The sequence below is a fragment of the Rhizobium sp. 21-4511-3d genome (assembly GCF_053522545.1).
The window spans coordinates 108207-161329 of the sequence record NZ_JBNWCF010000001.1 but is presented as its reverse complement, the minus strand read 5'-3'; the positions used below and the strand labels follow the sequence as shown (position 1 = coordinate 161329).

The 53123-nt window shown below is 64.0% G+C and carries 61 protein-coding genes (2 of these 61 cut by a window edge); 27 read left to right on the top strand and 34 right to left on the bottom strand.

From position 1 onward, the window contains the following. Together ACQZ5H_RS00900 and ACQZ5H_RS00895 are read right to left on the bottom strand one after the other, a co-directional pair. A protein-coding gene (locus tag ACQZ5H_RS00900) for an arabinose transporter (protein WP_449096457.1) crosses the window boundary here: on the bottom strand, positions 1-576 show its beginning. It extends 615 nt beyond the left edge of the window; 576 of the gene's 1191 nt are visible here — the first part of the coding sequence; the start codon lies at positions 574-576; its stop codon lies beyond the left edge, outside the window. A 154-nt stretch (positions 577-730) separates the two neighbouring features. Next, the gene (locus ACQZ5H_RS00895) at positions 731-1318 is read right to left on the bottom strand and encodes a TetR/AcrR family transcriptional regulator (protein WP_449096456.1); all 588 of its coding nucleotides are present in this window, start codon (positions 1316-1318) and stop codon (positions 731-733) included. 96 nt (positions 1319-1414) lie between these two features. Between ACQZ5H_RS00895 and ACQZ5H_RS00890 the strand changes: the two genes are divergently transcribed. Next, the gene (locus tag ACQZ5H_RS00890; protein ID WP_449096455.1) at positions 1415-2146 is read left to right on the top strand and encodes a hypothetical protein; all 732 of its coding nucleotides are present in this window, start codon (positions 1415-1417) and stop codon (positions 2144-2146) included. Positions 2147-2158: 12 nt separating this feature from the next. Here the strand turns inward: ACQZ5H_RS00890 and ACQZ5H_RS00885 are convergent, their stop codons facing one another. Next, entirely contained in the window at positions 2159-2920 is a 762-nt protein-coding gene (locus ACQZ5H_RS00885; protein WP_449096454.1) for a sulfite exporter TauE/SafE family protein, read from the bottom strand. A gap of 137 nt (positions 2921-3057) precedes the next feature. Here ACQZ5H_RS00885 and ACQZ5H_RS00880 point away from each other — a divergent pair, with 137 nt between their 5' ends. Further along, entirely contained in the window at positions 3058-3636 is a 579-nt protein-coding gene (locus ACQZ5H_RS00880) for a hypothetical protein (RefSeq protein WP_449096453.1), read from the top strand. An 8-nt stretch (positions 3637-3644) separates the two neighbouring features. On the opposite strand, the gene ACQZ5H_RS00875 is transcribed toward ACQZ5H_RS00880, so the two are convergent. Next, positions 3645-4565, bottom strand: coding sequence for an EamA family transporter (locus ACQZ5H_RS00875; protein WP_449096452.1), 921 nt, complete (start codon positions 4563-4565; stop codon positions 3645-3647). 73 nt (positions 4566-4638) lie between these two features. Beyond that, positions 4639-5277, bottom strand: coding sequence for a TetR/AcrR family transcriptional regulator (locus tag ACQZ5H_RS00870; protein WP_112719208.1), 639 nt, complete (start codon positions 5275-5277; stop codon positions 4639-4641). Between the two features lie 226 nt (positions 5278-5503). Between ACQZ5H_RS00870 and ACQZ5H_RS00865 the strand changes: the two genes are divergently transcribed. Both ACQZ5H_RS00865 and ACQZ5H_RS00860 read left to right on the top strand, forming a co-directional pair. Then, entirely contained in the window at positions 5504-6457 is a 954-nt protein-coding gene (locus tag ACQZ5H_RS00865) for a homocysteine S-methyltransferase family protein (RefSeq protein WP_449096451.1), read from the top strand. 11 nt (positions 6458-6468) lie between these two features. Next, positions 6469-6663, top strand: coding sequence for a hypothetical protein (locus tag ACQZ5H_RS00860; protein ID WP_199626439.1), 195 nt, complete (start codon positions 6469-6471; stop codon positions 6661-6663). A gap of 61 nt (positions 6664-6724) precedes the next feature. Here ACQZ5H_RS00860 and ACQZ5H_RS00855 read toward each other — a convergent pair whose 3' ends face one another. After that, on the bottom strand, positions 6725-8176 hold the full coding sequence (locus ACQZ5H_RS00855; RefSeq protein ID WP_449096450.1) for an MDR family MFS transporter: 1452 nt from the start codon (positions 8174-8176) through the stop codon (positions 6725-6727). Positions 8177-8433: 257 nt separating this feature from the next. On the opposite strand from ACQZ5H_RS00855, the gene ACQZ5H_RS00850 reads away from it, so the two are divergent. Together ACQZ5H_RS00850 and ACQZ5H_RS00845 are read left to right on the top strand one after the other, a co-directional pair. Next, on the top strand, positions 8434-8961 hold the full coding sequence (locus ACQZ5H_RS00850) for a dihydrofolate reductase family protein (protein ID WP_449096449.1): 528 nt from the start codon (positions 8434-8436) through the stop codon (positions 8959-8961). Between the two features lie 49 nt (positions 8962-9010). Then, positions 9011-10516 (top strand): protein adenylyltransferase SelO, encoded by a 1506-nt coding sequence (locus ACQZ5H_RS00845; protein WP_449096448.1) that lies wholly within the window; start codon positions 9011-9013, stop codon positions 10514-10516. A 98-nt stretch (positions 10517-10614) separates the two neighbouring features. On the opposite strand, the gene ACQZ5H_RS00840 is transcribed toward ACQZ5H_RS00845, so the two are convergent. From ACQZ5H_RS00840 to ACQZ5H_RS00830, 3 genes are all read right to left on the bottom strand, one after another. Then, positions 10615-11133 carry a copper uptake system-associated protein gene (locus ACQZ5H_RS00840; RefSeq protein WP_449096447.1) on the bottom strand — a complete coding sequence of 173 codons (519 nt, stop codon included), beginning with the start codon at positions 11131-11133 and terminating at the stop codon, positions 10615-10617. An 11-nt stretch (positions 11134-11144) separates the two neighbouring features. Continuing rightward, a complete protein-coding gene (locus ACQZ5H_RS00835; RefSeq protein ID WP_449096446.1) occupies positions 11145-12518 on the bottom strand; it encodes a PepSY-associated TM helix domain-containing protein in 1374 nt (457 codons plus the stop codon). Positions 12519-12601: 83 nt separating this feature from the next. Then, complete coding sequence (locus tag ACQZ5H_RS00830; protein ID WP_449096445.1) at positions 12602-13009, bottom strand: hypothetical protein; 408 nt, start codon at positions 13007-13009, stop codon at positions 12602-12604. A gap of 291 nt (positions 13010-13300) precedes the next feature. On the opposite strand from ACQZ5H_RS00830, the gene ACQZ5H_RS00825 reads away from it, so the two are divergent. Continuing rightward, entirely contained in the window at positions 13301-15640 is a 2340-nt protein-coding gene (locus ACQZ5H_RS00825) for a glucose/quinate/shikimate family membrane-bound PQQ-dependent dehydrogenase (RefSeq protein ID WP_449096444.1), read from the top strand. Between the two features lie 265 nt (positions 15641-15905). Here ACQZ5H_RS00825 and ACQZ5H_RS00820 read toward each other — a convergent pair whose 3' ends face one another. Together ACQZ5H_RS00820 and ACQZ5H_RS00815 are read right to left on the bottom strand one after the other, a co-directional pair. Further along, the gene (locus ACQZ5H_RS00820; RefSeq protein ID WP_449097004.1) at positions 15906-16310 is read right to left on the bottom strand and encodes a type II toxin-antitoxin system VapC family toxin; all 405 of its coding nucleotides are present in this window, start codon (positions 16308-16310) and stop codon (positions 15906-15908) included. Between the two features lie 2 nt (positions 16311-16312). Continuing rightward, the gene (locus tag ACQZ5H_RS00815; protein WP_449096443.1) at positions 16313-16555 is read right to left on the bottom strand and encodes a type II toxin-antitoxin system VapB family antitoxin; all 243 of its coding nucleotides are present in this window, start codon (positions 16553-16555) and stop codon (positions 16313-16315) included. Between the two features lie 157 nt (positions 16556-16712). Between ACQZ5H_RS00815 and ACQZ5H_RS00810 the strand changes: the two genes are divergently transcribed. Beyond that, on the top strand, positions 16713-17216 hold the full coding sequence (locus ACQZ5H_RS00810; RefSeq protein WP_449096442.1) for a hypothetical protein: 504 nt from the start codon (positions 16713-16715) through the stop codon (positions 17214-17216). Positions 17217-17319: 103 nt separating this feature from the next. On the opposite strand, the gene bla is transcribed toward ACQZ5H_RS00810, so the two are convergent. The 3 genes from bla to dmeR all read right to left on the bottom strand — a co-directional run bounded on the left by bla (position 17320) and on the right by dmeR (position 19565). Then, on the bottom strand, positions 17320-18207 hold the full coding sequence (gene bla, locus ACQZ5H_RS00805; protein WP_449096441.1) for a class A beta-lactamase: 888 nt from the start codon (positions 18205-18207) through the stop codon (positions 17320-17322). A 77-nt stretch (positions 18208-18284) separates the two neighbouring features. After that, on the bottom strand, positions 18285-19274 hold the full coding sequence (dmeF, locus tag ACQZ5H_RS00800) for a CDF family Co(II)/Ni(II) efflux transporter DmeF (protein WP_449096440.1): 990 nt from the start codon (positions 19272-19274) through the stop codon (positions 18285-18287). 18 nt (positions 19275-19292) lie between these two features. Next, positions 19293-19565, bottom strand: coding sequence for a metal/formaldehyde-sensitive transcriptional repressor (gene dmeR / locus ACQZ5H_RS00795; RefSeq protein ID WP_203429379.1), 273 nt, complete (start codon positions 19563-19565; stop codon positions 19293-19295). Positions 19566-19681: 116 nt separating this feature from the next. On the opposite strand from dmeR, the gene ACQZ5H_RS00790 reads away from it, so the two are divergent. The 5 genes from ACQZ5H_RS00790 (at position 19682) to ACQZ5H_RS00770 (ending at position 22893) form a co-directional block, all read left to right on the top strand. After that, positions 19682-20326 carry a MarR family winged helix-turn-helix transcriptional regulator gene (locus tag ACQZ5H_RS00790; RefSeq protein ID WP_449096439.1) on the top strand — a complete coding sequence of 215 codons (645 nt, stop codon included), beginning with the start codon at positions 19682-19684 and terminating at the stop codon, positions 20324-20326. Positions 20327-20367: 41 nt separating this feature from the next. Then, positions 20368-21084, top strand: a complete 717-nt coding sequence (locus tag ACQZ5H_RS00785) for a hypothetical protein (RefSeq protein WP_449096438.1) — start codon at positions 20368-20370, stop codon at positions 21082-21084. A gap of 150 nt (positions 21085-21234) precedes the next feature. Then, positions 21235-21780, top strand: a complete 546-nt coding sequence (locus ACQZ5H_RS00780) for a redoxin family protein (RefSeq protein WP_449096437.1) — start codon at positions 21235-21237, stop codon at positions 21778-21780. 126 nt (positions 21781-21906) lie between these two features. Continuing rightward, complete coding sequence (locus ACQZ5H_RS00775) at positions 21907-22098, top strand: hypothetical protein (protein WP_199626420.1); 192 nt, start codon at positions 21907-21909, stop codon at positions 22096-22098. Positions 22099-22398: 300 nt separating this feature from the next. Beyond that, positions 22399-22893, top strand: a complete 495-nt coding sequence (locus ACQZ5H_RS00770) for a GNAT family N-acetyltransferase (RefSeq protein WP_112719231.1) — start codon at positions 22399-22401, stop codon at positions 22891-22893. A 16-nt stretch (positions 22894-22909) separates the two neighbouring features. Here ACQZ5H_RS00770 and ACQZ5H_RS00765 read toward each other — a convergent pair whose 3' ends face one another. Continuing rightward, entirely contained in the window at positions 22910-23875 is a 966-nt protein-coding gene (locus ACQZ5H_RS00765) for a phytanoyl-CoA dioxygenase family protein (protein WP_449096436.1), read from the bottom strand. Here ACQZ5H_RS00765 and ACQZ5H_RS00760 point away from each other — a divergent pair. Both ACQZ5H_RS00760 and ACQZ5H_RS00755 read left to right on the top strand, forming a co-directional pair. Beyond that, a complete protein-coding gene (locus ACQZ5H_RS00760) occupies positions 23865-24137 on the top strand; it encodes a hypothetical protein (RefSeq protein ID WP_449096435.1) in 273 nt (90 codons plus the stop codon). The two genes, ACQZ5H_RS00765 and ACQZ5H_RS00760, sit on opposite strands and share 11 nt — an antisense overlap. Before the next feature lie 35 nt (positions 24138-24172). Continuing rightward, positions 24173-24571 (top strand): ester cyclase, encoded by a 399-nt coding sequence (locus ACQZ5H_RS00755; RefSeq protein WP_449096434.1) that lies wholly within the window; start codon positions 24173-24175, stop codon positions 24569-24571. Between the two features lie 100 nt (positions 24572-24671). Here the strand turns inward: ACQZ5H_RS00755 and ACQZ5H_RS00750 are convergent, their stop codons facing one another. The 8 genes from ACQZ5H_RS00750 to ACQZ5H_RS00715 form a co-directional block, all read right to left on the bottom strand. Then, positions 24672-25388: a L,D-transpeptidase gene (locus ACQZ5H_RS00750; protein WP_449096433.1), complete on the bottom strand. Its 717-nt coding sequence runs from the start codon at positions 25386-25388 to the stop codon at positions 24672-24674. Positions 25389-25568: 180 nt separating this feature from the next. Beyond that, positions 25569-26450, bottom strand: coding sequence for a L,D-transpeptidase (locus ACQZ5H_RS00745; protein WP_112517323.1), 882 nt, complete (start codon positions 26448-26450; stop codon positions 25569-25571). Positions 26451-26537: 87 nt separating this feature from the next. Next, positions 26538-27236 (bottom strand): nucleotidyl transferase AbiEii/AbiGii toxin family protein, encoded by a 699-nt coding sequence (locus ACQZ5H_RS00740; RefSeq protein WP_449096432.1) that lies wholly within the window; start codon positions 27234-27236, stop codon positions 26538-26540. A 39-nt stretch (positions 27237-27275) separates the two neighbouring features. After that, the gene (locus ACQZ5H_RS00735) at positions 27276-27500 is read right to left on the bottom strand and encodes a hypothetical protein (RefSeq protein ID WP_130278807.1); all 225 of its coding nucleotides are present in this window, start codon (positions 27498-27500) and stop codon (positions 27276-27278) included. 44 nt (positions 27501-27544) lie between these two features. Beyond that, a complete protein-coding gene (locus ACQZ5H_RS00730) occupies positions 27545-28465 on the bottom strand; it encodes an alpha/beta hydrolase family protein (protein WP_449096431.1) in 921 nt (306 codons plus the stop codon). Positions 28466-28572: 107 nt separating this feature from the next. Further along, positions 28573-30201: a cisplatin damage response ATP-dependent DNA ligase gene (locus ACQZ5H_RS00725; protein ID WP_449096430.1), complete on the bottom strand. Its 1629-nt coding sequence runs from the start codon at positions 30199-30201 to the stop codon at positions 28573-28575. A gap of 217 nt (positions 30202-30418) precedes the next feature. Continuing rightward, positions 30419-31432, bottom strand: coding sequence for a ligase-associated DNA damage response exonuclease (locus ACQZ5H_RS00720; protein WP_449096429.1), 1014 nt, complete (start codon positions 31430-31432; stop codon positions 30419-30421). A 61-nt stretch (positions 31433-31493) separates the two neighbouring features. Continuing rightward, on the bottom strand, positions 31494-33776 hold the full coding sequence (locus ACQZ5H_RS00715; protein ID WP_199626411.1) for a sensor domain-containing protein: 2283 nt from the start codon (positions 33774-33776) through the stop codon (positions 31494-31496). Positions 33777-34016: 240 nt separating this feature from the next. On the opposite strand from ACQZ5H_RS00715, the gene ACQZ5H_RS00710 reads away from it, so the two are divergent. Both ACQZ5H_RS00710 and ACQZ5H_RS00705 read left to right on the top strand, forming a co-directional pair. Next, positions 34017-35342 (top strand): TIGR03808 family TAT-translocated repetitive protein, encoded by a 1326-nt coding sequence (locus tag ACQZ5H_RS00710; RefSeq protein ID WP_449096428.1) that lies wholly within the window; start codon positions 34017-34019, stop codon positions 35340-35342. 98 nt (positions 35343-35440) lie between these two features. Next, positions 35441-36100 (top strand): glutathione S-transferase family protein, encoded by a 660-nt coding sequence (locus tag ACQZ5H_RS00705; RefSeq protein WP_449096427.1) that lies wholly within the window; start codon positions 35441-35443, stop codon positions 36098-36100. Here ACQZ5H_RS00705 and ACQZ5H_RS00700 read toward each other — a convergent pair whose 3' ends face one another. Further along, complete coding sequence (locus ACQZ5H_RS00700) at positions 36101-36997, bottom strand: LysR substrate-binding domain-containing protein (RefSeq protein ID WP_449096426.1); 897 nt, start codon at positions 36995-36997, stop codon at positions 36101-36103. 156 nt (positions 36998-37153) lie between these two features. Here ACQZ5H_RS00700 and ACQZ5H_RS00695 point away from each other — a divergent pair, with 156 nt between their 5' ends. Together ACQZ5H_RS00695 and ACQZ5H_RS00690 are read left to right on the top strand one after the other, a co-directional pair. After that, the gene (locus ACQZ5H_RS00695; RefSeq protein ID WP_449096425.1) at positions 37154-37333 is read left to right on the top strand and encodes a hypothetical protein; all 180 of its coding nucleotides are present in this window, start codon (positions 37154-37156) and stop codon (positions 37331-37333) included. 135 nt (positions 37334-37468) lie between these two features. Further along, complete coding sequence (locus tag ACQZ5H_RS00690) at positions 37469-37822, top strand: MmcQ/YjbR family DNA-binding protein (protein ID WP_449096424.1); 354 nt, start codon at positions 37469-37471, stop codon at positions 37820-37822. On the opposite strand, the gene ACQZ5H_RS00685 is transcribed toward ACQZ5H_RS00690, so the two are convergent. Together ACQZ5H_RS00685 and ACQZ5H_RS00680 are read right to left on the bottom strand one after the other, a co-directional pair. Beyond that, on the bottom strand, positions 37819-38439 hold the full coding sequence (locus tag ACQZ5H_RS00685) for a glutathione S-transferase family protein (protein WP_449096423.1): 621 nt from the start codon (positions 38437-38439) through the stop codon (positions 37819-37821). The genes ACQZ5H_RS00690 and ACQZ5H_RS00685 overlap by 4 nt on opposite strands. Positions 38440-38589: 150 nt before the next feature. Beyond that, positions 38590-38955: a DUF4406 domain-containing protein gene (locus ACQZ5H_RS00680; protein WP_449096422.1), complete on the bottom strand. Its 366-nt coding sequence runs from the start codon at positions 38953-38955 to the stop codon at positions 38590-38592. 120 nt (positions 38956-39075) lie between these two features. Here ACQZ5H_RS00680 and ACQZ5H_RS00675 point away from each other — a divergent pair, with 120 nt between their 5' ends. Continuing rightward, the gene (locus ACQZ5H_RS00675; protein ID WP_449096421.1) at positions 39076-39831 is read left to right on the top strand and encodes a DeoR/GlpR family DNA-binding transcription regulator; all 756 of its coding nucleotides are present in this window, start codon (positions 39076-39078) and stop codon (positions 39829-39831) included. On the opposite strand, the gene ACQZ5H_RS00670 is transcribed toward ACQZ5H_RS00675, so the two are convergent. Together ACQZ5H_RS00670 and ACQZ5H_RS00665 are read right to left on the bottom strand one after the other, a co-directional pair. Further along, positions 39806-40555, bottom strand: a complete 750-nt coding sequence (locus ACQZ5H_RS00670) for a hypothetical protein (protein WP_449096420.1) — start codon at positions 40553-40555, stop codon at positions 39806-39808. The genes ACQZ5H_RS00675 and ACQZ5H_RS00670 overlap by 26 nt on opposite strands. Before the next feature lie 149 nt (positions 40556-40704). Further along, positions 40705-41709 carry an asparaginase gene (locus ACQZ5H_RS00665; protein ID WP_449096419.1) on the bottom strand — a complete coding sequence of 335 codons (1005 nt, stop codon included), beginning with the start codon at positions 41707-41709 and terminating at the stop codon, positions 40705-40707. A 127-nt stretch (positions 41710-41836) separates the two neighbouring features. Between ACQZ5H_RS00665 and ACQZ5H_RS00660 the strand changes: the two genes are divergently transcribed. From ACQZ5H_RS00660 to ACQZ5H_RS00650, 3 genes are all read left to right on the top strand, one after another. Then, on the top strand, positions 41837-42115 hold the full coding sequence (locus ACQZ5H_RS00660; RefSeq protein ID WP_112719249.1) for a ribbon-helix-helix protein, CopG family: 279 nt from the start codon (positions 41837-41839) through the stop codon (positions 42113-42115). A 9-nt stretch (positions 42116-42124) separates the two neighbouring features. Beyond that, positions 42125-42436: a type II toxin-antitoxin system RelE/ParE family toxin gene (locus tag ACQZ5H_RS00655; protein WP_449096418.1), complete on the top strand. Its 312-nt coding sequence runs from the start codon at positions 42125-42127 to the stop codon at positions 42434-42436. Between the two features lie 69 nt (positions 42437-42505). After that, positions 42506-43243, top strand: coding sequence for a DUF3750 domain-containing protein (locus ACQZ5H_RS00650; protein ID WP_449096417.1), 738 nt, complete (start codon positions 42506-42508; stop codon positions 43241-43243). Between the two features lie 2 nt (positions 43244-43245). Here the strand turns inward: ACQZ5H_RS00650 and ACQZ5H_RS00645 are convergent, their stop codons facing one another. Continuing rightward, entirely contained in the window at positions 43246-44004 is a 759-nt protein-coding gene (locus ACQZ5H_RS00645; RefSeq protein ID WP_449096416.1) for an alpha/beta hydrolase family protein, read from the bottom strand. Between the two features lie 162 nt (positions 44005-44166). Here ACQZ5H_RS00645 and ACQZ5H_RS00640 point away from each other — a divergent pair, with 162 nt between their 5' ends. Further along, entirely contained in the window at positions 44167-45378 is a 1212-nt protein-coding gene (locus ACQZ5H_RS00640) for an MFS transporter (RefSeq protein ID WP_449096415.1), read from the top strand. On the opposite strand, the gene ACQZ5H_RS00635 is transcribed toward ACQZ5H_RS00640, so the two are convergent. Beyond that, the gene (locus ACQZ5H_RS00635; protein ID WP_449096414.1) at positions 45375-45992 is read right to left on the bottom strand and encodes a helix-turn-helix transcriptional regulator; all 618 of its coding nucleotides are present in this window, start codon (positions 45990-45992) and stop codon (positions 45375-45377) included. The genes ACQZ5H_RS00640 and ACQZ5H_RS00635 overlap by 4 nt on opposite strands. Before the next feature lie 100 nt (positions 45993-46092). On the opposite strand from ACQZ5H_RS00635, the gene ACQZ5H_RS00630 reads away from it, so the two are divergent. After that, positions 46093-47514, top strand: a complete 1422-nt coding sequence (locus tag ACQZ5H_RS00630; RefSeq protein WP_449096413.1) for an MFS transporter — start codon at positions 46093-46095, stop codon at positions 47512-47514. Positions 47515-47578: 64 nt separating this feature from the next. Here ACQZ5H_RS00630 and ACQZ5H_RS00625 read toward each other — a convergent pair whose 3' ends face one another. The 4 genes from ACQZ5H_RS00625 to ACQZ5H_RS00610 form a co-directional block, all read right to left on the bottom strand. Further along, the gene (locus ACQZ5H_RS00625) at positions 47579-48577 is read right to left on the bottom strand and encodes an NAD(P)H-quinone oxidoreductase (protein ID WP_449096412.1); all 999 of its coding nucleotides are present in this window, start codon (positions 48575-48577) and stop codon (positions 47579-47581) included. A 77-nt stretch (positions 48578-48654) separates the two neighbouring features. Continuing rightward, entirely contained in the window at positions 48655-50460 is a 1806-nt protein-coding gene (locus tag ACQZ5H_RS00620) for a GGDEF domain-containing protein (protein WP_203429407.1), read from the bottom strand. A 154-nt stretch (positions 50461-50614) separates the two neighbouring features. Beyond that, positions 50615-50857 (bottom strand): ribbon-helix-helix domain-containing protein, encoded by a 243-nt coding sequence (locus tag ACQZ5H_RS00615; protein ID WP_112719257.1) that lies wholly within the window; start codon positions 50855-50857, stop codon positions 50615-50617. Between the two features lie 174 nt (positions 50858-51031). Continuing rightward, complete coding sequence (locus tag ACQZ5H_RS00610) at positions 51032-51583, bottom strand: HdeD family acid-resistance protein (RefSeq protein ID WP_413711141.1); 552 nt, start codon at positions 51581-51583, stop codon at positions 51032-51034. A 142-nt stretch (positions 51584-51725) separates the two neighbouring features. Here ACQZ5H_RS00610 and betI point away from each other — a divergent pair, with 142 nt between their 5' ends. Beyond that, positions 51726-52475, top strand: a complete 750-nt coding sequence (betI, locus tag ACQZ5H_RS00605) for a transcriptional regulator BetI (protein WP_449097003.1) — start codon at positions 51726-51728, stop codon at positions 52473-52475. A gap of 2 nt (positions 52476-52477) precedes the next feature. Then, positions 52478-53123 carry the 5' end (the start) of a betaine-aldehyde dehydrogenase gene (betB, locus tag ACQZ5H_RS00600; protein ID WP_449096411.1) on the top strand. The gene runs 818 nt beyond the window's last position, so only the first 646 of its 1464 coding nucleotides appear in the window; it begins with the start codon at positions 52478-52480; its stop codon lies beyond the right edge, outside the window.

The following is a 53123-nucleotide window of genomic DNA, read 5'->3' as shown; positions in this document are numbered from 1 at the left end:
GATCGCCAGAAGCCCGAGCAGCGGCAGGATGGCGCTTGCCGCCATGGTGCCGGTGAAGCCGAAGCGATCGAGCAGCAGCAGGCCGACCGGCCCGCCGACGGCGAGCGCACCGTAGATCGCCGCCCCCACCAGCGCCAGCACCCGGCCGGAATTCTGCGGCCCGACGATGCCGATGCCCCAGGAGATGACGCCGACGGCGACCATGCTTTCGCCGAGGCCGATCAGCAGGCGTCCGGCGACCAGCACCGCGAAGGAGAGGACGGGTGAACCGAGCGCCAGCCCGGAGGCGAGCGAGACCAGCGCGCCGATCACATAGAGCCCGAGGCCGCGCTGAACGGCGCGTTTGCCACCCTCTTTATCGGCGAGCGCCCCGGCATAGCCGCGGCTGAGGATGGTGGCGAGAAAGGCGACGCCGACGCCAAAACCGGCCCAGCCATTGCCAAGGCCAAGCGTCGCCGTGACGTGAACGGGAACGACAGGCAGCGCGACTGCGACGCAGAGATAGGAAATGAACAGAATGGCGGCCAAAAGCAGCAGACGGCGCTGCTCGGGATCGCGGGTCATGCGGAAAGCCATGATATCCTCCTGGCTATTCCTTGGCGGCGGGCACAAAAAAACGCACTCCGACCGGCAAAGGATCGATAAGTGCGTTGCTTGACGTCAAACGCTTACGGCCAGCGAACCGGCATAAGCATGGCCTAATAAAGATTGCGGCCGGTGTCAATGCGGCTCAGGCGCCGAGGACATCGCCGAGCCTGGCGCGGACGGTGTCGAGCACGCCATCGGCAAGCGCGGGGTCGGATTTCAGAATGCCGCGGGAGATGACGATGGCACCGAGTTCGGCGGCGATCGCGGTGATCGCCAGCGTGCGGCGCTCGTCGTCGGCCATCTGCGGCGGCGCGACTGCGGCGAGCGCCGCCACCATGTTTTCGAACCCTTCGGCGAAGGAGCGGCTGACCTCGGCGCTGCCGCGGGCGATCTCGCTGCCGGAAGCGGTCATCGGGCAGCCCTCCTCCATCGCGTCGCGCATGTGCCGCGACAGCAGGAAATCGAGATAGCCGCCAAGCGTCGGCTGTGCGTCGCCTGCCGACGCCTTCACATCGCTCAGGCTCTTTTGCATGCCGGATTTCAGCGCTTCGGCGGCCAGCATCTCCTTGGAGGGGAAATGCGCGTAGAGCGCGCCGTGGGTGAGCCCCGCCTCCTTGGCGACTTCGGCAACGCCGACGCCATCGACACCCCGGACGCGGAACAGACGGCCGGCGGCATCCACCAGCGTTTCGCGGTTTGCAGCTGCCTGTTCCCTGGACACCCTGACCATCTGTATTCCCTCGCCTATTGACAGGCCGGATTTTTAATTGCATTTGCAATCAAAGTCAAATGATTGCGATCGCAATCAATAATCACGAGGACTGTCATGCAGGAATTTCTACAGGCCATCATCGACGCCCATGGCGGACTGGAGCGCTGGAGCCGGCTGAGCTCGGCCGAGCTCGATCTCAATTTTTCCGGCATCGTGCTGGAAATGAAGGGCTTTCCGCGGCACCTGCGGCCGCATTGCGCCATCGACCTGCGCAGCCAGCGCGTCGTCATCCAGGGGATCGGCGCGCCCGACGAGCTCTGCGTCTATACGCCGGACCGGGTCTGGAGCGAGCGGCCGGACGGCACCGTGACGGCGTCGCTCGATGCGCCGCGCGAGGCGCTGAAGCAGGTGCCGCGCGAGGAACCCTGGCATGCGCTGCACCTCACCTATTTCATCGGCTATGCGCTTCGGAACTACCTGACGGTGCCCTTCACCTTTGCCGAACCGGGCATGCGTTTTCGCGATCTCGGCACGCATGCCGAAGCGGGCGAGACCTGGCGGAAGCTCGAGGTCAGCTATCCCGGCGACATCCCGGTTCATACCGCGACGCAGACGCTCTATTTCGGCCCCGACCATCTGCTGCGGCGGCTGGACTATTCGGTCGACGTTCTCGGTGGCGGACCGGCCAATCACTATTGCTACGACTACCGCTCCTTCGACGGCATCATGGTGCCGATCGTCAGGCGCGTCGTCAGCCCGGTCGACATGGGACCGCTGCAGGCGGGGCGCACGACGATCTTCCTGCTCGACTATGTCGATCTCGTCTTTCACGGCACGAAGGGCTGAGGGCGGCGGCCTTCAGAGCCAATACTTGACCGCATAGACCACCGCCATCACCGCGCCGGTGACGATGACGAACCAGCGGACGATGGTGGCGGGGAGGATGCGGACGAGGTAGCCGCCGAGATAGCCGCCGAACAGGGCGCCCGAGAGCATGACCAGTGTCTGCGGCCAGCTGACGGCGCCCTCGAGGATGAAGATCGTCACGGCGGCGATGCTGACGGCGGTTGCCAAGAGGTTCTTCAGCGCCTTGACGCGGCGGATGTCGTTGGGATCGCCGATCGCCAGAACCGCCGTCAGGATGACGCCGAGACCGGCGCCGAAGAAGCCGCCATAGACCGAGGCGAGCGCCAGCACCGAGGAACCGGCAAGCTGCGACGGCTCGCTGCCGCCGCGGCGGCGCTCCGCCCAGGCGGCGATCTGCGGCGAGAACAGGAAGAGCAGCGTCGCGGCACCGATCAGCGCCGGCACAGGCAGCACGAAGAGCCGCTCCGGCAGCGCCAGCAGCAGCAGCGCGCCGAGAATGCCGCCGATCAGGCAGATCAGAACCGAGAGGCCGAGTTTGAGATCGAGCGGCTGCAGCTTGCGGTGATCGGCGAGCACTGCCAGCAGATGGCCGGGGACGATGGCGACGGCATTGGAGGCGTTGGCGGTCACCGGCGGCAGGCCGGCGGCCAGCATGGCGGGAAAGGTGAGCAGCGTCGCGCCACCCGCCAGCGCATTGATGACGCCGCCGGCAATGCCCGCGGCAAACAGCAGAATTGCGATCTCCAGGCTCATCGGCGGCTCCCCATCCCCCTGCCCTTGCTAGCTGCCACAAGCCGCGCCGCCAAGCCGCCGCCGGCGGCGAACGGTTCTGCCGCAGGCCGATTTTGAGATTTACCGCGGCAATGCGATAATCGCTTCAGGAGAGAGCGATGGGGCGTCACTGGCGGATCCTGGCTGCGCTGCTTTCACTGGCGCTCGTCAGCGCCGGTCCGGCCGACGACGGCCGATGGTATGCCGGCGACTTCTCCTTTTCCGACGAGCTCGGCGGCTTCCATATCCTGGCCATTTCAGGCAGCGGCACGCGGGACGATCCGATCGAGATCACCGAGGCGATGACCTCTGCCGATCCGGTGACGCTGATCATCCGCGCTGCCAACCCGGCCACGCTCGACACGCTGCGGCAGAATTCCATGCACCTGCGCATGGTGACGGTCAACGAGAGCAAGCTCGCCTGGATCGGCTTCGAATTCGAGCTGGAGGAAATCCGCGGCAAGCCCAGCGACTTCTACGACGGCCTGTCCTTCGGGCAGACCAATCCCAATCCGGATTTCATCTCCTCCGACCGGTTTGCGCATTTCCAGAACCAGTTCGAGAGCTTCGACCGGCTGCGCTTCGACCAGGGCCATGCCGACCCGAAAACGAAAGCAAGCTTCGGCTTCTTCGTCACCGACGTGACGCCGGTGCCGGAATTCTTTCTGGTGCAGGATCCGCTGATACCGGATTCGTGAGCGGCCGGTCAGCCGAGGCTGACGAGCGCTGTTCCGGCGATTGCCATGGCAGCACCGGCCCAGGCATAGGGCTGCGGCATCTTTCCGCTTCTCAGCCACACCATCGGCAGGATGACGATCGGGGTCATGGAGGAGAGCGTCGAGACGATGCCGACGCTGCCGGTCTTCAGCGCGCCCATCAGCAGCGACATGCCGAGCGCGGTTCCGAAGAAGGCGGAGATGACGGCGAGCGGGAAATCCCGCCTTTGGACCTCGCCGGTCTGGCGGCGGATGGTGGGCAGCAGAAGCAGCGCCCAGAAGAAGATGACGGCAAGGCCGGAACGGACGGCCATGGCGGCGAAGGGCTCGACACCGGCGGCCATTGCCGGGCGGGCGAGAAGGCTGCCGACGGCCTGGCCGAAAGCAGTGATGACGCCGAGCGCGATGCCCTTCAGCGAGGGGCTTTCCTGCGGCGCAGGCGCCTCGATCGGCTCGCCGTCGGCCAGCGGGATCATCGGCGCCGGGCGGCGGCGGCGCACGCCGATGGCAATGACGATGCCGCAGAGAATGAGGGCGACGCCCACGCCCTGCATGGCACTGATGGTCTCCCCGAAGACGACATAGCCCATGGCGAGCGCGAAGGGAGATGCGAGCGAGAAGAGCAGCGCCGTGACCCGCGGCCCGGCGGCATAGATCGCTGCGAAATAGGTGGTGCTGGCGAGCACGATGCCGAACAGGCCGGAACCTGCCAGCGCCGAGAACTCCCAGGTGCCGAGCGTTGCCCAGCCGCCGAGCGCCGTCGCTGCAAGCGCCGTCATCAGGAAGGCGGCGGTGATCTGCCAGCGGGCAAGGCGCATCAGCGGCACCCGGCCGTTCAGCTCGTTGATGAACATCGAGCTCAGGGCCATGCAGATGGCGGAACCAAGGGCAAGCGCTTCGGAAATCAGCATAGGGGGCTCCAGGACGGGAGGCATCCATGGCCGTCGTTCCGCAGCCTGTCAATGCATTGCTTAGCAATTGCTTTTATTGCCGGAAGGTCGTCACCGCACCCGCCTGCGGCTGGAACAGCAGCTTGATCAGCGAGCGCAGCACGAGGATCTGCTCGGCGAGGCTGTTCGGCTCCTTCAGCGCCCGCGACAGCACGATGCCGCCTTCGAGAACGGTGGAAACCATATCGGCGAGCTGATCGACCTCAAGCGGTTCGCGCGGCCTGTAGACCGCCATGATCTCCTCGAACATCCGCCCGAAGCGGCGGCGCCAGGCGAGCACGGCGTTGCGGTTGGTCTCCTGGATCTCGCGGTCGAAGATGCGCTCGTAATAGCAGACGGTGGCGACCAGGCAGCCCGGATGACCGTTCGGCAGATCGGCCAGCAGTTCGGAGAGCAGCTTGAGGCCGAGCAGGAAGGCCTGTAGCGGATCGTCCGTCAGGTCGCGGGCGCGGCTGAAGATCTCGTCATAGATGCGCTCGTCATTTTCGATGTAGCGGTTGAGCAGCGCCTTGGCGAGCTCGTTCTTGTCCCGGAAATGGTAGAAGAAACCGCTCTTGGTGATGCCGGTTTCGGCGATCAGCTCCTCGATCGACGTGCCGCCGAAACCCTTCTGAAGCACGGCAGCTTCGGCGACATCGAGGATGCGCGTCCTCGTTTCGATGCCCTTTTTCATGCGCCCTCCTGTACCGCCGGTACAGTTTTCAGTTGCCGAAACGTTTTACCGATCGCAACCCGGCAATCGAAAAACGCGAGCAAGATCATGATTTCAATAGGCAATGTCGGCGACCGATCCGAAGTATACCGCAAGTCGCCTAGTTTGCCATGCAATTAAGCGCGAGAACTCTATTGCCGGCACCAAGTAGAGGTGACACCGGCCTCTATAGGGGCGGGCTTTTGAAATGGCACAATACAGACAGAAACTGCCGCAGCTCGGCAGCGGTACCTTCATCTCCGATGGCGGGATGGAGACGGTGCTGATCTTCCACGAGGGCGTCGAGCTGCCGCACTTTGCAGCCTTCACGCTGCTTGCCTCCGAAGAGGGGCGGCGCAGGCTGAGGGACTATTACCGGCGCTATCTCGATATCGCCAAACGCCACGGCACCGGCTTCGTGCTCGACAGCGCCACATGGCGGGCCAATGCCGATTGGGGCGCGCGGCTCGGCTATTCGCCCGACAAGCTGAAGGCGGCGAACGAGGCGGCAATCGAGCTGATTTCGGGTTTGCGGCAAAGCTATGAGCGGCGCGGCATGCCGATCGTGCTCGGCGGGGCCATCGGCCCGCGCGGCGACGGCTACAAGGCGGGCGCGATGAATGCCGCGGAGGCCGAGGATTATCACGGCGAGCAGATCGCCACCTTTGCCGGGACCGAGGCCGACATGGTCAGCGCCTTCACGCTCACCAATATCGACGAGGCAATCGGCATTGCGCGGGCCGCCCGCGCCCACGGCATGCCCTGCGCGATCTCGTTTACCGTCGAAACCGACGGGCGGCTGGTGACCGGCCGCAGCATCGAGGAAGCGATCGAGACGACCGATGCGGCGACGGGCGGCGCGCCGGCCTATTACATGATCAACTGCGCCCACCCGGCGCATTTCGACACGGTGCTGGCGCAAGGCGGCGCCTGGGTGAAGCGGATCGCCGGCATCCGCGCCAATGCCTCGATGATGAGCCATGCCGAGCTCGACGAGAGCGAGGTGCTGGATGCGGGCGACCCCGCAGATCTCGGCCGCCGCTACCGGCAGCTGATCGCCGCCCTGCCGCATTTACGGGTGCTCGGCGGCTGCTGCGGCACCGACCACCGCCATGTCGCAGCAATCTGCGAAGCCTGCCTGCCGCAGGCAATGAGCGCTTGAGGGAGAAAGCGATGACCAGCCTGAGAAAGAAACTAACCCCGAGACGGCTGATACGGATGATGACGCATCATCCGATCTGGCCGAAGACCAAAAGCAAGGCCCGCCAATGCGCCGACGCCGGCATGATGCCCTTCGAAGCCGTCGACAGCCATCTGCTGCGCGACATCGGCATCGGGCCGCATGGGCGGCGGTCGACGTGTGAGTGAGCGAATAGCGAATAGTGAGTAGTGAGTAGTGAGTAGTTCCGGGCGCGGTGCGCCCGGAGTGTCAGTGCTCGGCGCTCGCCACGGCATCCTTGCGCCGGTGGCCGCTGATTTCCGAGCCGGCGTTCGGGGCGAAGCGCAGGTTCCAGATGGTGGCGGCGAGCGAGATGATGGTGACGACGATGAAGGCGGTGGAGAAATCGTGGAGCTTCGGCTGCTCGCTGCCGCTGACCGTCATCGAGCCGTGCAGGGCGAGAGCGCCGATGCAGATGCCGAGCGACAGCATCAGCTGCTGGAAAGTGGTGTAGAAGCTGGTGGCCGAGCTCATGCGCTCGTGGCTGATCTCGTCGTAGGCGATGGTGTTGTAGGCCATGAACTGGAACGACAGGAAGAAGGCGCTGAGCGTCAGCACGGCGAACATCACGCTGACCGGCCATTCCGGGCTGAAGGCGGCGCAGAGGCCATAGCCGAGCGTGCCGAGCAGGCCGTTGATGATCAGGCTGTTGCGGAAACCCAGGCGGCGGAAGACCGGGCCGGAGAGCGGCTTCATCGCCATCGAGCCGATGGCGGTGGCGATGACGATCTGGCCGGCGGTTGCCGCCGACATGCCGAAGCCGACCTGGAAGAGCAGCGGCAGCAGGAAGGGCTGCGCGCCCTGGGTGATGCGCGTCAGCGAACCGGCGATGACCGAGGTGCCGAAGGTCGGCACCTTCATCAGCGAGAAATCCATGATCGGCGCCGGATGCTTGCGGGCGTGGCGCAGATAACAGATGCCGAAGAGCAGGCCGATGGCGATCAGGAAGACGGCGGCCGAGGCCTCGCCCTCTCGGCTCGACATTTCGAAGCCAAACAGCAGCGATCCCAGCGAAATGCCGGAGAAGATGAAGCCGACGGTATCGAACGGGCCGATCGCCTTGCCCTTCACCTCGTCGATGAAGATCGACACGAGGATGAAACCGACGATGCCGATCGGCACGTTGATGTAGAAAATCCAGCGCCAGTCGAGATAGGTGACGATGAAGCCGCCGAGCGGCGGGCCGATGATCGGGCCGATCAGCGCCGGAATCAACAGCCAGGACATGGCATTGACCATATCCTTGCGGGCGACGCTGCGCATCAGCACCAGACGGCCGACCGGCATCATCATGGCGCCGCCGACGCCCTGGATCAGCCGGGCGACGACCAGCAGGAAGAGGTTCGGCGCCAGCGCGCAGGCGATCGACCCGGCGACGAAGACGGCGATCGCCGAACGGAACACGGTGCGCGAGCCGAAGCGATCCGCCATGCGGCCGCTTGCGGGGATGAAGATCGCGAGGCTCAGCAGGTAGGACGTGAGCGCGATACTCATCGACGGCGCATCGACGCCGAAATCGCGAGCCATGGTCGGCAACGCCGTCGCCAGCACCGTGGCATCGACGTTTTCCATCAGCATGGCACTCGCCACGATCAGCGCGATCGTGCGAAAATTCGGGGCGGCCCGCTCGGTGCGAACGGGGTGGAATATCTGATCCGGCATCAGCAGGGATCACTCGCAATGACGCGGCGAAGCCATTGATGACGACAGGGCCGCAGATGTGAAATGGCATGATGCCACACGGGGGATAACGACGTGTATACGCCCGCAAATGTGGCAAAGGCATGCATTTTAGGAAATGCTGGCATGATGTAACCGAATGGCTACTTGGGTGGGTGCAGAGGGTAACGTAATCGCCCCCGCATTCCCCCCATCGCCGTTTCCCGCTACACTCCAAACCCTGGTGGAGGTTTTCTTGCATGGCGAAGCTTGTGTTTGAGATGAACCAGTCGATCGACGGCTATGTGGATCATGACCGGATGTCGCCGGAGCCTTTGTTCAGCCATTGGGTGAAGCGGACGCAGGAGCTGAGCGCTACCGTCTACGGGCGGACGATGTATGGGCTGATGCGCTATTGGGACGAGGATCAGGAGGGCTGGAGCGATGAGCACCGGGCCTTTGCCGAAGCCTGGCGGAAGCTGCCGAAATGGGTGGTGTCGCGGTCGCTGACGGAGGTCGGGCCGAATGCGGTGCTTGTCCGCGACAATATCGAGGCGGTGATTGCCAAGCTGAAGGCGGAGCGTGAGGGGGAGATCACGGTTGCCGGGCCGGTGCTGGCGCATAGCCTGGCCGATAGCGGACTGATCGACGAATACCGGCTCTATACGCATCCGGTCGTGCTTGGGCAGGGGCGGCCGTTCTTTGCCGGGCCGCGCCCGCCGCTGCGCCTCGCCGCCCATGAGCGGATCGTCGGCGATGTGGTGCGGCTGACTTATGTGCCGGCGTAGCGGCGTAAGCCGCTTGCGCCTCCTCCACCCCGGCCCTACCTATTGAGGCATGAGCTCAGCACCGTCACAGAACGCGCCTCGCGCCGCCGTATTTCCGTTCGACAACAGCTATGCCCGGCTGCCGGCGCATTTCTTCGCGCGCCAGACGCCGTCGCAGGTGGCGGAGCCCTGGCTGATCAAGCTGAACGAGGAGCTCGCAGCCGAGCTCGGGCTCGATGTCGAGCGGCTGAAGCTTGACGGTGCGGCGATGTTTTCCGGCAATCTCGTGCCTGATGGCGCCGATCCGCTGGCGATGGCCTATTCCGGACATCAGTTCGGCCAGTTCAACCCGCAGCTCGGCGACGGGCGGGCGATCCTGCTTGGCGAGGTGATCGACCGGAACGGCAAACGCCGCGACATCCAGCTGAAGGGCGCCGGACAGACGCCGTTTTCCAGGCGGGGCGATGGGCGGGCCGCGCTCGGGCCGGTTCTGCGCGAATATATCGTCAGCGAGGCGATGTATGCGCTCGGCGTTCCCGCGACACGGGCGCTCGCGGCCGTCTCGACCGGCGAACCCGTCTATCGCGAGCGGGTGCTGCCGGGCGCGGTCTTTACCCGCGTGGCGGCGAGCCATATCCGCGTCGGCACCTTCCAGTTCTTTGCGGCGCGCGGTGATACCGATGGCGTCAGGGCGCTCGCCGATCATGTGATCGAGCGGCATTACCCGGAGATTTCGGGCGCCGAAAACCGCTATCTCGCGCTCTACGAAGCCGTTGCCGAGCGGCAGGCAGCGCTCATCGCCTGCTGGCTGCATGTCGGCTTCATTCATGGCGTGATGAACACCGACAATATGACGATCTCCGGCGAGACGATCGATTTCGGCCCCTGTGCCTTCATGGATGCCTATGATCCCGGCACCGTGTTCTCCTCGATCGACCAGCAGGGGCGCTATGCCTATGCCAACCAGCCCGGAATCGGCCAGTGGAACCTGGCGCGGCTCGGCGAGACGCTGATCCCGCTCTTCGACGAGGATCAGGACAAGGCGGTCAATCTCGCCAATACGGTCATCAAGGGTTACGGCGAGCGCTTCCAGGCCCATTGGCTAGCGGGGATGCGCGAGAAGATCGGGCTTGTCTCCGAAGAGGATGGCGATCTCGACCTGATCCAGGCGCTGCTGGCGGCCATGCAGGCCGGACAGGCGGATTTCACGCTGGCCTTCCGGCGGCTTTCGAAGCTCGCGGGCGACGATGCGGCCGAGGGCGAATTTCTCTCGACATTCGACGGCATCGGCGAAGCGATGGGCTGGCTGGTGCGCTGGCGCGATCGGACCGCGCGCGATCCGCAGACGGCAGAGGCCCGGAGCGTGGCGATGCTTGCGGTCAACCCGGCCTTCATTCCGCGCAACCACCGGATCGAGCAGGCGATCAACGCCGCCATGGAAGATGGCGATTTCTCGCTGTTCGAGGCGCTGGTGAAGGTGCTGGCCAATCCCTATCAGGATCAGCCGGTATTTGCGGCCTATATGGATCCGCCGAAGCTGGAAGAGCGGGTTTTGCAGACGTTTTGCGGGACTTGAGTTTGAAAGGGTGAGTGCTGCGGCATGCGGCCCCCTCATCCGCCCTATCGGGCACCTTCTCCCCGACGGGGAGAAGGGAAGTAATCCACCGACCAAGGCTACTTGCCGTGGCCTTCGTGGCCGGCATGGGCGGCTGAGGCGGTCGCGGCACCGAGCGTCACCGTGCCCTCGAAGCTGGCGAAGGCTTGCAGGGCCTTTGGATCGGCTGTGGCTTCGGCATCCTTGAGAGCAGCGGCCAGCGCGGTCGCATCGGTGGCGGGGACACCGGCTTTGGTGAGCGCGTCCCCTTCCCTGATCGCATCGCCGCTGCAGAGCAGCGGACGCCAGCCGTGTTCCCCGTTCTGCAGCAGGATGCGGCCGCCGCGGCCGTCCTGTTGCCAGCCGACGATCGCCCAGCCGCCCTGGACCGTGACCGGGCCGATGGCGAGCGGTTTGGCCGGGGTTTCGAACATCGTCTTCAGCACATCGGAAATCAGCTGCTGCGGGTCGCCGGAGGGCGGTTGGTCCATCGGCATATCCATCGTCGTGCCGTCGGGCATTTGCATCGTCTCGGCATGGGAAGTCATCGGCGCGGCCAGCGAGAGGGCGGCGGCGATCAGGATCGGGACGGTTTTCATCATCGTCTCCCTCACGAAAACGCGCGCCGCAGCGGCGGCACGAAGCGGATGACGAGCTGGTCGAAGGCGATCATCGCAAGGATCGCGAGGCCCGTCAGCGGGAAAGCCAGCGAGAAGGCGAGCGCGATCACCCAGAGTCCGATATAGACCGAGCGCTGCGGCGGCAGCGGCGGCACGCCGACGCGCCCGAGCGGGCGGCGCTTCCACCACATGACGACGGCGGTGACGCAGGAGAGAATGATCGCCAGGCAAGTCGCCAGCATCAGGAACTGGTTGAACCGGCCCCATTCCTGCCCCTGGTGGACATTGATGCCCCATTCGATCGCCTTGCCGAGGAAGGGATAGGCGCCGAAGCTGATATCGACCAGCGGCTTGCCGGAATATTGGTCGATATGCAGCGTGCGCTCGCGGGAGAGATCGTCGGGGAAGATCGCCGCGGTATAGACGCCTGATACGGTTGACGGGATCGCCATGTCGAAGCCCGGGGTGACGCCCGCCGCCTTGGCGATCTCGACGGCCTTGTCGAGCCCGATCGGCTGTTTCGACTGGGCGGCGGCGATGTCCGAAAGCGGCACCGGCGCCTTCTCGACGGTCCAGCCGACCTTGGGCAGGATATCCTGCGTCACCTTCGCCGATTTCGGCACGTCGTCCCAGAGCTGCGCCGGATAGCCCATGCCGTGGCTGCCGAGGAAAGCCTGCACATTGGCGCCCCAATAGCCCGACCAGGGCATGCCGGTGACCGCCAGGAACAGGATGAGAAGACCGGCAAAGGCGCCGGTGACGGCATGCAGGTCGCGCCAGAAGACGCGTCTGTCAGGCGTGCCGCGAACGCTGACGACGCCACCCGTCTGGCGGCGCGGCCACCAGAGATAGATGCCTGTGACGACAAGCACCATGGCAAAGCCACCGGCGATCTCCACCAGGCGGTTGGCGATATCGCCGAAATAGGCAAGGCTGTGAATGTGCTTGACGACGGTGTTGAACTCGTCGGCCGAGGCGACCGTGTCCAGCACCTTGCCATCATAGGGATTGACGAAAACCAGCGTCGGGCCGCCCGCGCCTGAGACCGTGACGATCGCCGAGCGCTCCGGCGTCGCCGGGTCCCTGTAGGTGGTGGCGACGGAGCCGGGGACGGCCGAGGTGGCGATGTCGGCGATGGCCTGGGGCGCCAACGGCTGGCCTGCCGGGGCGACGTCGTAGCGATAGGCGAAGAGGCTATTGTTGATCTCGTCCTTGAAGAGATAGAGCGAGCCGGTGATCGCCAGATTGAGCATGAAGGGCACGGCAAGCAGGCCGGCGAAGAAGTGCCAGCGCCAGATAGCGCGGTAGAGCGAGACGCCCGAAGCGGCGCTCTCCACCGGCTCGGCGGAGGTGATTGAAGACATGAGAGAATTCCAGATCCATGGCAGCGCCCGAGACGCAGCCGAAAGCGAAGCACGCCGCCGGGCCGGATGACCGGGGCGCGGGTTCAGGCAGTCAGCGGATCTGCAGGGGGCGCTCGCGGCCCTGTATTCGGCGGGAAGGGATCGCGGTGGAAGACGGCGGCGCGCAACGGCGCGGCTTCGGCAATAGCATAGCCGAGCGGCGCACCCGACACATCGGCCGGAGACGGCAGCATCGCGGTGGCGCTGATGCGGCAGGCTTCGCAACCATGATTGTGATCGGCGCCATGCTGGCTCTTGCCGCTATCGTCGGTGACGGTAACGCAGAGCGTCGGCAGGGTTCCATCCGGCAGGGCATAGGCGGAATAATCGGCAGGGCCGGAGAGCTCGGCCGCCGAGACCGGCAGCTGATGGGCAAAGCCGACGGACACGAGCGCGATGGCGCATAGAATGCGCACAGCCCACTGCTCGAATCTGCGACCAAGATATTTCATGTGACCCCTGCCCTGAAGGCGCGGAAGGGTTGATAGCGGCATCGCCCTCAAAGCTCAATGCGGCATTAGCGCCGACCGCCGTTTCGGCCCGTCGTAAGCGCATGGCTGCCCTGCGCAGGTTGCGGCAATTGTGGCGGTTGAAAGGCAGAAGTCTCGCTCTATGTGCTTGAGAATGCTTGCGGTGGCAGCCTCCAGCCCTTGCCGCGGGCCTTTTCGCAATTCCATCCCGGCACCCGGGAAACCCTGCCCGCGCTCCGCCCCCGGAGGCGGGTTTCAGCGGGAGATCCTTTCATGGCGATTGCCATAACCTCCGTCCTCTTTATCCTCATCGGACTGGCGCTTGGCGGCGGCGGGCTGTGGCTCGTGCTGCTCGGCGGCAGCATCTTCTATCTCTTCGCCGGCGCGATGTTCATCATCACCGCCGTGCTGCTCCTCATGCGCAAGGCGGTGGCGCTCTGGGTCTATGCGGCGCTCGTCGTCGCGGCGCTGATCTGGGCCGTCTGGGAAGTCGGCTTCGACTGGTGGCAGCTAGGGCCGCGCGGCGGCCTCATCATTCTGCTCGGGCTCTGGCTGCTGACGCCCTGGATCCGCCGGCCACTCGGTTTTGCGAGCCCGACAGGTGCAGTCTACAGCGCCAATCCCTGGCCGCTTGGCGTTCCCGTGATCATCGCCATCCTGGTTGCCGGTTACTCGATGACGACGGATCCGCATGATCTCGCTGGCGACCTGCCGAAGGATGTGGTGGCGGCCGCCCCGCCCTTCGGTGGCGATGTACCGGATGGCGAGTGGCATCAGTATGGGCGCACGCCTTTCGGCCAGCGCTATTCGCCGCTCGACCAGATCAATGCCACAAACGTCAAGGACCTGAAGGAGGTCTGGCGCTACCAGACCGGCGACGTCAAGCGGCCCGACGATGTCGGCGAGACCACCTATCAGGTGACGCCGCTGAAGGTGAACGACACGCTCTATCTCTGCACGCCGCATAACTGGGCGATCGCACTCGATGCCAAGACCGGCAAGGAGAAATGGAAGTTCGACGCCAATTCCGGCATGAACCCGGACCGGCAGCACCAGACCTGCCGCGGCGTCACCTATTACCACGACACGGCGACGGCGGCCGGCCAGCCCTGCGTCGACCGCGTCTACCTGCCGACCTCCGATGCCCGGCTGATCGCGCTCGATGCGGCGGACGGGAAGGTCTGCGAGAGCTTTGCCGACAAGGGCACGCTGCATCTTGAGACCGGCATGAAATACAATCCGGCCGGTTACTACTATTCGACCTCGCCGCCGGTTGCCGTTGCGGGCAAGCTGATCATCGGCGGTGCCGTCAACGACAATTATTCGACGCAGGAACAGTCCGGCGTCATCCGCGCCTTCGACATCAATACCGGCGCCCTGCTCTGGAACTGGGATTCCGGCAATCCGGATGTGACGACGCCGCTGCCGCAGGGGCAGACCTACACGACCAACTCGCCGAACAGCTGGTCGGTGCTCTCGGTCGATGAAGGCCTCGGCATGGTCTATATCCCGCTCGGCAACCAGGTGCCCGACCAGCTCGGCATGGGCAGAAGCGCCAATGTCGAGAAGTTCTCCTCCTCGGTCGCAGCACTCGACATCAACACTGGTCAACTGAAATGGGTGCAGCAGTTCGTCCACCACGATCTCTGGGACATGGACGTTCCGGCCCAGCCGGTGCTGTTCGACATGACCAAGCCGGACGGCTCCGTCGTGCCGGCGCTGGTGGCGCCGACCAAGCAGGGCGATATTTACGTGCTCGACCGGCGCACCGGCGAGGCGATCATTCCCTTCAAGGAAATCCCGGCTCCATCAGGCGCCATTCCGGAGGACAAGACGGCGCCGACGCAGCCGATCTCGGATCTGACCTTCTCGCCCGATCCACTGCAGGAAAAGAACATGTGGGGCGTCTCGCTGTTCGATCAGCTCGCCTGCCGCATCGAGTTCCACCGCTACAAATACGAGGGCCGATACACGCCGCCGTCGCTTCAGGGCACGATCGTCTATCCCGGCAATTTCGGCACCTTCAACTGGGGCTCGGTCGCGGTCGATCCCGAACGGCAGATCATGTTCGGCATGCCGACCTATCTGGCCTTCACCTCGAGGCTCGTTCCGGCCGCCGACATTCCGCCGCGCGGCCAGGACGAGAAGGGCAGCGAACAGGGCCTCAACCGCAATGACGGCGCGCCCTACGGCGTGTTCATGGGACCGTTCCTCGGACCGCTCGGCATTCCCTGCCAGGCGCCGCCATGGGGCTATGTCGCCGGCGTCGACCTGCGCACCGGCAAGATCGCCTATATGCACAAGAACGGCACCGTCCACGACATGACGCCGCTGCCCCTGCCCTTCAAGGTCGGCGTCCCCGGCATCGGCGGCCCGATGATGACCAAGGGCGGCGTGGCCTTCCTGGGTGCCGCCGTCGACAACTATCTGCGCGCCTATGACGTGACCAGCGGGGCGCAACTCTGGCAGGCCCGGCTGCCTGCCGGTGGGCAGGCAACGCCGATGACCTATACGACCTCTGACAACAAGCAGTATGTGGTGATGGTTGCCGGCGGGCATGGGTCGGTCGGGACCAAACCGGGGGATTATGTGATTGGGTATACGTTGCCTTGATGGTGGTGATGGGGGCGGGTTTGCGGCTAGGCCGCCTCAGCCGGCCGCGCTCCACTGACCTTAGGGCTGCGCCCACGTCACAGGATGAGGGAAACGGAGGCACCCGGAGCCCCCTCATCCCCGGTGCAACGAGTTGCACCTGAAACCTTCGGGCCACCTTCTCCCCGAAGGGAGAAGGGAAAACCGCCACAGCCTCTCGCGCCAACATCCCCTCTCCCCCACGGGGAGAGGGTAGGGTGAGGGGGCTCCGGGCGCTGGGCTCAAATCATTCGATAATCACAGCCTCAATGTCCGTCTGCGCGAAGTCATCCCCCTTGTAGAGCAGCGGCATGCGCTGTTCACGGGCGCAGGCGTAGGCGAAGCAGTCGCCGAAGTTGAGGGCGGCCGGGTGGCGTGACTTGCCGAAGCGGGCGTAGGCGGTGATGGCGGCGTGGCGGGTTTCTGCCGGAACGGCGATGACCTCGATCGAGGCGAGCTGCAGGAAGTCTTCGACTGCCTGGTGGGCGTCCGCCACATCGAGGCCGAGGATGCGGGCGACGGCGACCGCCGTTTCCCAGACGGCGAGCGGCGACGTGAGGCGGCGATCGCCTGATTGTAGGCGCGCCAGCAAGTCTGGGCCATCCGCCTCGGATGTCAGGATGGCGGTCAGGGCCGATGCGTCGACAAACATCATCAGTCCTCGTAGAGGCTATCGATGAAGGCCTTGCCGGCAGGCTGGCCGGCTGCGGGGTCGCCTTTCGCTCTGAGCTTGCGGGCGAACTCCATGCCCTTTTCGACAAGCGAAGGCTTGATGCCCTCTCGCTCGATTTCCTTCTGCAGGACCTGCCGCAACACTTCGGTCTTGGTCTGCCGCCGGGCCTTCGCCAGCCGCTCGACAAGCCGCCCGACTTCCTCATCCTTGACGTAGAGAGCCATGGGATATCCTTTCCGTAAAAGGGATATACCACACCCCTCACCCGCTGTCAGCAGACGCTACCCATCCACCTTTTCAGCACAACCTTAAATAAGCAAATCCAGCTTCGCGCATGTTTCCGCGCCGATGGTCTGCGCAATCTTTGAGGGAGTCCTTTTCATGGAAATCAACGGCAGTGTTCTAAGCCTTTTCAATCCCTACAATCTTTCCGGCGACCAGCGCGCCAAGCAGCAACAGCAGAACACGCCGATGCAGGCCGAGAGCTCTGCGCGTGAAGTCGGTGGCGGGATGGCGCCGAGCTATACGGCGCCTTCGATCTCCAGCGTGATGTGGTCGATGCAGACGGCATCGGATACGACGATCGCGCAAGAGACGGACGCCGATGTCGAGGCCAAGCAGAAGCACGATGCGCTGCTCCAGGAATTCCAGGACTACGCCAACATGACGCCGGCGGAGAAGATCCGCAAAAGCATTCTCGACCAGATGGGCCTCAGTGAAGAAAGCCTCAAAGGGATGGATCCGGACGCCCGGGCGGCGATCGAAAAGCAGATCGCCGATGCGATCAAGAAGCAGCTTACCGGCATCGACGACGACGGCAAGGGCAGCCAGGCAACGGCAGACGTGCCGCAGACAGCATCCGACAATCAGACCACCTCGGGCTGACCGGTCCGGGGCCGATCGGCACAGTCCGACGCCCCTTCATAATCCGATTCAAGTCCATGCGGCGGAGATTCACATCTCCGCCGTATCGCTTTGATGGAATTGATTATTGCAGCATGCCGGCGGCGATCTTGGCGACTTCGGCAAAGACTTCGTTGAGCTCGGAAACCGGCGCCGTCGCCTCGGCGATATAGGTGGCGACGAGGATCGGCGAGCCGCTCTCCTCCGGCCAGAGGACGGCGATATCGGCGGCCGAGCCGTTATTGCCCGTGCCGGTCTTGTCGCCGATCTTCCACTCCTCCGGCAGGCCGGCGCGCAGGCGGGCGGCACCCGTGGTATTCGCCACCATCCAGTCGATCAGCTGCGTGCGCGAGGGCTCCGACAGCACCGAGCCGAGGGTGAGATTGCCGAGCGTATCCAGCATCGCATCCGGCGTCGTCGTGTCGCGCGGGTCGTCCTTCTTGGCTTCGTTGAGCGCGGTCTCGATGCGATCGAGGCGGGTCGAGGTGTCGCCGATCGAGCGCAGCCATTTGGTCAGCGCTTCCGGGCCGCCGAGGCTTTCGAGCAGCAGGTTGCCGGCGGTATTGTCGCTCATCGTGATCGCCGCCTTGCAGAGCTCGCCGACGGTCATGCCTTCGGCGCCGACATGCTTTTCGGTTTCCGGCGAATAGGTGACGATCTTGTCCTGATCGTAGGTGACGCGGCGTTCGAGATTTTCCTCGCCCTTGTCAACCCGGGCGAGAACCATGCCGGAGGCCAGGACCTTGAAGGTGCTGAGCAGCGGGAAGCGCTCGGTCTCGCGATTGGAGAAGCTGACATTGGTGCCGGTATCCATGACCGAGACGCCGAGGCGCCCACCCGTGCGCTTTTCGAGTGCCGCCAGCTGCTGGTCGACATCATCGTCATCGGCCCGCGCTCCCGGCACCAGCATGACGGCGGGATAGAGAAGCGCAGAGCCTATCAGCAGGCTCCGGCGGGTCAGGGCAATGGGCATGAAATCCTCCGGCAGAATCACCGGAGGACAGAATTAAGGAGCGATTGTGGCGCGATGTCGCCGCGTCAAAAAAGATATCAGGCTGCAGCCCTTGCGCGGCTGACCTCCACCGTCACATGCGACAATTCGCCGAGTGCCTCGAGCTTGGCCTTGTAGACTTCCGGCGCCTGCGGATCGGCGCTGACGAGGGCGACAATCGCCGCGTGGTGGCCGGGGCCGACCTGCCAGACATGCAGATCGGTGATGCGGTCGCCGCCGGTTTCGATCGCCTGGCGGATTTCGCCGGGCAGATCCTCGTTCTCTTCCATCGCATCGAGCAGCACGCGGCCCGAGGATTTCATCAGGCCGTAGGACCACTGGGCGATGATGATGCCGCCGACAATGCCCATCAGCGGATCGAGCCACAGCCAGCCATAGACGCTGCCGAAGGCGAGTGCGGCAATAGCGAGCACCGAGGTCAGCGCATCGGCGATGACGTGGATATAGGCGGCGCGCATGTTGTTGTCGGCGCCATGGCCGTGATTTCCGGGGCCGTGATGGGCGTGATCACCATGGTGGTGGTGACCGTGATCGTGGCCATGGCTGTGGCCGTGGCCACTAGCATGGCCGTGATGATGGCCCTCGCCGCGCAGCAGCCAGGCGCTGGCGAGATTGACGGCGAGACCGGCAACGGCAACGCCGATCGCCTGGGCAAAGCTGATCGGTACGGGATGGGTGATGCGCAGGAAGCTCTCCCAGGCCATCAGCAGCGCGATCAGCGCCAGGATGATGGCACTCGCGAAACCGGCGAGATCGCCGAGCTTGCCGGTGCCGAATGTGAAGCGCGGGTTATGGGCCTGCTTGCGGGCATAGAGATAGGCGCAGGCCGAGATCAGCAGCGCGCTTGCATGGGTGGACATGTGCCAGCCATCGGCGACCAGCGCCATGGAGCCGTAATAGGTCCCTGCCCCGATCTCGACGACCATCATCACCGCCGTCAGCGCGATCACCAGCCAGACGCGGCGTTCGTTGCGGTCGTGATCGGCGCCCAGAAAGACGTGTTCATGTTCAAGCGTGTTCGCAGTCATTGCGCAGTCCTCAACTCGTCAGCGGATATAGGTCCGCAGCACTTCCGAAATCTCTTCCACCGCCTCTGCCCGCGCCTTCTCGTCGGCGGCGTGGAGGACGTGTTCATGCAGGTGGTCATCCAGCACCTCGCCGGTCAGCCCGTTCAGCGCGCCGCGGATCGAGGCCAGCAGCTGCAGGATATCGCCGCAGGGCCGCCCGGCATCCAGCGCGCGCTCCACGGCCTCGAGCTGGCCCTTGAGGCGGCTGATGCGGGCGATCAGCTTCTTTTTCTGGTGCTGGGTGTGGGACATCTCTGCTCTCGATTTAATATAGGGGGGTACCCTATCATGGATATGCGCCTTCACGAAAGAGCCAAGCTGCCGCAGGTCCATCTTGAATTTATATAGGACTCCTATATATAAGCATCATGGAAACGCCATCTGACCCGACCCCGATCTCACGCCGCATCAGCGAAGGCCTGGCGCGTCTGGCAGCCGCCATGCGCAGCGACGACTGGACGCGCGCCGAAGCGACCGGCCTGAAGCCGACGCAGCTTGCGATCCTCGATTACCTCGCCGGGCGCGACCGGCCGGTGCGGGTCAAGGAGATCGCCGTCCATCTTGGTGTCTCGCAGCCGACGGCGACGGATTCGATCGCGGCGCTGGAGCGCAAGGGCTATGCGGAAAAGGCAGCGGCAGCGGGCGACAAGCGCGCGGCGGCCGTGGTGGTGAGCGCTGCAGGACGCGCGATCCTGGCCGAGGCGAATGCGGCCGAGGGATCGGCGGCAGCGGCCGCGCGGGCGCTTCCCGCCGGTGAACAGGAAGATTTGCTGATGTCGATCGTCAAGATGATCCGGCATCTCCAGGAGGCCGAGGCGATACCGGTGCAGCGCATGTGCGCCACCTGCCGCTATTTCCGCCCCTACCAGCACGATGACGCGGCCAGGCCGCATCATTGCGACTTCGTGAATGCGGCCTTCGGCCAACGCGATTTCCGCGTCGATTGCCGCGAACATGAAACTGCCGATCCGGCAACCCGGGCTGCCACCTGGGACGCCTTTCAAAAGGGATAGGCAGGCTCTCCAGGCAAACAGGAACAGGAAAGGAACCGACCATGTTCAGGCCTATACTGACCGGCGCGCTGATCGCCGGAACGCTGGCGCTCGCGCCGAATTTCACTGCAGCCCACTCCGTCGAAGCCAAGCCGGACGACAAGGTGAAGGCGGCGTTCGACATCATCGAGACGCGGATCACCACCACAAAGGATAGCGCCACCTTCTCGACCCGCGTGCGCGGCGAGGCTGGCAGCGAGAAGCCCGCGGCGACGGGCAAATTCGAAGGATCCGGCGTCTATGCCTATGTCTGGCCGACCTCGCTCAACAGCGGCGATATCGGCTTCGAGAAGGACAAGGGGATCGTGGCGCTGGCCGTCACCTTCCATCCGGATTTCGACGATGCCGCCTATGGCAAGCAGAACCGCTCGGTCTGGCATCCGCATTGGGTGGTGCTGAACGAGGACAAGGCCTGCGCCGGCGGGCTGAAGGTCAGCGATATCCCTGAAGGCAGTAAGCCGAAGCTTCCGGCCACCTGGCCGGGCGTGCCGCTTCTGATCGACAGCCCGGAATATCCGACGGCGCTGAAGGGCGATACCGTCGACGTCACCATCCCGCTGTCGCTGATCGGCGGCATCAAGGGCGCGTCCTATGATGGCGTGACGGCCGGGCTGAAGATCAACGGCAACCTGCATTCGCCGCTGCTTTGCGTCGACAATGTCTTCAAGGTCGCCTCGGGCAATCTCAGCCTTCCCGGCAAGGTGATGCCCGCCAAATAAGGAAGGCGCCGGTCCGCCAACTGCCATCGGCGGACCGGCATGTTCCTCTCTCCAGGCAAATGGAAAAGAGAAAGCCGCCCAGACTTACTCCCCCGCATGCACCGTTTGCAACTGCGCCGGGGTGGGCCGGCTCAAGAAAGGATTTCAGCAATGCCGAACGAAACCGCCATTACCGCGCCGGAACTCGCCGTCAGCCAATGGTTCAACACTAGGACGCCACTGACCCTCGAAGGCCTGCGCGGACGGGTGATCTATCTCCACAGCTTCCAGCTTCTCTGCCCGGGCTGTGTATCCGAAAGCCTGCCGCAGGTGCGCCGCATCGAGCGGCTCTTCGGCCATACCGACCTGCAGGTCATCGGCCTCCACACCGTCTTCGAGCATCACGAGGCGATGACGCCGGTGACGCTGAAGGCCTTCATCCACGAATACCGGCTGACCTCGCCGATCGGCGTCGATCAGGCCGACGGCCAGTCGGACATTCCCGTCACCATGCGCCGCTATGGCCTGCGCGGCACCCCCTCCTCCGTCCTCATCGGCCGCGACGGCACCATCCTACACCACGCCTTCGGCGTCGAAGACGACATGGCCGTCGGCGCCAGGATCGCCATGGCGCTGGCGGCACCGGTCAGGGATGCGGGTGAGAGCGTGGGTAGCGATGGCTGCGCGGATGGGCGCTGCGAAGTGTCCGAACGCTGACGCCGATTTCCGGCGCCGACATGTCAAATGCAAAAGCCAGACCGGCACCGGCAGTGTACCATCCCTACCGGCGCGTTTTCATGGGGATGCAACGGCTGACACCGAGCGGCGATGCGAGGTCTCCCGATGGAGAATTCCGGGGATGAACAGCAGGAAGTAAAGGCCGAAGCGGTGGCATCAGCCGCTCCGGCACAAATCGAACCGGCGCTGCGGCGCCTGCCGCAATCCGTCCGCCGGGCGCTCGGCTGGTGCGCGATCACCCTCGCCGTCGCCCTGATTTTCAGCCTGTCGTCGCTTGCGGCATGGTGGCCGCGATGAGCGGCCGGATCGAACGCGGCACACTCGCTCTCATCTGCATCGCGGCGATCGCCGGGCTGATCTATGTGTTTTGTTAATTGCGAAGATACCTCCAAAAGCGCCCGAAAGTGCCATTGACAAAATCCGCGATCTGGAGAATCTATCGCTCCATGATCAAGAACGCGCACATCACCAGCACGTATTTTTGGCTGTACCTGTAAAGGGCGGCTCGACAGATCATATTGTCAACAAGCCGCCGTCAGGCGGCTTTGTTGTATCGGCAGCGTCCTGACGGCAGAAATAGAAAAGGACGCGAAGGCCATGATTGAAATCGAAGACAGCGAAATCTCATTGATACGGCCGCCCGTGGTGACGATCCGCACGGCAAAGCCGCGCGATTTGCCCGAACTCAACGAAATGATCAGTCTGCTTGCGCTGCATCACGGCGATGCCGCAGGATCGACGCCGGAGCAGCTGGAGCGCGATCTCTTCGGCCCGGTTCCGTGGATCACCGCGCTGGTGGCCGAGACCGACGAGGGCTTGATCGGCTACGCCATCCTCTGCCCGCTCTACCGCGCCCAGGAAGGCAAGCGGGGCATGGACCTGCACCATCTTTTCGTGCGCGACGGCCATCGCGGCCACGGCATCGGCCAGCACCTCGTCAACCGCGCCCGCGAGACGGCGAAGACTGCCGGCTGCGATTACCTCTCGGTTAGCGCTGCGACCGGCAATATCCAGGCGCACCGCTTCTACCAGTACATGGATTTCACGGCGCGCCCGGTCACCGGCATGCGCTACATGCAGGCGCTCGCCTGAGCGCCAGCAAGGCTTTTCAGCGGATCACCGGCTCGCCGTGGAAACGGCGCCGGGACGGCTTCGAGACGCCGAAGCCGACTTCCATCATCAGCCGCGGCGCTGTTTTCGGCACCGTGCCCATGTGGAAACCGAACGGATCTTCGACGAAGCCCTGCCCGGCCTTGCCGGTCAGCGTCACCGCGCTGCCACTGCCGTAATAATCGAGGATCTCATCGGCCGGGTGGCCGACGAGCAATGTCAGCTGGTGCTTCATCCGGCGCCGTTTGTGGCTGCCCCTGACATAGACATGCGGGCCGGTGTTCTCGTCGACATCGACGAGATAGAAGAAGAATTTCAGCATCCGCCAGTCGTCGAGATCGAAGTGATACTTGTCGAGCGAGGCAAGGCTGCGGTCGGCCTCGCTGGCTTCGGTCGGAAAGCTCCACCAGATCCGGGTGGTGATGAGCTGCGCCTGCGCGCCGAGATAACGCCGGGCGACCGCAGACAGCAGCGGGTCCTTCTGCACGGCGAGCACGGCATCGCAATCCAGCGCGCGCTCGAAATGATGGCCGCTCAGGAGCGCGCGGCCGAAGCGCTTCTCGGCATCGCGATGCTCCGATGCGCGGAACTCCAGGCGGCGGTCGAAATTGCCGAAGCACGGCGTCTCCGCGGCAAAACCGGCGATCTCGCGGTGGATATGGCCGGGCAGGACGAGCCCCGAAAACAGCCCTTCTCCCCTGAGGCTGTCCACGACATCATCCACTTCGACGCCTGCAAACAGCGACGGCAGCACCTGCGGCCCGTCGTTGACGCGCCTGGCCGTCAGCCAATGGGCGCGGCGGCCGGGGATGGTGCGCGCCAAAAGAAACATCGGCAGCCAGGCCGGGTTTTCCCTGATATCGGCGAGATAGGTCGGGATGCGCACCGCCATGCGGCGCAGCTTGCCACCCTTGCGGGCGACGGCTTCAAGATCATTCGACGAGGAGACAGACATGCCGTGCATTCAACTATCCTTTTCTTTCGGAAGACCAGAGTGTTCTTCAGTCAGTCGCGGACGAGAGCTTGCCAGGGCGGCAAGTATTGAGCAGCGCCGAAAAGATTGTGCTGCAATGCGGCATTTCTTTGTTGATATGAAAATGGCTATACTTTTTGAAACTAAATATAACCATGACGGGACGGTGGATCGACTTGCAACCTTCTCTGCCGGCTGCATTCGCCAAGCTTTGCCGAAGAAGATGGGAACCTCGATACTTCTTTCGGATTAACCCCTGGAGATCGGCACAGTCCTGAGGAGAAAAGCGTGAGCGAGACGAAAGAACAGCTGGCAGCGCTCTACCGCGGCTATATCGATTGCCTGAACGCGCAGGACTGGGCGCAGCTCGGGCGCTTCGTCCATCCCGACGCGGAACATAACGGCCGGCCGCTTGGGCTTTCCGGGTATCGCGCCATGCTGGAGAAGGATTACCGGGAGATCCCCAACCTGCGCTTCACCATCGACCTCCTGATCTCCGACCCGCCGCATATCGCGGCGCGGCTTGCCTTCGACTGCGCCCCGGTGGGCGAGTTCATGGAACTGCCGGTGAATGGCAGGCGCATCGTCTTTGCGGAGAATGTCTTCTACCGCTTCGAGGACGGGAAGGTGCGCGCGGTCTGGTCGGTGATCGACAAGGCGGCGATCGAGGCGCAGCTCGGCGCTTGAGGATATAAATGAAAAGCACCCCAAGCGGGCTTGGAGTGCTTTCTTATGTGGCCTGCCCTGCGCTTGCGGCGTTCGCCGCCGCCAACGCGACAGCAATTGCTTACTGCCAGACGACGATCGGGGTCTTCTGCGGCACGCGGTCGTAGAGGTCGATGATGTCCTGGTTCAGCAGGCGGACGCAGCCGCTGGAGACGGCCTTGCCGATCGAGCGCCATTCCGGATTGCCGTGCAGGCGGTAGAGCGTGTCTTCGCCGTTGGAGAAGATGTAGAGCGCACGCGCGCCCAGCGGGTTTTTCAGGCCCGGCTCCATGCCGCCATTGGCGATCGAGTATTTGGTGAGCTCCGGCTGGCGGGCGACCATCTCATTCGGTGGCTTCCAGCGCGGCCATTTCTGCTTCCACTGGATCACGCCATTGCCGGACCAGGCAAAGCCTTCGCGGCCGATGCCGACGCCGTAGCGCATCGCCGTGCCGCCCGGCTGGACGAGATAAAGGAAGCGCGAAGGCGTATCGACGACGATCGTCCCCGACGCCTGGCCGGTGGGGTCGATGACCTGCTGGCGATAGAACCGCGGATCGATCTGCTGATAGGGAACGGCGGGGATCAGGAAGCCGCCGTCTTCGATCGGACCATACATGACTTCCAGTTCGGCATCCGTGGGGGCCGGCGTCGTCTGGAAGAGCCGCGGAACGCGGAAGGCTACGGGCTGGACGCCCGGGGCACTGGATGTGGAAGCGCAGCCGGCGAGCGCGGAGGCCGCGGTCAATGCCGAGAAAGACAGAAAGCTGCGGCGGGAAAGAGGTTTTTCGAAGCTCATGGCCTGGGAGGGACTTCCTTCTGACGCGGAACCGGCCCGTAACGGCAGGCCGGTCCCCGTTTGATTCATTCGACGCAATGAACGTCTCTTTGAAATCTATCGGCCCCAGCTAAATAAACCATAGCTTCACGAAGTCTTGTCCAGCAGTGAGCGCACGATATCGGTGGCGCTGTTGCGCCGCTACATCACCACGATCTCAGCCTTGGCGGAAACCCGGTCGTAGAGATCGACGACATCCTGGTTCAGCATGCGTACACAGCCGGACGAGGTCGCCTTGCCGATCGACTGCCATTCGGGCGTGCCGTGGATGCGGTAGAGCGTGTCCTTGCCGTCATGGAAAATATACATGGCGCGGGCGCCGAGCGGATTGCCGAGGCCGGGATTCATGCCGCCGTTCTCGGCGGAGAAGGAGCGCACGTCGGGCTGGCGCTGGACCATTTCGTCGGGCGGCGTCCAGCGCGGCCATTTCTGCTTCCACTGGATCACGCCACGGCCCGACCAGGCATAGCCCTCGCGGCCGAGACCGACGCCGTAGCGCATCGCCTTGCCATTGGGCTCGATGAGATAGAGGTGTTTGGTCCGGGTATCCACAACGATCGTGCCGGGCTTTTCGTTGCTCGGGTAATCGACTTCCTGGCGCAGGTACTCGGAACTGACGCGGCTGACGGGAATGGCCGGCAGCCGGAAATCGCCATCCTGCTTTTCGGCATACATGGCGACGCTGACGGGATTGCTGACCGGCAGGCCGTAGGTCCGGCTGGATGCCGCACTCGGGATGCCGTAGGTGACGCCCGGATCGGTGGCGCCCAAGGTGCGGCCGGGAATGCCGTAGCTCTGATTGTAGATCGTCGCCGGAACGCCGGGCCGCTGCGGCACCGGCGCATCGATCGGGCGCACGCGATTGGGATTGGTGCCCGGCTGATAGAAGACCGGCGCGGTCTCCTGGACGAAACGGGCGGGATCGGTGGCGCCGGTATCGGGGATCAGCACGTTGCAGCCGGCAAGAGACATGGCAGCAACAGCAAGCCCGGCAAGAGGCAGCACCCGGCGCAAGAATTCCATAAATCCACCCTTATCGAAATCGGCAGAGAAACATATCTGCCGGAAGGATGGCATTTGCGGCTGGCGTGAAGCTGGTGTCGGGGGCGTTCAGATCTGCCAGAGGCGAGCAGCCTCGGCGCGCAATCTGTCGATGGCGGCGATCGCCAGTTCGGGGTCCATCTGCAGGACTTCGGCCGCACGGCGCAACTCTGCGGCATCGGCAAGCTTGCCGGTGACCCAGAGCATTTTGCGCCCGATATCAGCGCCATAAGCCTGTTCCGCCTTGACAATCGATGCGTCAGGAAATGCGCCATAGGCGCCGAGAAGCATTCCGAGGTCGAAAGCGTCGCGATAGGCAACCGCGCGATCCTGGCACCGATCGGCATTGGCGAGCAGCTTTTCCGCGAACATGTCTTCGACGGCGAGCACAGGCACGTTCAACCCCGCATGGAGCGCGCCCGCTAAATGAATGCGCGCTTCGCGAACGATCTCGAAGCGAATCTGCTGGCCATTGATACCTAAGACCGTGCGGATCCCATATTGATCGGCACGAAACTCACGGATCGGCGAAACCGGTGGACCGAAGAAGGCCGGCAGGCCCCTCTCCACCGCCGCGCCGCGCAGGCGCCGGTAGCCATCCGCATCCGCGCACAGGAAGTCGACATCCAGCGACAGGCGGTATTCTCCGAGCAGCATGACAATCGCCGTCCCGCCCGCGAACCAGCATTGGCTGTCCAGGAAGAGATCACGGTCGAGCAGCGATAAAGCTTCGGCGATCGTGCGATGTTCTTGCCGCTTGAATTCCATCGAGCGCAGTTTACCCACCAACGATAAAGAAAGCGAAAATCAGGATACCAGAAGCACGCCATTGCCATAGGCGCGGGTGAGACCGCGGATCAGCTCCGCCTCGGCTTCCGTTAGCGCGCTCGCATCTACGAAACGCCAGTTGCGCTCGTAAAGCGCATAGGCCTCATCGGCGGGAATGGGGCGTGCGGTATCGCGGCTCCAGGCGAGCATCTTGAGCTCGGGAAACTCGTTCGGAATGATCTCGCGTACGATCCAGTCTGCCATTCCTTCATTATAGGGCGGCGGCCCTGAAATTTGAAGGCGTGCCTTTACGCCGCCACGCCCTGGAAGAAGTGGATGCTCTGGGCGATCTCGGCGGGGAGTGCCGAGGTGTGGTTGCCGGCGACCGTATCGGTTTCGATGCGGATGTTGGCGCGCCGCGCGCGGCGCGCGAGCAGGTCGGCGCGGTCGTTGAAATGCTCCTCTTCCGTACCGTGGACGACGCGGACCGGGCATTTGAAGCTTTCGGCGTAGCAGAGCGCGGTGCGGACCTCGAATTCCCGCTCGTTGCTGTCGTCGAAGCGGATATCCTGCGGGTAGCGGTTGAAGAAGCGGAAGGCGTCGGGATTGCCGGAGATCGGGGCTGCGGCGCGGAACTTGTGGGTCGACATCGCCGCCAGCATGGTCAGCGTGCCGCCGATGCTGTGACCGGCGATGAACAGGCGATTCTGGTCGACACCAGGCAGATGCGCCATGCGGTCGGCGGCGGAGAGCACATCATCGACTTCGTCGTAGAAGCCGGAGAAATTGCCCATCTGGCCGTTTTCGCCGCGCAGCGACGGCATCATCACCACGAAACCGGCATCCATATAGGGCTTCATCAGCACCCAATGGCCCATGCCCATGGCATTGCCGCCATGCAGGAAGAGGACGGCAGGTTTGGGTTGGCGGGTGCGGGTATATTTGCTGACCCAGGCACGCAGTTCCAGCTCGCTGCCCGCCCCCGAGCGGTAGAAGATCTGGTCGCCATCGGCGGGTGCCACGAGGATTTCGTACTTGTCCGGCGCCGGGCCCTTCTGCAGCAGCTTGGTGCGGAAATGGCTGCGGACCTTGGCGTAGTCGTGGGAGATCAGCTTGGGCTTTGCGGGAACGTCAAAAGCGCGGGCCATGCCCGGCAGCAGCAAGCTTCCGGCAATGCCCGCAAGAACCGAGCGGCGCTGACGGAAGAAGGCATTCTGGTCATCGGTCATTGTTCAGCACTCTATGTACCCGGCCGCTAAAATGTGCCTGCAAATGCAATGACAACCAATACACATTGTGTTGAAAATGTGACCCTGCGGCATTTTGCGCAGGCGCGTCATTCCGCCGCCCTGGCGTCGATCATGGCGACCAGCGTTTCCAGCCGGTCGGCCTCGTAGCTCGGCTTGTCGGGCCTGAGGCGCGAGATGCGCGGGAAGCGCATCGCCACCCCGGATTTATGCCGGGTCGAGCGGTTGATCCCCTCGAAGGCAACCTCGACAACGAAGCCGAACTCCTTGTCCGCCCTGACGGCGCGGACCGGGCCGAAACGCTCGGTCGTGTTGTTGCGCACGAACTTGTCGAGCACTTCGAGCTCCTGATCGGTGAAGCCGAAATAGGCCTTGCCGACGGGCACCAGCTGTTCTCCATCCGGCATCTCGGCCCAGACGCCGAAGGTGAAATCGGAATAGTAGCTGGAGCGCTTGCCGTGGCCGCGCTGCGCATACATCAGCACGGCATCGACATTATAGGGATTGCGCTTCCACTTGAACCACGGCCCCTTCATGCGGCCGGCCTGGTAGATGCTGTCTTTCCGCTTGATCATCACCCCTTCGATGACCGGATCGGGGGGCGTGGAGCGCAGCCCGTCGAGCTCTTCCCAGGTGGAGAAATCGACGAGCGGCGAGAGGTCGAAGCGGTCGTGCGGCGCCTGTTCGATGATCTCAGAAAGGCGGTCGCGGCGCTCGGTGTAGACAGTGCCGCGCACATCCTCCTCGCCGTCGAAGAGCAGATCGTAGGCGCGGATGAAGGCGGGGTATTCCTCGAGCATCTTGCCGGTCACCGTCTTGCGGTTCAGGCGCTGCTGCAGGTCGGAGAAGGTGCGGGTCGGGCTGTTGGAGCGGGCGGTGCCGCCGACCAGCAGCTCGCCGTCGACGACGCCGTTGAAGCTGATGGAATCGAGGACATCGGGGAAGGCGCCGGAGATATCGTCGCCCGAGCGGGAATAGATCTTGCGCGTGTCGCCGGAACGGGAAAGCTGGACGCGGATGCCGTCCCATTTCCACTCGGCGGCATAATCCTTGGGGTCGAGATTGGCGAGGTCGCCCTCCTCGACGGGATTGGCGAGCATGACGGAATGGAAGATCGCCGGCGTCGCCAGAACCGGCTTGCCGCCCTTGCCTTCCAGCCATTCGAAGAGCGACTCGTAGGGCGGTTCGAGGCCGTGCCAGAGCGTCTCGATCTCGGTCACATCCTTGCCGCCGAGCTCGGCCAGCGCCTGCTTGGCGAGACGGGCCGAGACGCCGATGCGCAGCGCCCCGGTGGCGAGCTTGATGAAGCCGAAGCGGCCGGAGGCATCGAGCCGGTCGAGGAGATCGCGGACATAGCTGCGGACTTCGGTGCGCCCGAGCGCATTCATGCGGGTGACGACTTCGCCGAGGCGCGGCTGCGCGAGGGCGGAGCGCTCGATGTCCTTCTCGTTGTCCCAGACCAGCGAAATGGTCTCGGCGAGATCGCCGACATAATCGTAGGAATAGCGGAACAGCACCTCGTCCATGCGCTCCAGCACCAGTTCGCGCAGCATGGCGGGCTTGACGTTGCGGACCTCGAGCGTGCCGGCGATGGCGGCAAGGCCATAACCGCGATCCGGGTCCGGCGTGTCGCGGAAATAGTCGGTGAGGAGCTTGAGCTTGCCGTTTCGCGAGGGGGTGAGGACGAGACGGTCGAGGAGGTCGGCGAAGGGTTTCATCGGTGGGGGCCGCCGGAACTCTGGGTGGGGTACCCCCCTCTGTCCTGCCGGACATCTCCCCCACAAGGGGGGAGATCGACTCGTGGTGAGGGTCTCCCCAAACAATTCAGATTGGAGCGAGCGGGTGCGCCCAGCCGATCTCCCCACCTGTGGGGGAGATGCCCGGCAGGGCAGAGGGGGGCTGGCGAGGCACGATGGCCGACGGACATGAGCTCCATCAATCCCCCTCGTCCTCGTAACCCACCAGATGCAGCGGCTTGGCCTTCACGCCCTGCAGCTCGCACCAGCGCACCAGCGCCTCCTCGCGCCCATGCGTGACCCAAACCTCGGCGGGGTGCAGTTCGGTGATCGTTTCGGTCAGTTCCGGCCAGTCGCAATGGTCGGAGATGACCAGCGGCAGTTCGACGCCGTTCTGTTTGGCGCGCTGGCGCACCATCATCCAGCCGGAGGCGAAGGCGGGGAGCGGTTCGTGGAAGCGGCGCGCCCAGCGGTCGGCGAAGGCGGATGACGGGCCGACGACGATGGCGCCCTTGAAGGCGGATTTGTCGCGGCCTTCGACAGTGGCGGGCAGCAACTCTCCGAGATCGATCCCCTGCCCCTGATAGTAATCGCAGAGCCGCTCCATGGCGCCGTGGATATAGATCGGCTGGTCGTAACCGGCATCGCGCAAAAGGCGGATGACGCGCTGGGCCTTGCCGAGCGCGTAGGCGCCGATCAGGTGGGTGCGCTCGGGAAATTGGCGCAGCGACGCGAAGACCTTGCCGATCTCGTCCATCGGGTCCGGGTGATGAAAGACCGGCAGGCCGAAGGTCGCCTCGGTGATGAAGACGTCGCAGGGGACAGGTTCGTAGGCGGCGCAGGTCGGGTCCGGCCGGCGCTTGTAGTCGCCGGAAGCGACGATGCGGGTGCCGTTCTTCTCGACCGCGATCTGTGCCGAGCCGAGGACGTGGCCGGCCGGATGAAAGCTGACCTTGACGCCGTTGACGGAGATTTCCTCGCCGAAAGCGGCGGCCTGTTCGCTGCCGGCGAAATCCTCGCCGTAGCGCAGCCGCATGATATCGAGCGTCTGTCGCGTCGCCAGCACATGGCGATGGCCGGGGCGCGCATGATCGGAATGTCCGTGGGTGACAAGCGCCCGGTCGACTGGCCTGACAGGATCGATATAGAACCCGCCCTCCGGGCAGAAGAGCCCTTCGGGGGCGGGATAAAGCAGGGCGTCGGGTCGCGTCATGCAAGGGAAGATAGCGGCATCGCGGCGAAGCGCCAGTAGCGGGCGGAAATTGCGCCGCCCGCTATTTGAACATGCGCACCACATCGCCCGGCGGCAGCGGCTTGGCAAAGCGGAAGCCCTGGGCCTCCTCGCATTTTGCCCAGCGCAGGAATTCCAGCTGGGCGTCGCTCTCGACGCCTTCGGCGACGACGGTCAGCTGCAGGGTCTGGGCGAGCGAGATGACGGCCGAGGCGATGGCGACGGCGGTCTTGTCGCCGGGCAACGCCTCGACCAGCGAGCGGTCCATCTTCAGCCGGTCGAAGGGGAAGGTCTTCAGCGCCGCGAGGCTGGAATAGCCGGCGCCGAAATCGTCGATCGACAGGCGCACGCCGAGCCGGTGCAGGCGGCCCATGATGCCGATCGCCTTGTCGACGTCCTGCATGACGGTGCTTTCGGTGAGCTCCAGCTCCAGCCAGCGCGGATCGAGGCGGTGACGCTCAAGCGCTTCGTGGACGTGCCCGGCGAAATCCGGATCGGCGAACTGCTTGGCGGACACGTTGACGGCGACGGTTACGGGCTTCAGGCCGCGATCCTGCCATTCGCGCGCCTGGCGGCAGGCTTCGTTCAGCACCCAGAGACCGAGCGGGATGATGAGGCCGCTCTCTTCGGCAAGCGGGATGAAATTGCCGGGCGGAATCATGCCGCGCTGCGGATGGTTCCAGCGCACCAGAGCCTCCAGGCCGGTCAGGCGGCCGGAGACGACGGCGACCTGCGGCTGGTAATGCAGGCAGAGGTGATCGGCGACGATCGCTTGGCGCAGTTCCTCTTCCTCGGTCAGCGGGATATCGACGCAGTAGTCGCGCTGGCGATTGTGATATTGCAGCCTGTTGCGGCCGAGTTCCTTGGCCCGGTACATGGCCTGATCGGCATTGGCGATCAGCTCTTCCGGCGTGTTGCCGCCCGCGGGGAAGGCGGCAACGCCGATGCTGCTGGTGACCGGGAATTCCGTTCCATCGAGGATGACCGGTCTAGTCAGCGCCTTCTGCAGCTCGCGAAGGCGGCGCTGGATGCCGGCATCGTGGCTGGACTGATGGACGAGGACGACGAGGAACTCATCGCCGCCGAGGCGAACGACCATGTCGGAAGCGCGGACGCAATTGACCATGCGCGCGGCGATCTCCTTCAGGACCTCGTCGCCTGCGGCATGGCCGTGGCTATCGTTGATGTCCTTGAAATTATCGAGGTCGATATAGGCGACTGTGACCTTGCGGTTGTTTCGGCCGGCCTGGAACAGGGTTTTTGCCATGCGCTCCTTCAGGAAGGCGCGGTTCGGCAGGCCCGTCAGGTCGTCGTGATGGGCCATGAAATAGATGCGGTCGTCGACGCGTTTGCGCTCGATGGCAATGCCGGCGATATGGGTGGCGACGGCCACCATTTCGCGCTCGTGCTCACTGGGTTCGCGCACCGTATCGGAATAGAGCGCGAAGGTGCCGAGCACGTTGTTCTGCGAGGTCAGGACCGGCGCCGACCAGCAGGAGCGGAAGCCGAATTCGGCGGCGACGCCGCGAAAATCCTCCCAGAGCGGATCGGAGAGCACATCCGAGACGATGACGGTCTTGCCGCGCCAGGCGGCCGTGCCGCAGGAACCGACCTTGGGGCCGATAGGGATGCCATCGATCATCCGGCTATAGGCGCTCGGCATGTTCGGGGCCGCGCCATGATGAAGGCGGGTGCCGTCGCGGTCGAGCAGCAGGACGGAACCGGTGACGCCATCGAGCTCCGCCTCGATGAGCAGAACGAGCGCCTCGAGGATCATTTCCAGCGGCTCGTTGCGGGCGATCATTTCAAGGAGCGCCGACTGGCCGCGGCGCAGGTCTTCCTGGCGCTTGCGCTCGGTAATGTCTCTGGAGACGCCGATGAGGCCGACCACCTCGCCGCGATCGTTGCGCAGCGGGATCTTCGAGGTCAGGCGGCACATCGGCTTGCGGCCGGGCACCGGGATAATCTCTTCCATGTCGAGCGCCGGAACGCCCGTCGACATGATCTCCTGCTCGATATCGAAATAGCGCCGCGCCATCTCGAATTCGAAGAGATCGAAGTCGCGCTTACCGGCAATATCGGCGGCATTCTCGAAATTGTGGCTGCGGGCGACAACGGCATTGGCGAAGACGAATCGGCTGTCACGATCCTTGACGTAGAGGAAATCGGGAAGCGCGTGGACGATCGCCTTGAGGCGAACGTTCTCGATGCCGTCGGACTGATGGGCGTTGGCGGCCATCATCGCTTCTGTGGCGACAACGAGACGCTTGGTTTCTTCTGCAAGATCGCCGTCAGACTGCCATTGTTTGGCACTCATTTCGTTCATGACGACGCTCCCAACCGGCCCAGGCCGTACGCTGTAAAAGTGACAATAGAAATTGCGAATAGGCTAATGCGCATTCCCTTCGGCTTGCTTAAATGGAAAGGTGAAAGGGCGCCAAATAATCATCTACAAGAGTTTGCGTTTGCGCCTTGCGGTTACTGACAGGCAAGGTTTTCGTGCCAAAAACAAACATCCATTTGTTCAGAAATAGCTATGTGTTCCATAGCAACCAGAGGATGCCGCATGGTTGAGCGCCGGGCTATACTTGCACTGCTTGCGACGGCGGCGGTCCTCCCCTTTGCGCGCCCTGCCCTTTCGGCCAGCAAGCCGCCGGCGCTGCGCGGCGCGCTCGATGCCTCCAGCATGAAGAAGAGCGACCTGCAGGCGATGATCGACACGGCGGCCGGCAGCGATACGCCGCTTTACCTGCCGCCCGGAACCTACAAGGCGACCAATCTCGTGCTGCCCGACCGTATCAGGGTCACCGGCGTTCCCGGCGCGTCGCGCATCGTCCATACCGGGCCGCTGAACTCTGCCGAAGGGGCGCGGCGGATCGAGCTTTCTGGCATCACGATCGAAAGCGGCGGCGGCACGGCGGAGGATCTGAACGGCGGGCTTCTGCAGCTGACGGGGATCGGCGCGCTCTCGATCGACAATTGCGAATTCCGCGGCGGCACCAAGCACGGCCTGAGGCTGGAACGCTGCGCCGGACGCGTCGAACGTTCGCGCTTTTCCGGCGCCGGACAGGCGGGCATCTTCGCCGTCAATTCGGCGGGGCTGACGATCGACGGCAACATGGTGAGCGACTGCGGCAATGGCGGCATCCTGATCCATCGCTGGGACAAGGGCGAGGACAACAGCGTCGTCACCGGAAACCGTATTGCCCGCATCCGCGCCGATGACGGCGGAACCGGTGAAAACGGCAATGGCATCAACGTGTTCCGCGCAGGCGGCGTGATGGTTGCCAACAACCACATTTCCGACTGTGCCTTCACCGCCATCCGCGCCAATTCCGGCGACAACGTGCAGATCAGCGCCAACCAGTGCCTGCGCTCCGGCGAGACGGCGATCTATGTCGAGTTCGCGTTTCAGGGCGCCGTGGTGTCGGGCAATCTCGTCGATGGCGCGGCGAACGGCATCTCGATCGCCAATTTCAACGAGGGCGGCCGTCTCGTCAGCATCACCGGCAATGTGGTGCGCAATCTGAAGCTCGACGGACCCTACAAGCCCGACGTCGCCTTCGGCACCGGCATTGCCGCGGAAGCCGATACGGTAATCTCCGGCAACGTCATCGAGGGCGCGCCTTACTGGGCGCTGCAGCTTGGCTGGGGTCCCTATCTGCGCAATCTGGTGGTGACAGGAAACGTCATCCGGCAATCGGCCGTCGGCTGCGCCGTTTCGGTTGCCGACGGGGCGGGAACGGCGATCATTGCAGACAATGTCTTCGAGGCGATGAAGGATGGCGCCGTCTTCGGCTATGCCTGGGAGAAACGGCAGACCGGCGAGCTTGCGAAGGCGGGCGCCGAGGCCTTTCCGCATCTGCAGATCGAGCGAAACCGCATCATCTGACGACATATCAAAAGCTTTCATCGGTCCATCAGCCACAGCCACTTTTCCGCAGGCAGCGGCGTTTATAGGGTCCGCGCGAAACCAGAGGGGATACCGACATGCTGAAGATCTACGGCGTTTACCGCTCCCGCGCCTCGCGCGTCTACTGGATGGCCGAGGAGCTCGGCATTCCGTTCGAATATGTCCCGGTTCTGCAGGTCTTCCGGATCGCCGATCCGGCTGCCGCCGGCGCGCCGCTCCATACGCGCTCGCCCGAGTTCCTCGACGTCAATCCGATGGCGATGATCCCGAGCATCGAAGACGACGGGTTCGTCATGCACGAGTCGCTGGCGATCACCCAGTATCTCGCCAAGAAGCATGGCGGGGCGCTGGCGCCGAGGGGGCTGCAGGAAGAGGCGCTGATCAGCATGTGGTCGGTCTGGGCGACATCGGAGGTCGAGGTGCAGACGATCCAGATCGTCAAGACCTATGACAATGGGCTTGAGAATACCGAAGGCGGCAAGTCGGTGATCGCCGTTGCCACCCGCCAGCTGAAGCGGCCGCTCGACGTGCTGGAGCAGCATCTGTCGAAGAACGAATGGGTTGCCACCGACCGCTTCACCGCCGCCGACCTCAACATCGCGGAAGTGCTGCGTTACGCGCAGACGGAAGAAGCGCTGTTTACGGCACGGCCGCATATCGACGCCTGGATCAAGCGCTGCCAGTCGCGCCCGGCTTACCTGAAGATGCAGGCAGGCCGCGCCGCCGAGCCCAGCTGATCAGGCAAACAGCGCTTCCGTTTCCTTCATCTCGAAACGGATCCACTCCTTGAACGCGCGGACCTTCTTCGGCTCGCGCGTTCCTTCCGCGCTGATGAAATAATGGCCGAAGCCGGTTCTGGCGCGGATGCCGAAGGGCGCCACGAGCTGGCCGGCCTGCAGCGAATAACCCGCCAGCGTCTGCCAGGCGAGCATCACCCCCTGCCCGGCGATCGCCGCATCGAGGCAGAGCGAGGCATCGTTGAAGACATGCCGCGTCGTCAGCGTCGAACCGGAGAGACCGGCCTCGCGCATCCAGACTTCCCATGAAAACATCGCCTTGCCGTCGATGATGGCGGGGAGTTTCAGGATATCCCGCGGTTCGCGCAGCCCTTCGGCGACGCGCGGCGCGCAGACCGGAAAGACCTCCTGCTGCAACAGCAGCTCCGCCCTGACGCCCGGCCACTGGCCGCTGCCGACGCGAATGCCGAGATCGACATCGGAGGCCGCCGGATTGACGAGCCTTGTCGTGGCGTCGATGCGCAGATTGATATCGGGGAAATGCTCGGCAAAGCGATCGAGCCGGTAGACCAGCCAGCGCGCCGCAAAGACCGGCGCCACCGAAATCGTCAGCGTCGTCTCGTCCTTCTTCTGCGCCATCGACACGGCTTCGGAGAGACGGGCCATGCCCTCGCTCAGCGCCGCCAGAACCGCCGTCCCGGCTTCGGTGACGACCATGCCCTTCGGCGTACGCTCGAAGATCGCCCGCTCCAGCTGCGCCTCGGCCTTGATGACCTGCTGGCTGACCGCGCCGACCGAAACGCCGAGCTCATCGGCCGCCAGCTGCAGCGAGCCGAGACGGCCAACTGCTTCCAGCGCCCGCAGGCCGTTCAGATGGACGGAGTTCAGGTTTCGCATATAGGTTTTCTATAGTGGCTGCCGCGTAATCTCAATTGAAAACGAGTATGGGAAGCGCGATATTTCAGGCATCAAGATCGATCGGAACCAACTTTATGCGAGGCTTTGAACGTTGCCGCGCTGCCGTTCCGTTTTGCGAGGAAAGCGAGGATTACCATGTCGCTTCTGAAGTTTTTCTGGAATGAACTGGTTTCGGCTCCGGTTGTGCCTGATGATCCGCTGGCGCATTGCGAGATAGCGGGAATGTCGCAACGGGAAATCGCCGATTTGCCGCTGAGTTTTCCGAAGCCGAAGCCGACGCGGTTCGAGGTGGTGCGGCTGGCGCGGTGCGCGTGAGCTGACACGGTGGCGCTCTCACCCGGAGCCCCCTCGAAGGGTCGGATGAGGGGGCCGCGGTCGCCAGGTTATCGGTCCGCGAGATGCATTCACCGTGATAGACTCTCCCACGCCGAAATGAGGGAGAACAACGCCATGCCCGAAACAATGGACAGCATCTTCGCCCGCCTGATCCGGCTTGCCGAGGAAGCCGGGTTGCCCGGCGTCGAGCAGAGCACGACCTATGGCAATCCGGCGCTGAAGGTCGGCGGCAAGGCGTTTGTTTCGGTGAAGAACAACGAGACGCTGGTGCTGTCGATCGCCATTCCGGACAAGGAACAGCTGCTCGAGATGGCGCCGGAGATCTATTTCCAGACGGACCACTACAAGGGCTGGCCGTCGCTGCCGGTCAGGGCGGCGGCGATCGGGGATGACGAGCTGCGCGGGCGGCTCGTCAATGCCTGGCTGTTCCGGGCGCCGAAAAAGCTGGCGGCGACCTATCGGGCTTAGGCCTGGTCTTTGGCCAATGCCGCATTGACGGCCGGGCGTTCCAGCATGCGGGCGTAGTGGGCGGAAACCTTCGGGAAGCGGGCCATGTCGACGCCGTCGCCGGGGAGCCACTTGGTCATGGTGAAGAGGTAGCCGTCAGCCACGGTATACTGCTCACCCATGGCCCAGGGGCCGGCGAACATCTTGTTCTCGATCATCTCAAAACTCTCGCCCATGGTCTGCGGCACCTTGGCGCTCATGTCGGCGATCGCGGCGGGATCATTGGCCCAGCGGGCGCCGCGGCGGCTATGGGCGTGGTTCACATGGACGGTGGAGGAGAGATAGCTGTTGAAGGCCTGCAGGCGGGCGAATTCGAAGGGATCGTCGAGCGGCGCGAGCTTTGCCTGCGGCACGGTCTGGGCGATATAGGCGAGGATGGCGATCGTTTCCGTCAACACGCCGCGATCGGTGACCAGCGCGGGGACGCGGCCCTTCGGATTGATCTTCAGATAGTCAGCCGCACGCTGCTCGTTGTCCTTGACGCTGAGCTTCTTCGGCTCATAGGCGAGACCCGCCTCCTCCAGGGCGATCAGGCTTGCGAGCGCGCATGTTCCCTGGGCGAAATACAATGTCAGCATGATCGTCTCCCTGTTTGGGGGAGATGTATAGCGTGGCGGCGGAGCGGCTGCCATGAGGAAATCGGACGCAGCCCCCTACCCTCCCTCATCTCTGTAACATTCCGTAGGCATCGCCCTAAGGGCACAGAGATGAGGGAGCTGTGCGCACCCTTACGCCGCCACCGCACATCCCGGCACATCCTCGAGCCGGTGCCAGACCGGGATGCCGCGTTCGCGGGCGATGCGGACGTCGTTGTCGGCGCCCTTGGAGTCACCCGGCAGGCGCAGAACGCCCTCGCAGAGCTCCAGCAGGCGGTGGGCGACGGGGTAGAAGATTTCCTCGTGCAGGGCGTCGCCGATCGTCTCACCGCCCGCGGCATGCCAGACCGGCAGCGCCACCCATTCGCCGATCATCGGCACATGGCCTGCCCGGAACAGCGCGTAGGACGGCTCTTCCAGCCGCTTCAGGTTGGCAGCCATCTTTGCCGGGTCGTCACCCGTGCCAGACCGGTAGGGACCGGCAATCAAAATCAACATGATCAAAACTCCACAACTCCCGGCCTCATGCACGGGATCTCACGATAATGCGCGAAACTGCTTGCTTGTCGAGTCATTTCGGGCAATATCGTGAGGTATCGTAAATTTCCGTGCAGGACCATGCTGACCACACAACGCAAATCCCTGATCCTCGACATCCTGCGCCGCGACGGCCAGGTGGTGGCCAAGCACGTTGCCGAAGACTTCTCGCTGTCGGAGGATACGATCCGCCGCGACCTCCGGGAGATGGCGGCCGAGGGCTTGCTGAAGCGTGTGCATGGCGGGGCGCTTCCGCTCTCGCCGGATCTGCCTGATTTTTCCGCGCGCCGCGCCGTCGCGTCAGATGCCAAGCAGCGGCTGGGCACGCTGGCGGCCGGGATGGTGAAGGCGGGGCAGCTGATCTTCCTCGACGGTGGCACGACGACGGCGGAGATTGCCCGGCGGCTGCCGCGCGACATCGCCTTTACCGTCGCCACCCACAGCCCGACGATCGCAGCCGAACTGGAGCATCATCCGACCGCCGAGGTGATCCTGACCGGCGGGCGGCTCTACAAGCACTCGATGGTGGCAACAGGTGCGGCGGCGATGAGCGCGATCTCGCAGCTGAGGCCCGATATCTTCTTCCTCGGCGTTACCGCCGCGCACCCGGTTCATGGGCTGTCGACGGGGGATTTCGAGGAGGCGGCGATCAAGCGGCATATCGCCCGCTGCTCGGTCGAGACCTATGTGCTGCTGACCGAAGAGAAGCTCGATCTCGCCTCGCCCTGCCCGGTTCTCGGCGTCGGTGAGGTTTCCGGGCTGATTGTGCCGGAGGGGATTGGGGAGGCGCGGCTTTCTCCCTACCGGGTGCTCAACGGCGCGATCCTCGTGGCATGAAGGGTTCGATCAGCCGCTCGCGCAGCAGCGCCAGGTCCTGCGGCAGCAGCGTTGCGGCCAGCCCGGCGGCGAAGAGGCCGAGCACCGTATAGGCGGGCACCATGCTGTTGGTTCCGAGATCGAGGGCATGTTCCAGCGGCGCCTGCAGGCCGGCGATCGAGGATGCGATCCAGGGCATGCCGATCAGGCGGGCGGGCGCGGCGGCGAAACCCGGCGTTTGCGCCAGCGCCGTCAGCGCGCCATAGGCGGTGCAGAACCAGAGCAGCCCCTTGAGCCAGAGCCATTCGCCGAAAGGCACGGTGCGCCCTTCCTCGAACGGGATTGCCAGATAGGCGCAGAGGACATTGATGAACAGGAACGCGGCAGGCAGGCTTTCGGCGACCATTTCCGGCCGCAACATGCCGGTCCAGCCGGCCGCCAGGATGCCCGGGAAACCCGCCGAGGCATAGAACCAGAGCAGCGCCACGGCGGCCCAGGCCCATCCGGCCTTGAGGTAGCGCAGCCGCGCCACGGTGCAGACCACCATGATCAGGCTCGCCAGCCCCATGCCGGCCGGCTTCATCGCACCCGACATGGTGAGCACGATCGGCCCGCAGGACCCGGCCACTTCGGCGCAGCCGGACATGGCGACGATCGCCCAGGTGACGTAATCGAAACACATGGAAAAGAACAGGAAGACCGCGACTGCGATCAGCATCCACCAGAGATAGCGGCCTGCAAACATATCCTGCCCTCATGGCATAGGAGGAGTGGAACCTCGCGCCATTGTAGGACAAATTCCGGCGGCCGCACGCGCAGCCGCCGGAATTGGTTTAATCCATATTAGTGTTTGCTGATTTTTGTAAAGCTTATGTGCCGCAACGGTACGAGTCGTTAGGAAAACGCAGCCGTGGCGCGCACCTCGCCCACCACTGCGCCATTGCGATTGTGAATCGGACGGGTGGCGAGCGCCATCAATGCCGCATGCGTTTCGCCGCCCTTTTCGAAAAAGCGGGCGAGTGTGGCGGCAACCATGGCTTCGGCGGCGCGCGTCGTGCCGTCTTCGCATTTCAGTGCGACAGCAATCCCCTGCTCCGGAAGCGTGGCGCAGAAGACGCCTTCGGCACCGGTCTTGGCGAAGATCTTGCCGGGGGCGATCTGCATCAGCGCCGTGCAGGTGCCGCCGGTGCCGGAGACGTAGAAGGGCTCGGCCATACAGGCTTCCATCAGCCGCTTCGAGGCGCGGGCGCGCAGCGGCTCGAGGCCGTTGCCGGTCGTCATCTTGGCAAAGCCATGCGCCAGGCGCCTCAGCGGTACGGCATAGGTCGGGATGGCGCAGCCGTCGACCCCGCAATTGTCATGGGCGAGCACGGCGCCCGTCAGGCTTTCCATCGTGCCGCGGATTTCCCGCTGCAGCGGATGGTCGTAGCCGACATAGCCCTTGGTATCGATGCCCTGATGGACGCAGGTGCAGACGAAGCCGGAATGCTTGCCGGAGCAATTGTTGTGAAGCGCATTCGGCTTGTCGATGGTGCGGGCCTGATGGATCAGCACTGCCTGGTTTCCCGACCAGTGGGTGCCGCATTCGAGCGCGCTCTCGTCACGCCCGGCGCGCGCCAGCATCGATGCGGCGAGCTCGACATGCGCATCCTCGCCGTAATGCGAGGAGCAGGCGAGCGACAATTCGCTGTTGCCGAAGCCATAGGCATCCGCCGCGCCGCTTTCCACCAGCGGCAGCGCCTGCATCGCCTTGCAGGCCGAGCGCGGAAACACCGCCGCATCGGCATCGCCCAGCGAGAACACCACCTTGCCGTCCCCATCGACGGCGACCACCATGCCGCGATGACGGCTTTCGACGAGCGAACCACGGGTGACTTCGACAGTGACGGGATTGGACATGGGGGTTTCCTGCGGCTGGTGTTTCGAGAGCAATAGCCATTTGCCGGAGCCTTGCCAACCGCTCAGTCAAAACCATGCTGCAAGCGACCCAGCGCTGTGGTAGCGTCCCTGCAACAAGGAATTTCCGATGCCGAAACCACAACACCGGATTGCCGTCGAACTGCCGGAAGAGCTGGAGAGCAAGGTCGCCTCGCTTGCAGCGAGCACCGGCCGCTCGCAGGCCGAACTCGTGACCGAGGCGGTGGAGAGCTATATCGCCAACACGGCGCGCTGGCAGCAGGACATGCAGGAGGCTCTTGATGGCATCGGCGATGGCGGCCATGACGGAGACGACGTCCTGAAGTGGCTCGACAGCTGGGGCACGGAACGCGAGCTTCCGCGCCCGGCCCTTCGTCCCGTCCGCTGATTTCCCGGCATGGAGCTTCGCTTCAGCCGCCAAGCGCTCGCAGATCTCGACGACCTCAAGCAGTGGCTTGGCCCACGCAGCCCGCAAGGACACAGAAGCGTTGCGGCCGCCCTTTCCCGCTGCATCCGCAAGCTGACCGACCATCCGGATGCCGGGCGCCCGACCGCCATGCCTGACATTCGCGAGCTGATCGAGCCCCGCTACGGCTTCATCATTCCCTATACACAGCGCGGCGGCATCATCTGGATCCTGCGGGTCTACAGCGCGCGGCGATATCCGCTGAACCTCACCGAAATCAAACGCCCGCCCGATGCCCCATGACGGGCGCAATTGCGCCATCATGGTCGGGAATATCATCCTATCGGCGCTGGTTGAGGGGCTTTGTCGTTCATGCGGTTTTTCAAGAGGCTGTTTCTGGCAATCGTGGTCATCTATCTGCTGCCGGCGATCGCGGCTGCCGGGTGGTGGGCGCTGAAGGAGCGGCCGCAGAGCTGGCGTGAGGCGAAGTGGACATCGGCGGGTGTTTTGCCGAAGCCGGATGCCGACGGCGAGGCGGCGATCTACATTCTCTCCGCCTCGACGGGCGGCATGAAAGGCGCGGTCGCCAGCCATTCCTGGATCGTCACCAAGGGTGCGGGAGACACTGCCTATAATCGCTATGACAAGGTCGGCTGGGGCTCGCCGATCCGCCGCAACAACTATCAGCCGGATGCCTACTGGTATTCGAACACGCCGCATATCGTGCGAGCGCTGAAGGGGCCGGAGGCGCAGGCGCTGATCCCCAGGGTCGAAGCGGCGATCCAGTCCTATCCCTATGCGGCGACGGGTGATTACCGCATCTATCCCGGGCCGAACTCCAACAGCTTCGTCGCCCATGTGCTGCGCACCGTGCCCGAACTCGGCACCGTCCTGCCGCCGGATGCCGTCGGCCGCGATTTCCTCACCGACGGCCGCTTCTTCGAGATCGACCCCGATGGACGCGACATGCATGCGACGCTCTACGGCCTGATCGGCTTTGCCGCCGGTGCCCGCAGCGGCTTCGAGGTGCATTTCATGGGGCTGGTGGCTGGCGTCGACATCGCCAATCCCGGGGTGAAGATCCCGGCATTCGGGCGGGTCGGGATTTGATCTCAGTGCAGCGTGGCGACGGGATTGAACACCTGCCCCAGGAAGGCGCGCAGGACATCTCGCGAATGATCCGACGGGATGTTGTGGCCGCAATCGAAGATGCGGAGCTCGACCGGAACACCCGCGTCTGACAGCGCCTCGGAGAATATCTCGGCCTGTGCAACGGAGGCGCGGTCGTCATGCCTTCCGTGCAGCAGCAATGTTTCCGCCTGGAATTTGCGGGCGTGATGGAGCGCCGAGCGGGCGCGGAAGGCGTCTTCCGACAGGCCGGCTTCGCGCTCGATCGCTTGGCGCAGACCCGGCCATGCGGTGTCAAAAGCGGCCTTCAAATCATAGACGCCGCCGGAGAGGATGATGGCGCGCAGATCATCGACTTGGGCCGCGGCCATCGCCGATGCGACGGCGCCGCGGCTGTGGCCGTAAAGCACGATGCGATGTGGATCGACGGTGGGTTGCTGGCGGAGAAACGACAGGGCGGCAATGATTGCCTGCTGGGTCTTCGGGCCGCAGAAATCGGGCGGGCCGTCTGATGCGCCGAAGCCCGGCTGGGAGACGGCGGCCGCCGTGATATCCAGTCTCGACGAGAAGCGGGCGAGCATGCCGGAATCGGCGGCTTCGCTGGCGCCGATCAGGCTGCCGCCCTGATTGCCGTGGACGAAAAGCAGCGCGCCTTTCGGCACCGGATTTGCCGGTTGCGCCTGGATGAGCTCGACGGTTGCCCCGTCTCCCCGGTCGATCAGATGCCGCGTTATCCTGGGCATGAAGGCTCCGCTTGATGAGTGCGCGCAAAAGTAGCGTCGCTTTCGCGAGTCGGCAATCACGCGCCGTCGCACCCCATCACACGAATTGACATCCCCATCACAAACTATCGTTTTCCGATCGCGCCTCGCGGGACTACAGGTAGCGCATCGGGAATCACATCCATGCCATCTGCCTTCTCCGTCATCATCCGCGAACCGAAAATCCGCATTCCGGCAATCACGCTGGTGGCGCTCGCCTTCACCTATGCCTCGACGCTGCCTTATCAGTCGATCATCGGCATCAACGAGCTCGGCATGAGCGACGGTGCCTATTCGGCGCTGGTGTTCTTCTCGGCGCTTGCGAATGTCGCGACCAGCCTGACGCTGGGGATCTGGTCGGACCGGATGGCCGACAGGCGGCCGCTGGTGCTGATGCTCTCGGTCTGCGGCATGGTCGGCTTCGGCTCGGTCTTCATCTTTCACACGGCGCCGGTCTTCGTTCTCTGCGTGCTCCTGCTGATCCCGATGAGCAACTCGACCTACTCGATCCTGTTTGCCAGCATCCGTGCCACGACCAACCGGATGGACCGGGGTTTGGCGGGGTCGATCTCGTCGACGGTGCGGGCGCTCTATTCGGGATCCTGGGCGCTGGCGCCGGGGGTGATCGGGCTTTATCTCGCGACCGCGCAGTCGATGACGCCGGCCTACGGGATTGCCGGGGCAGCAAGCCTCACCTGCTTCCTTCTCTATTTCTTCTTTGCCGGGAAGACGCGGAAATCTTCCGGGCCGCTTTCGGAGGCGCCGGGTTTCCTGCCGTCGCTGAAGCGCATCCTGCAGCCCTATATCCTGAAGCGGATCATCGCCATGTCGCTGCTGCTCGGATTGCAGCGGCTGAACACCATGCTGTCACCGCTGATCATCACCCATCCGGCGGGAGGTACCGTCGTCGATGTCGGCTTCATGGCGGGGCTGACGGCCTTTCTGGAAATGCCTTTCATGATGATGTGGGGGACGCTGCAGAAGCGCTTCCGCAACGTGCATATCCTCGCCGTCGGCAGCCTGATCTATTGCCTCTACCTGACGCTTGCGGGCTTTGCCTCGGCGCCCTGGCACATCTATGCGCTGGTGGGGATCAATGCCTGCGGGGCGGCGGCGATCCTCAGCGTTCCCATCACCTATCTGCAGGATCTGATCGCCGACCGGCCGGGGCTCGGAAGTTCGCTGATCTCGGTCAGCGTCTTCATCAGCAACGGCGTGGCGGCAACGATCTTTGCGATCGGCACGACGCTGACGGATTATTCGGGAACGGCGCAGATCGCAGCCTTCGCCGGTCTGGGCGCGATCGGCTTCCTGCTGTTTCTGGAAAGCAGCAAGCGGCAGCTGAGCGCGGCCTAGGCGCTGATCCGGTAGGCGCAGCGGCGGGCGCCGAGCAGGATATGTTCGGAGCGCTCGACATCAGCGCCGAGCACGCTGCGGAAGGTCTCGATTTCCGAGCGGCAGAAGCCCGCACAGACTGTGGCGGCGGCGCAGATCGGGCAGTGGTTTTCGACGAGCATGAAGGAGCCATCCTCCTCCTGCCAGCAATCGGCCATATAACCCTCGCGGCTTCTGACAGCGGCGAGCTGTCTGACGCGCTCGGACAGTGCCGCGGCCGAGACGTCCTGCCGGTAGCGCGCAAGGGTTTCCGTTTCGCGGGCGGAGATGACAGCGTCGAGAGCGGCTGGGCCGAGCTCGGCGGTGATGATCGAGAGCAGGCCGGCGGTGAGTTCGGCATGGCCGTCAGGGAAGGTCTGGTGGCCTGCCGGGGTCAGCTGCCAGAGCTGCTTCGGGCGGCCGCGGCCGGCCCCCTGCTCCGTCACCGGTTCGGCAAGCCCCTCTTCGGCGAGCTTCGTCAGCTGCTGGCGGGCCGCCTCCGCAGAAATGCCGAGATGGCCGCCGACATCGGCGCCCAGTTGCGGGCCTTCGGTCTTCAGCAGAAGCAGGATACGATTGGCAGGCGATTGGCGCATATATTTTTCCAAGTTCACACTTGTTTTAATAACACAAGCATGCAATTTTCCAACTTATAAATTGGAAAATCCGTCAGGGAAAACATCAAGGCATACAGGCATGACCAGCATCGACCAGGGCGCCGCCCCGAAATCTTCCGTCTTCCAGCTCTTCACTCCAGCCCTGCTTCCGGCGACGCTGATGCTCGGCGGCGGTGTGACGCTCTACGCCGTCGAGAGCTACATCATGGCGACGATCGCGCCGTCGATCGTGCGCGACATCGGCGGATTGCCGCTGCTCTCCTGGGTGACGACGCTCTATGTGGCGGCGGCGGTTCTCGGGTCGATCTCGGTCGCCATGCGCCCGCGCGGCATGGGTCTTCGGATCGCCTATGTGTTCGGCGCCGTGCTCTTCGGCGGCGGCAGCCTGATCTGCGCGGCAGCGCCAGCGATGGAAGTGGTGCTCGCGGGCCGCGCCGTGCAGGGTTTCGGCGCCGGCATTCTGGCGGCGCTGGCCTATGCCTTCGTGCGCTTTGCCTTTCCCGAACATCTCTGGCCCAAGGCCTCGACGCTCTATGCGGCGATCTGGGGCATTGCGACGCTGCTAGGCCCCAGCGCCGGCGGGCTGTTTGCCGATGGCAGCAACTGGCGGCATGCCTTCATCATTCTCGTGCCGCTCGGCGTGCTGATGGCCGTGCTTGCGCCCTGGCTGCTGCCTAAGGCCAGGGACGACCGGGCGGAAAGCAAAATCCCCTTCCTGCAGATCGCCCTTCTGATCGGCGCCGTGCTTCTCGTCAGCATCGCGGGAACGCTGGAGCATGCGGGCGGCAAGGCGCTGCTCGTGGCGCTCTCGGTGATCGCGATCGCGCTGATGCTGATGATCGAGCGACGGGGCAGGACGCGGCTGCTGCCGACGGGGGCGGTGACGCTCGTCAAGCCGGTCGCCCGCGTCTATCTCACCATGTTCACGCTGCTCGTGGTGCTGACCAGCGATATTTACATTCCCTATTTCCTGCAGGTCCTGCATGGCGTCACACCGCTGATCTCCGGCTACCTGACGGCGCTGGTGGCGCTCGGCTGGACCTTTGCCGCCTTCTTCAGCGGCAACCTGCGCGGACCTGCGGCCATCAAGGCGATTATCGCCGGATGCGTGATCGAGGCGCTGTCGACGGCGGCACTCGCACTGCTTCTGGCGCGGGAAAACCATGCGGCCGATATCCTGATCCTCGCACCGGCGGCCTTCGCGATGCTGATGATGGGCTTCGGCGTCGGGCTCGGATGGGCGCATCTCGTCACCAAGGTACTGCAGCTGGTGCAGAATTCCGAGCAGGACAAGGCATCGGCGGCGATCTCCACCGTGCAGTCGCTCGGCAGCGCCTTCGGCGCGGCCATCGCTGGCGTCATCGCCAACAGCACCGGGCTGGTGCATCCGGGCGGGGTCGAGGGCAACATTTCGGCGGCGCACTGGCTCTATGCGGCCATGGCCCTGCCGGGGATCGTGACGGTGGTTGCGGCGCTGTCGCTGCGGGACAAGAGGGTTTGAAGTCCCATCGTCGACCGTTGCAGATGCTCGGGACAGGCCCGAGCATGACGGTGGTGGGTGAAGCTCAGAGCTTCAGCATGATCTTGCCGATATGGGCGCTGGTTTCCATGCGGCGGTGGGCTTCGACGACATTCTCGAAGGCATAGACCTTGTCGATGACGGGGGAGACGGTGCCGGCCTCGAGCAGCGGCCAGACCTGCGAGAGGAGATCGTCGCGGATGGCGCGTTTTTCTTCTGCGGTGCGCGGGCGCATGGTCGAGCCCGTCACCGTCAGCCGCTTGACCATGATCGGCGTCAGATTGACCTTTTCGGCCATCGAGCCGCCGAGGAAGGCGATGATCGACAGGCAGCCGTCCTTGGCGAGCGAGGCGATATTCTTCTCGAAATAGGCCGCACCGATCATGTCGAGCACGACATCAACGCCCTGCCCCGCGGTTTCCGCCTTGATGACCTCGGCGAAATCCTCCGTCTTGTAATTGATCGCTTTCGCCGCGCCGAGCTTGACGCAGGCGTCGCATTTGTCGGCCGAACCGGCGGTCGCGTAAACGGTGGCACCGAAGGCCTTGGCGAGCTGGATCGCCGTCGTGCCGATGCCGCTGGAGCCGCCGTGGATCAGCACGCTTTCGCCTTCGGTCAATCCGGCCATCTGGAAGAGATTGGCCCAGACGGTGAAGAAGGTTTCCGGCAGTGCGGCAGCCTTGACCGCATCGTAGCCCTTCGGGAAAGGCAGCGCCTGGCCTGCCGGCAGCAGGCAATATTCGGCATAGGCGCCGCCATTGGCGAGGCCGCAGACCTTGTCGCCGATCGCGTAGCCGGTGACGCCGGGGCCGATCGCTACGACTTCGCCGGAGAGTTCGAGGCCGAGAATGGGGCTGGCATCCTTCGGCGGCGGATAGGCGCCCTGGCGCTGCGCGACGTCGGGCCGGTTGACGCCGACGGCTTCGGTCTTCACCAGGATTTGCCCCTCGCCCGGAACCGGCAGCGGTCCGTTTGCGATCTTCATCGCATCGGGCGCGCCGAAGCTTGGCAGATCGACGAAACGCATGGTCGACGGCAGGGGCATATCCGGTCTCCTCATTCCGAAAGCACAGGAGATAATTCAGCGCCGGATGCTTGAAAAGGCGAGAAGTAGCAAAGGCGTCAATTCGCCTCGCCCAGGAGATGGAAGACCAGACCGTCGAGGCTTTCCTTGGCCGCCGCCTTGACGTGAGCGATCTCGGTGCCGACGCGGTTGATATCGTCGATGACGAGGCCATCCGGCAGCTCGAGAACGCCGATCGAGCAGCGCATCAGCGGGAACAGCGCTTCGGCGCCGGAGCGGTCGTGGCCGCGGATGCTGCCCTTGGCGCGGTCATGATCGGAATAGAGCGCCAGCACATCCTCGTGGAAATCGCTGATCAGGCGATCGAGGATCTCGCTGAGTTCGGCCTGCGTCCAGCCGACAACGCCGATGAAGAAATCGTCGCCGCCGACATGGCCGAGGAAATGCCGCTCGGCGAAGAAGTAGCGGCGCATCAGCGCGGCAAACAGCGAGATCGCGTGGTCGCCGAGATGGAAGCCGTAGGCATCGTTGAACGGCTTGAAATTGTCGAAGTCGCAATAGCAGAAGTGGCGGACGCCATCGCCGTCGCGGCCGGACTGGCGCATGAAATCGCGGATCGCGTGATTGCCCGGCAGGCCCGTCAGCGGGTTCTGGTCCTGGGCGATCTTCAGCTGCTTTTCGTTGATGACCTTGATCAGCGCTGCGGCGGAGACGACGCCAGCATAGCGCATGTTATCCGTCAGGATCAGGCAGTTGCTGCCTTCCATATTGGCGAAGATCGACATCAACCGCTCGGCATCGCTGTCGAGGCTGACGATCGGGGCGATCTCGACGAATTCGGAGATCGGCCGCTCGTAGATCTTGTTCTTCAGCAGATCGCGGCCGAAGGGGTGGTAGATGTATTGCTTCAGGTGATGTTCGTGGATGATGCCGCGCGGCTCGCCATTGGCGTTCAGCACCGGGAAGAAGCCCTGGCGCGGATTGCGGCGGAAGAGCTCGAACACCGTATCGATGCTGTCGTTCTCGAACACCGTCGGCAGCAGCTCGATCTGCTTGCGGATCAGGATCTCGTCGAGCGACTGGGTGTTGCGCTTGTTTTGCCCGAGTTCCTGCAGATGCGGAAAGGCCGGGACGAGCTCCGAAATATGCGTGGTCGGGCGGGCGATGAACCAGCCCTGGACGAGATCGACGCCATATTCGCGGCAGGCCAGGAACTCGGCCTCGGTCTCGATGCCCTCGGCGATGACGCGGGTGCCGAGAACATGGGCGATGTTGACGATGTTCTTCAGGAGGTGCCGCTTGCGCGGCTTGGTATCGATATCGGCGACGAAGTGCCGGTCGATCTTCAGATAGTCGACGGCATAGTCGCAGAGCAGCTTCATCTCGCCGTGGCCGACGCCGAAATCGTCGATCGCCAGCTTGAAGCCGGTGCGGCGCAGCTTGGAGACCAGCGCCTCGAATTCCGGCACGCTGGTATTGTCGAAGCGCTCGGAGAATTCGAAGCAGACAGAGGACGGCGGCAGGTTTGCGGCCTTCAACTGCTGCAGCAGGTTCTCGATCAGCCGGTCGCCATGCGGGATCAGGCGGACGTCGAGATTGAGGAAGAGCGTCGATGTCGCGTAGTTGCCGAGCGTCGCGAACTTTGCCAGCGCGCGGCTGGCAACCATCTGCTCGAGCGGAAGAAGCTGGTTGGAGCGATAGGCCTCGTCGAGGATTTCGACCGGGGAATCGAAGCCGATGCGCTCCTGCCCGCGCATGAGCGATTCATAGCCGAATACCGTTCCGGTTCCGGCTTCGACGATCGGCTGGAAGGCGTTTTCTACGACGAGCTTAGCAAGCGTCACGATCTGATCGCTGGCATAGCGACGAACGACGCCGGGCGCGACGGCGGCAGTCAGAGACATGCCATTCTCCACTGTGAAGTCTTCTATTTCGCAGCGAAGATGGAGGAGAAGGGTCAACGAACCCTTTCCCCAATGTGAAACTTTTGTGAAAGCTGCAGGCGCTTGTGGCGCCCGCAGAGCAATTCAGATTTTTCTTATTTTATCAAGCGCTTGACTAGGCCGAGCGGCGGCGCACCGCTTCATGATCGGCGAACATGTCGGCCACGCAGCGGCCGCTCCTGGCATGGCTTTCGCCATCGAGAATGTCGTCCTTGTATTCGCCGAGCTTGCGGGCGGCATCCCAGAGGCGGAGCGCCTCGCGGACCACTTCGCTGCTCGATGCATAACCGCCGCTATCGACGGCATCGCGAATGCCTGCTGCTTGTACCGGTGAGATCGAGACTGTGACCATCGGCATGAAATTCCTCCCTTCGTTTTGCCGGGCAGAACCTGCCCAACGGGGGACGCATGACCATTCTTGGCGTGTTGTCCGGCGGTCCATCGCCGGTGCCTTGGTATTCCTGAATTTTAGTCTCACGTCATATGCTTGTCAAAAAAAGAAATAATCCGTGATCGGGCCTGTGGATTACGGTCATAAACTGCGGCGCAACGCGAGGCCGAAAGCGAGCATGGTGGAGCCCTGCAGCAGGAGGTCGGCGGCGAGGAAGAGACCGAGGATCCAGAGGCTGTTGACCGGCCAGCCGAGCGCAATGACGAAACCTGCGAGCGCGGTGACCACGCCGCTCGCGACGATCCAGCCCCACCCCCTGGCCGGCTTCATGCGCCGGCCGACCCAGACGCGGAAGACGCCGGCGATAACCAGCGCGACGGCCAGAAACAGCGTCAGCGCCGCGGACGCCAGGATCGGGTTCATGAAGGCGAAGAGCCCGGCCAGCACATAGAGAAGGCCGCTCAGCACCCAGAAGAGGATGTGATCCCAGCCCCGCACCTGAAAGGCATGGGCGAGATAGACGATGCCGCCCGCCAGCATCAGCATGCCAACATAGTAGACCGACGCGACGGTGGCGACGAAGATGTTTGCGAAGGCGATGACGCCGCAGATCATCAGCAGCACGCCGAGACCGGCGAACCAGATCCATTTCGAATGCAGGGACGAAGACGGCATTCCCAAGACGCTTGCCATGACACACCTCCTGTGAGCGGGAGATATGTTGCACGATCCCCATCCGGAAAGACTTGACCTTCATCAAGCCTTCACAAGATTTTTATTGATTGGTCAGTCAATCAAAAATAAGGTGACCTCAACTTCGAGAAAGTTGGATGTCATGCCGAAGGTCGGAATGGAGCCGGTGCGCCGCAAGGCGCTTGTGGATGCTGCGCTGCGGGTGATCGGCGATCACGGCTCGCTGACTGTCACCATGTCCGAAATTGCCCGCAAGGCCGGTGTGTCCCCCGCGCTCGCGCACCACTATTTCGGCAGCAAGGAACAGCTGCTGATCGAGACTGTACGCTCGCTTCTACGCCAGTTGCGCGACGACGCGGTGACAGCGCTGAAGGCGGCGCCTACGCCGCGCGAAAAGCTTTCGGCCGTCATCCGCGTCAGCTTCCAGGCCGACCAGTTCGCGCCCGAGACGATCGCCGCCTGGCTGGCGTTTTATGCTGAGGCGCAGAGCTCGGAAGAGACCCGCCGCTTCCTCGTCATCTACGCACGCCGCCTGCGCTCCAACCTGCTCGCCAACCTGAAAGCGCTTTGCCCCGCCGATGCCGCAGAACGCATCGCCGAGGGCGCAGCGGCGATGATCGACGGGCTCTATATCCGCCAAAGTCTGAAATCGGCTCCGATCAGTATCGAGGCTTCGATCGGGCTGACGGAGGATTATGTGAACGCGCTGCTTGCTACGGCTCCCCCTTCTCCCCAGCGGGGAGAAGATGTCCGAAGGACAGATGAGGGGGTGAGCGACGCAGGAGCGAACGGCCGCAAGGCCGAGAAGGCAGCCCCCTCATCCGGCCCTATAGGCCACCTTCTCCCCGAGGGGAGAAGGGACGACGAACACAAGCCATCCAAGGATAATTGACCATGAAAGCCCAGCCGAAAGCATCGCATTTCATCGACGGCGAGTATGTCGAGGATGATGCGGGCAGCGTGATCGAGAGCATCTATCCGGCAACCGGCGAAGTGATCGCCCGGCTGCATGCGGCAACGCCCGCGATTGTCGAGAAGGCGATCGCGGCGGCCAAGCGCGCCCAGCCGGAATGGGCGGCGATGAGCCCGACGGCGCGCGGCCGCATTCTGAAGCGGGCGGCCGAGATCATGCGTGAGCGCAACCGCGAACTCTCCGAGCTCGAGACGCTGGATACCGGCAAGCCGATCCAGGAAACCATCGTCGCCGACCCGACCTCGGGCGCCGACAGCTTCGAATTCTTCGGCGGCATCGCGGCGACGGCGCTGAACGGCTCCTACATCCCGCTCGGCGGCGACTTTGCCTATACCAAGCGCGTGCCGCTCGGCGTCTGCGTCGGCATCGGCGCCTGGAACTATCCGCAGCAGATCGCCTGCTGGAAGGGCGCGCCGGCGCTCATCGCCGGCAATGCCATGGTTTTCAAGCCCTCCGAGAATACGCCGCTCGGCGCCCTAAAGATCGCCGAAATCCTGCATGAGGCCGGCCTGCCGAAGGGGCTCTACAACGTCATCCAGGGCGATCGCGAGACCGGGCCGCTGCTCG

Bases quoted from the DNA above. Each gene is read 5' to 3' on its own strand.
- ACQZ5H_RS00895 (WP_449096456.1), bottom strand. From the start codon at position 1,318: ATGGTCAGGGTGTCCAGGGAACAGGCAGCTGCAAACCGCGAAACGCTG.
- ACQZ5H_RS00890 (WP_449096455.1), top strand. From the start codon at position 1,415: ATGCAGGAATTTCTACAGGCCATCATCGACGCCCATGGCGGACTGGAG.
- ACQZ5H_RS00885 (WP_449096454.1), bottom strand. From the start codon at position 2,920: ATGAGCCTGGAGATCGCAATTCTGCTGTTTGCCGCGGGCATTGCCGGC.
- ACQZ5H_RS00880 (WP_449096453.1), top strand. From the start codon at position 3,058: ATGGGGCGTCACTGGCGGATCCTGGCTGCGCTGCTTTCACTGGCGCTC.
- ACQZ5H_RS00875 (WP_449096452.1), bottom strand. From the start codon at position 4,565: ATGCTGATTTCCGAAGCGCTTGCCCTTGGTTCCGCCATCTGCATGGCC.
- ACQZ5H_RS00870 (WP_112719208.1), bottom strand. From the start codon at position 5,277: ATGAAAAAGGGCATCGAAACGAGGACGCGCATCCTCGATGTCGCCGAA.
- ACQZ5H_RS00865 (WP_449096451.1), top strand. From the start codon at position 5,504: ATGGCACAATACAGACAGAAACTGCCGCAGCTCGGCAGCGGTACCTTC.
- ACQZ5H_RS00860 (WP_199626439.1), top strand. From the start codon at position 6,469: ATGACCAGCCTGAGAAAGAAACTAACCCCGAGACGGCTGATACGGATG.
- ACQZ5H_RS00855 (WP_449096450.1), bottom strand. From the start codon at position 8,176: ATGCCGGATCAGATATTCCACCCCGTTCGCACCGAGCGGGCCGCCCCG.
- ACQZ5H_RS00850 (WP_449096449.1), top strand. From the start codon at position 8,434: ATGGCGAAGCTTGTGTTTGAGATGAACCAGTCGATCGACGGCTATGTG.
- ACQZ5H_RS00845 (WP_449096448.1), top strand. From the start codon at position 9,011: ATGAGCTCAGCACCGTCACAGAACGCGCCTCGCGCCGCCGTATTTCCG.
- ACQZ5H_RS00840 (WP_449096447.1), bottom strand. From the start codon at position 11,133: ATGAAAACCGTCCCGATCCTGATCGCCGCCGCCCTCTCGCTGGCCGCG.
- ACQZ5H_RS00835 (WP_449096446.1), bottom strand. From the start codon at position 12,518: ATGTCTTCAATCACCTCCGCCGAGCCGGTGGAGAGCGCCGCTTCGGGC.
- ACQZ5H_RS00830 (WP_449096445.1), bottom strand. From the start codon at position 13,009: ATGAAATATCTTGGTCGCAGATTCGAGCAGTGGGCTGTGCGCATTCTA.
- ACQZ5H_RS00825 (WP_449096444.1), top strand. From the start codon at position 13,301: ATGGCGATTGCCATAACCTCCGTCCTCTTTATCCTCATCGGACTGGCG.
- ACQZ5H_RS00820 (WP_449097004.1), bottom strand. From the start codon at position 16,310: ATGTTTGTCGACGCATCGGCCCTGACCGCCATCCTGACATCCGAGGCG.
- ACQZ5H_RS00815 (WP_449096443.1), bottom strand. From the start codon at position 16,555: ATGGCTCTCTACGTCAAGGATGAGGAAGTCGGGCGGCTTGTCGAGCGG.
- ACQZ5H_RS00810 (WP_449096442.1), top strand. From the start codon at position 16,713: ATGGAAATCAACGGCAGTGTTCTAAGCCTTTTCAATCCCTACAATCTT.
- bla (WP_449096441.1), bottom strand. From the start codon at position 18,207: ATGCCCATTGCCCTGACCCGCCGGAGCCTGCTGATAGGCTCTGCGCTT.
- dmeF (WP_449096440.1), bottom strand. From the start codon at position 19,274: ATGACTGCGAACACGCTTGAACATGAACACGTCTTTCTGGGCGCCGAT.
- dmeR (WP_203429379.1), bottom strand. From the start codon at position 19,565: ATGTCCCACACCCAGCACCAGAAAAAGAAGCTGATCGCCCGCATCAGC.
- ACQZ5H_RS00790 (WP_449096439.1), top strand. From the start codon at position 19,682: ATGGAAACGCCATCTGACCCGACCCCGATCTCACGCCGCATCAGCGAA.
- ACQZ5H_RS00785 (WP_449096438.1), top strand. From the start codon at position 20,368: ATGTTCAGGCCTATACTGACCGGCGCGCTGATCGCCGGAACGCTGGCG.
- ACQZ5H_RS00780 (WP_449096437.1), top strand. From the start codon at position 21,235: ATGCCGAACGAAACCGCCATTACCGCGCCGGAACTCGCCGTCAGCCAA.
- ACQZ5H_RS00775 (WP_199626420.1), top strand. From the start codon at position 21,907: ATGGAGAATTCCGGGGATGAACAGCAGGAAGTAAAGGCCGAAGCGGTG.
- ACQZ5H_RS00770 (WP_112719231.1), top strand. From the start codon at position 22,399: ATGATTGAAATCGAAGACAGCGAAATCTCATTGATACGGCCGCCCGTG.
- ACQZ5H_RS00760 (WP_449096435.1), top strand. From the start codon at position 23,865: ATGCCGTGCATTCAACTATCCTTTTCTTTCGGAAGACCAGAGTGTTCT.
- ACQZ5H_RS00765 (WP_449096436.1), bottom strand. From the start codon at position 23,875: ATGCACGGCATGTCTGTCTCCTCGTCGAATGATCTTGAAGCCGTCGCC.
- ACQZ5H_RS00750 (WP_449096433.1), bottom strand. From the start codon at position 25,388: ATGAGCTTCGAAAAACCTCTTTCCCGCCGCAGCTTTCTGTCTTTCTCG.
- ACQZ5H_RS00745 (WP_112517323.1), bottom strand. From the start codon at position 26,450: ATGGAATTCTTGCGCCGGGTGCTGCCTCTTGCCGGGCTTGCTGTTGCT.
- ACQZ5H_RS00740 (WP_449096432.1), bottom strand. From the start codon at position 27,236: ATGGAATTCAAGCGGCAAGAACATCGCACGATCGCCGAAGCTTTATCG.
- ACQZ5H_RS00735 (WP_130278807.1), bottom strand. From the start codon at position 27,500: ATGGCAGACTGGATCGTACGCGAGATCATTCCGAACGAGTTTCCCGAG.
- ACQZ5H_RS00730 (WP_449096431.1), bottom strand. From the start codon at position 28,465: ATGACCGATGACCAGAATGCCTTCTTCCGTCAGCGCCGCTCGGTTCTT.
- ACQZ5H_RS00725 (WP_449096430.1), bottom strand. From the start codon at position 30,201: ATGAAACCCTTCGCCGACCTCCTCGACCGTCTCGTCCTCACCCCCTCG.
- ACQZ5H_RS00720 (WP_449096429.1), bottom strand. From the start codon at position 31,432: ATGACGCGACCCGACGCCCTGCTTTATCCCGCCCCCGAAGGGCTCTTC.
- ACQZ5H_RS00715 (WP_199626411.1), bottom strand. From the start codon at position 33,776: ATGAACGAAATGAGTGCCAAACAATGGCAGTCTGACGGCGATCTTGCA.
- ACQZ5H_RS00710 (WP_449096428.1), top strand. From the start codon at position 34,017: ATGGTTGAGCGCCGGGCTATACTTGCACTGCTTGCGACGGCGGCGGTC.
- ACQZ5H_RS00705 (WP_449096427.1), top strand. From the start codon at position 35,441: ATGCTGAAGATCTACGGCGTTTACCGCTCCCGCGCCTCGCGCGTCTAC.
- ACQZ5H_RS00700 (WP_449096426.1), bottom strand. From the start codon at position 36,997: ATGCGAAACCTGAACTCCGTCCATCTGAACGGCCTGCGGGCGCTGGAA.
- ACQZ5H_RS00695 (WP_449096425.1), top strand. From the start codon at position 37,154: ATGTCGCTTCTGAAGTTTTTCTGGAATGAACTGGTTTCGGCTCCGGTT.
- ACQZ5H_RS00690 (WP_449096424.1), top strand. From the start codon at position 37,469: ATGCCCGAAACAATGGACAGCATCTTCGCCCGCCTGATCCGGCTTGCC.
- ACQZ5H_RS00685 (WP_449096423.1), bottom strand. From the start codon at position 38,439: ATGCTGACATTGTATTTCGCCCAGGGAACATGCGCGCTCGCAAGCCTG.
- ACQZ5H_RS00680 (WP_449096422.1), bottom strand. From the start codon at position 38,955: ATGTTGATTTTGATTGCCGGTCCCTACCGGTCTGGCACGGGTGACGAC.
- ACQZ5H_RS00675 (WP_449096421.1), top strand. From the start codon at position 39,076: ATGCTGACCACACAACGCAAATCCCTGATCCTCGACATCCTGCGCCGC.
- ACQZ5H_RS00670 (WP_449096420.1), bottom strand. From the start codon at position 40,555: ATGTTTGCAGGCCGCTATCTCTGGTGGATGCTGATCGCAGTCGCGGTC.
- ACQZ5H_RS00665 (WP_449096419.1), bottom strand. From the start codon at position 41,709: ATGTCCAATCCCGTCACTGTCGAAGTCACCCGTGGTTCGCTCGTCGAA.
- ACQZ5H_RS00660 (WP_112719249.1), top strand. From the start codon at position 41,837: ATGCCGAAACCACAACACCGGATTGCCGTCGAACTGCCGGAAGAGCTG.
- ACQZ5H_RS00655 (WP_449096418.1), top strand. From the start codon at position 42,125: ATGGAGCTTCGCTTCAGCCGCCAAGCGCTCGCAGATCTCGACGACCTC.
- ACQZ5H_RS00650 (WP_449096417.1), top strand. From the start codon at position 42,506: ATGCGGTTTTTCAAGAGGCTGTTTCTGGCAATCGTGGTCATCTATCTG.
- ACQZ5H_RS00645 (WP_449096416.1), bottom strand. From the start codon at position 44,004: ATGCCCAGGATAACGCGGCATCTGATCGACCGGGGAGACGGGGCAACC.
- ACQZ5H_RS00640 (WP_449096415.1), top strand. From the start codon at position 44,167: ATGCCATCTGCCTTCTCCGTCATCATCCGCGAACCGAAAATCCGCATT.
- ACQZ5H_RS00635 (WP_449096414.1), bottom strand. From the start codon at position 45,992: ATGCGCCAATCGCCTGCCAATCGTATCCTGCTTCTGCTGAAGACCGAA.
- ACQZ5H_RS00630 (WP_449096413.1), top strand. From the start codon at position 46,093: ATGACCAGCATCGACCAGGGCGCCGCCCCGAAATCTTCCGTCTTCCAG.
- ACQZ5H_RS00625 (WP_449096412.1), bottom strand. From the start codon at position 48,577: ATGCCCCTGCCGTCGACCATGCGTTTCGTCGATCTGCCAAGCTTCGGC.
- ACQZ5H_RS00620 (WP_203429407.1), bottom strand. From the start codon at position 50,460: ATGTCTCTGACTGCCGCCGTCGCGCCCGGCGTCGTTCGTCGCTATGCC.
- ACQZ5H_RS00615 (WP_112719257.1), bottom strand. From the start codon at position 50,857: ATGCCGATGGTCACAGTCTCGATCTCACCGGTACAAGCAGCAGGCATT.
- ACQZ5H_RS00610 (WP_413711141.1), bottom strand. From the start codon at position 51,583: ATGGCAAGCGTCTTGGGAATGCCGTCTTCGTCCCTGCATTCGAAATGG.
- betI (WP_449097003.1), top strand. From the start codon at position 51,726: ATGCCGAAGGTCGGAATGGAGCCGGTGCGCCGCAAGGCGCTTGTGGAT.